The organism is Luteimonas endophytica, from assembly GCF_029887875.1.
Classification (GTDB): domain Bacteria; phylum Pseudomonadota; class Gammaproteobacteria; order Xanthomonadales; family Xanthomonadaceae; genus Luteimonas; species Luteimonas endophytica.
Genome location: NZ_JARXRM010000032.1, coordinates 36,440 through 93,721, shown reverse-complemented (window position 1 = coordinate 93,721; position 57,282 = coordinate 36,440). Strand labels below are relative to the sequence as shown.

The window sequence follows — 57,282 nt, the reverse complement described above, 5'->3', positions numbered from 1 at the left end:
TCGCGCAGGCCGCCGGGGCCGTCCTTGAGATTGGGCTCGAGGTTGTCGGCGGTGTCGCCGTAGCGCGCATGGCGCTCGCGCTGCTCCTGGCGCTTGGCGGCGAAGTAGCGGTCCGGGGGCCAGGTGCGCTCGACCGAGATCGCGTCGTTCAGGGTCCGCACCTCCGCCAGGTTGGCGAGCAGTGGCCGGGCCTCCTGCAGCGAGGTCTGCACGGTGAGGTCGGCGGCGGCGGCGCGGGTGCATTCGGCGGCGCTGCGCACCGCGTGGCCGACCGGCAACCCGGCATCCCAGAGCAGCGCGAACAGCCGCGCGAGCGCATCGGCATGGCGCTCCTGCGAGCCCTCCTCGGCCAGCGCCAGCACGTCGATGTCCGAGTGCGGGAACAGCTCGCCGCGCCCGTAGCCGCCGACCGCGAACAGCGCCAGCGGCGCATCGGAGGGAATGCAGCGCGCCCAGGTCTGCCGGACCCAGCCGTCGACGGCGTTGACGCGTTCGGCCAGCAGGCGGTCGATCTCCTCGCCGGCGTCGAAGCGGCGGGCGAGTTCGGCATCGTGCTCGGCCAGCGCGGCGCGCGCCTCGGCGGCCCACGCGGCATCGTCGGGGCCGCCGCCGTTCGCCTGCCCGCCTGGCGCGCCGTTCGCCATCAGAGGAACCGGTCGTTGTCGTCGCCGGGTACGCGGGTGAGGATGTCGAAACCGTCCGCGGTCACGGCGATGGTGTGCTCCCACTGCGCCGACAGCTTGCGGTCCTTGGTGACCACCGTCCAGCCGTCCGGCAGCACCCGGGTATGGCGCGTGCCTTCGTTGATCATCGGCTCGATGGTGAAGGTCATGCCCTCCTGAAGCACGGTGCCCTCGCCCGGCCGGCCGTAGTGCAGCACCTGGGGCTCGTCGTGATAGACCCGGCCGATGCCGTGGCCGCAGTACTCACGCACCACGGTGAAGCGCTCGCCTTCGGCGTATTTCTGGATGGCGTGGCCGATGTCGCCGAGGGTGGCGCCCGGACGCACCGCACGGATGCCCTCGAACAGCGCGTTGCGGGTGGTCTCGACCAGGCGCCGGGCCATCACCGAGGGCGTGCCGACGTAGTACATCCGGCTGGTATCGCCGTGCCAGCCGTCCTTGATCACGGTGACGTCGATATTGATGATGTCGCCGTCCTTGAGCACCTTGGCTTCGCTGGGAATGCCGTGGCAGATGACGTTGTTGGCGGAGATGCAGGTCGCCCGCGGATAGCCGCGATACCCGATGTTGGCCGGGGTCGCGCCCTGCACGTCGACGATGTGGTCGTGGCAGATGCGGTCGAGTTCCTCGGTGCTCACTCCGGGCTTCACGTGCGGGGCGACGACCTGCAGCACCTCGGCGGCCAGGCGGCCGGCCACGCGCATCTGCTCGATCTCTTCGGGGGTCTTGAGGGTGATGGCCATCGGGCCATTATCGCCGATCCGGCCGCACCGGGCCCGCAGGACCCGGTCGGCTGCGTCATCCCTGTCGAATGGCTGCGGGCTCGAGGCGCGATCAAGCCGCCGACGGCCGATTCAAACATCCCGGCGCGGCTCACGTCGCGCAGTACATCGAAGCGCTCTGGACGGCTGTCGAATAGCCGCCACCACTTCTCCAGGCGCATGGGCGGGTGGGTTCGTGGGCTTCGGAGGCAGCGTCGCCCGGGCCGGGGGACGCTCCCCGGCGAAGTCGGGCCGTCCATGGCCCGATCCGCCGCCGCAGACCATCCCTGGTCTGCTGTCCGCATCCCCCGGCCCGGACGCCGCGTCGGCGATTCACTTGCGGATGTCCGGTAGCCAATCGCTCCGAAGCCGGCCAACGCCCCGCGCAGTGCACGAAGGCGCCTTGAAGACCGTCGAACAGCGGCTATTTGCTTCCGCTCCCCGTGGCGACGGTGACAGATCACCTCAGCGGACGGGGCTGCCTGGCGCGGCCGGACGGAAGGGCGGAGCAACACCCCCGCGCGGCTCACGCCCCGCGCAGTACACCGAAGCCGCTCTGGAAAGCTGCCGGATAGCCGCATAGCCGCCACCACTTCGACAATGCACAAAGCAGGTGAGCTCGTGGGCTTCGGAGCCAGCGTCGCCCGGGCCGGGGGATGCTCCCCGGCGGAGTCGGGCCATCCATGGCCCGATCCGCCGCCGCAGGCCGTCCGTGGCCTGCTGTCCGCATCCCCCGGCCCGGACGCCGCCTCGGCGATTCACTTGCGGGTGCTCGGTAGCCCAACTCTCCGAAGCCAGGCGACACTGCAGCGGGAGACGTGTCGGGGTGTTGCTGAGAGCAGGCCATGGATGGCCTGCGGCCCTGACTCCGGCCATGGATGGCCGGACGGAAGGGCGGAGCAACACCCCCGGCGCGGCTCACGCCCCGCGCACTGCACCGAAGGCGCTCTGGAGACCTGTCACACAGCGGCCATTCGCCTGCGCCCCCCGTGACGACGGTGACGGATCACCCCAGCGGATGGGGCTGCCTGGCCCCCCCTCGCAGCTCTCTCCGACATGGGGCTGCCCAGCCGGGAGTTGCCCCTCGCCCAGTGAAACGCTAGAATTCCGCGGCTGCGTCGGCTCCGGCCGTCCGCACCGCCCACGCCGGGCGACACCGGCGAATACACACCCGCTGCCGCAGCCCGTGCCGGGGTGCCCCGCGATCCACGGATCCGGGGTTCGGTCACGGAGGCGGCGGGGAAGCCCAACCCCGGAACCTCGCGCCCGCATGCGGGCGCACCGCCCCTACCCTTTTCGGGCGGCCGGTTCCACGCCAGGAGTTACCAGCGATGCCCCAGATCACCATGCGCCAGATGCTGGAGGCCGGCGTTCATTTCGGCCACCAGACCCGCTACTGGAACCCGAAGATGGCTCCCTACATCTTCGGCGCCCGCGGCAAGATCCACATCATCAACCTGGAGAAGACCGTTCCGCTGTTCGGCGACGCGATGAACTTCATCTCGGCCATCGCCCAGAAGCGCGGCATGATCCTGTTCGTCGGCACCAAGCGCAGCGCGCGCGAAGCCGTCAAGGAAGAAGCCGAGCGCTGCGGCATGCCCTACATGACCCAGCGCTGGCTCGGCGGCACCCTCACCAACTTCGCCACGGTGAAGAAGTCGGTCGGCCGCCTCAAGGAGCTCGAAGCCGCCGAGACCGACGGCACCTTCGAGAAGCTGGTCAAGCACGAGGTGCTGGGCCTGCGCCGCGAGCGCGAGAAGCTGCTTGCCTCGCTCGGCGGCATCAAGGAGATGGCGCGCCTGCCCGACGCCCTGTTCGTGATCGACATCGGCCATGAAGGCATCGCCATCAAGGAAGCCAAGAAGCTCGGCATCCCGGTGATCGCGGTGGTCGACACCAACTACGACCCGGCGCTGGTGGACTACGCCATTCCCGGCAACGACGACGCCATCCGCGCCGTGCAGCTCTACGCTCGCGCCGCCGCCGACGCCGTGCTCGAGGGCAAGGCCGCCGCGCCTTCCGCCGCCACCGTGCGCGAGGAGGACTTCTCCGAGGGCGGCGATGGGGACAAGCGCCGCGGCCCGGCCAGGAAGGCCCCCGCCAAGAAGAACGCGGAGGCTGCCGCACCCGCGGCCGAGACCGCTCCGGCTGAACCGGAGGCGAAGGCCTCCGGCGAGGCGCCAGCCGCAGGGTAACCGCCCTGCCACGCGGCCGCGCGATGCTGCGAGGCCGCCGTTTCCCGCAGGAGCGCCCGACGGCGTGAGCCGGCCCCGGCCGGCGGTTCCCGCGCCCATGCGGCGCTCCTGCGCACCACACCCGCATTCAGAGGTATCCCGATGGAAATCACCGCAAGCCTGGTCAAGGAACTGCGCGAGCGCACCGGCGCCGGCATGATGGAGTGCAAGAAGGCGCTCACCGAGAACAACGGCGACGTCGACGCCGCGGCCGAGGCGCTGCGCAAGTCCGGCCTGGCAAAGGCCGACAAGAAGGCCAGCCGCGTCGCCGCCGAGGGCCGCATCGCCACCGCCCAGGGCGAGGGCCGGGCGGTGCTGGTCGAAGTCAACTCCGAGACCGATTTCGTCGCCAAGGACGACAACTTCATCGCCTTCACCGAGGCCGTGGCGCAAACCGCGCTCGAGACGGGCGGCACCGACGTCGAGGCGCTGAAGAGCGCCAAGCTGGCCTCCGGCGAGAGCGTCGAGGAAGCGCGCGCCGCGCTGATCGCCAAGGTCGGCGAGAACGTGCAGGTGCGCCGCATCGCCCGCATGGACAGCGACAACAACGTTGCCGCCTACGTCCACGGCGGCCGCATCGGCGTGCTGGTCGAGGTCCGGGGCGGCGACGCCGAGCTGGCGCGCGGGCTGGCCATGCACGTGGCCGCGATGAACCCGCCGTACAACAAGCCTGGCGACGTCCCGGCCGACTTCATCGCCAAGGAAAAGGAGATCGAGCTGGCCAAGATGTCCGACAAGGACCGCGCCAAGCCGGCCGAGATCCTCGAGAAGATCGTCAGCGGCAAGATCAACAAGATCGTCAACGAGGTCACCCTGTACGGGCAGCCCTACGTGCTCGACACCAACCAGAGCGTCGAGGTCGCGCTGAAGTCCGCCGGTGCCGACGTGCTCGGCTTCCAGCGCCTGGCCGTCGGCGAGGGCATCGAGAAGGTGGTCGAGGACTACGCCGCCGAGGTGATGAAGCAGGCCGGTCTGGCCTGAGCCCTTCACCACCGCGTGGAGAGAACAAGCCGCGGTGCCCGCGGCTTTTTCTTTGGTCTTCCCCCGACCGGCCCGGCGCCCCGTGGGTTCCGGGGCGGGGCTACAGTTCCCGGGCGGACGGCCGATATCCGTGGCGCCCACGGAGCGCCCAGGCGATCCGTCCAGACCGCCACGGAGCCCGCAGTCGATGCACCCGGAGCTCGAAACCCTGCTCGGACGCTGCCGCGATCTCCCGACGCCGCCCGGGGTGGCGCTGCGGGTCCTCGAACTGGCCCAGGACCCTGCGACAGACCTGGCCGCCACCGCCGAGGCGATCTGCCTGGATCCCGCCCTGAGCGCACGGATCCTGCGGATCGCCAACTCGCCGCTGTTCGCCAGCGCCACCCGCCGCCCCTCGGCGACGGTGTCGCAGGCGCTGGCCCTGCTCGGCCTGAACGCCGCGCTCAGCCTGGCGCTCGGATTCTCGCTGGCCACCACCATGCGCGGCGGCGCCCAGGCCGCAGGGGCGCGCGAGCGGTTCTGGCGCCGCAGCGTCCTGAGCGCCATGGCCAGCCGCCTGCTCGGCGAGCGCGCGGGTCTGGAGCGGCTCGAGGAACTGATGCTGGCCGGGCTGTTGCAGGACATCGGTGCGCTGGCGCTGATGCATGCCCTGCCGGCGCGCTACGCGAGTCTCGACGCCGCCCCCGGCGGGGTCCCGCCGCTGCAGCGCGAGCGCGCTCTGTTCGGCAGCGATCACGCCGAGGTCGGCGCCTGGCTCGCGGCCCGCTGGAACCTGCCCGCCTACCTTCAGCGGATCATCGGCCACCACGAGAGCGGACCCTACCGGGGCGATCCTGAGCTCGCCTGCGTCTCCGGCTCGGGTCTGCTCGCCGATCTCTGGCTGCGGGCGGGGGGCGCGGAGGAACTGCGCGCGATCGCCGCCGAACTGGAGCGGCGTACCGGGCTGTCGGGGCCCGAGACCGCGCACATGCTCGAGCGCATGTCCGCCAGCGCGCCCGAGCTGGCTTCGCTGTTCGAGGTCCGCCTTGAACCCCATGAGGCGCGCGGGCTCCAGCGCCAGGCGCTGGAGCTGATGGTGGTGCGCAACCTGGTGGAGGTGCGCGACGCCGCCGATACCCGGCGCGAGATCGAGGCGCTCAAGGCCAGGACCCGCGATCTCTCCGAACAGGTCCGCCGCGACCCGCTCACCGGGGCCTACAACCGCCTTCAGCTGGAGGAGGTGCTGCAGCGCGAGTTCGAGGAAGCGCTGCGCTGCAAACGGCCGCTCTCCATCGCCTTCATCGACCTCGACGACTTCAAGCGCATCAACGACCGGCACGGACACCTGGTCGGCGACCAGGTGCTGCAGGAGTTCAGCCGTTGCCTCAACGGGCGGTTGCGGCAGACCGACCTGCTGGCGCGCTACGGCGGCGAGGAGTTCCTCATAGTGCTCAGCAACTGCGACGCGGCCGCGGCGCGGGCCACGCTCGAGCGGATCCTCGCGGAGATCTCGCGCACGCCGATGGCGCTGGTCGACGGGGTACCGCTGTACATCACCTTCTCCGCCGGACTGGCCTGCCAGGGCGGCAGCGACCAGTTCGCCAGCGCCGAGGACCTGCTCAAGGCCGCCGACGAGGCGCTCTACGGCGCCAAGCGCGACGGCCGCAACCAGGTGGCCACGCCGGCCGGCTGAGTCGTTGCGCGGGATCCAGGGAACCGACGGCACGGCGATCGGCTAGAATCCCCGCGCTCGCCCCTGCCCCCCCCCCCGAGGTCCGGATGTCAACGCTCGCCTATCGCCGCATCCTGCTCAAGCTGTCCGGCGAGGCCCTGATGGGAGAGGAGGACTACGGGATCGATCCGAAGGTGATCGGCCGCCTGGCCCTGGAGGTGGTCGAGGCGCAGCAGGCCGGCGCCGAGATCGCGCTGGTGGTCGGCGGCGGCAACATCTTCCGCGGCGCGGGCCTCGCCGCCGGCGGGATGGACCGGGTCACCGGCGACCAGATGGGCATGCTCGCCACCGTGATCAACGCCCTGGCGATGCAGGACGCGCTCGAGAAGGTCGGCGCCAAGGCGCGGGTGATGAGCGCGATCAAGATCAACGACGTCTGCGAGGACTACATCCGCAGGCGGGCCATCCGGCATCTCGAGAAGGGCCGCATCGTGATCTTCGCCGCCGGGACCGGCAACCCGTTCTTCACCACCGATTCCGGCGCGGCCCTGCGCGCCATCGAGATCGGCGCCGACCTGCTGCTCAAGGCCACCAAGGTCGACGGCGTGTACGACGCCGACCCGAAGAAGAACCCGGCCGCCATCCGCTTCGACACCCTGACCTACGACGAGGTCATCGCCCGCGACCTGCAGGTGATGGACACCGCCGCGTTCGCGCTGTGCCGCGACAGCGAGCTGCCGCTGCGGATCTTCGACATGGGCCAGCCCGGGCAGCTGCTGCGGATCCTGAAGGGGGAGCCGATCGGCACCCTGGTTCAGGGCCGGGGCTGAGCCGCCCCCGCCCCGGCGGCGCCCGCCCCTGCGATAGTGTCCGCCGCCGCCGCATGGCAGGCTTGCGCGGTGCATTCCCATCCCCACCACCAGCATCCGCACCCCAGGCCCGGAACCGGCTCGGCGACCAGGGCGTTCGCGGCCGTCACCCTGATCAACCTGGCCTATACCGCGCTCGAGGCCGGATACGGCTTCGCGATCAACTCGCTGGCGCTGCTCTCCGACGCGCTCCACAACCTCGGCGACGTGCTCGGGCTGGCGCTCGCGTGGGGCGCGGCCGCGCTGGCCCAGCGCCCCGCCCGCGGGCGCCTGACCTATGGCTGGGGCCGCGCCACCCTGCTCTCGCCGCTGGCCAACGGCCTGCTGATCGTCGGGTTTTCCGGGGCGCTGCTGTGGGAGGCCATGCGCCGGATCGCGGAACCGCCCGAGGTGCCGGGGACCACCGTGATGCTGGTGGCGGCCCTGGGCATCGCGGTCAACCTCGGCGCCGCCTGGTTCGTGCGCGGGGATCACGGCCACGACCTGAACCGCCGCGGCGCCTACCTGCACCTGGTGGCGGACGCCGGCGTCTCGCTCGCGGCGGTGCTGGCCGGCCTGGGCATGCTCGCGTTCGGCTGGGCCTGGCTCGATCCGGCGATCGCGCTGCTGATCGGCGTGGTGATCGCCTGGAGCGCCACCGGTCTGCTGCGCGAGAGTTTCGGCGCGGTGCTGGACGCGGTCCCCCCGCAGGTGGATCCGGCCGAGGTCCACGCCCTCCTCGCCGGCCTGGACGGCGTGCGTGCGGTTCATCACCTGCACATCTGGCGGCTGGCCGCGGGCAGGATCGCGCTGACCGCGCATCTGGTCCGCACCCCGGCGGCGGACCACGACGCCTTCCTGCACGCCGCGGCGGAAGCGCTCGACCGGCGCTTCTCGATCAACCACGCCACCCTGCAGATCGAGCACGAAGGCGCCTGCGGCGACCCGCCGGCGGCGCACTGAGCCCCAGGTTCGTTCCCTGCCCGAACCGCCCCGGCGCGCTCCGCGCCCGGCAGCGCCTGCCGGCCCCGCTATAATCCCGCGGTTACCGATAACCGACCGGAGCCGGCGATGCTCAACGAAATCCACAAGGACGCACAGACCCGCATGCACAAGAGCATCGAGGCGCTGCGCCACGACCTGACCAAGGTCCGCACCGGGCGCGCCTCGACCGCGCTGGTCGATCATCTCAAGGTCAGCTACTACGGGTCCGAGATGCCGCTGTCCCAGGTCGCCAGCATCGCCGTGACCGACGCGCGCTCGCTGACCATCACCCCCTGGGAGAAGCAGATGGTGGCGCCGGTGGAGAAGGCGATCCTGGCCTCGGACCTGGGCCTGACCCCCAATACCGCGGGCACCGTGATCCGCATCAACATGCCGGCGTTGACCGAGGAGCGCCGCCGCGAGCTCTCCAAGCACGTCCACAACGAGGGCGAGAACGCCAAGATCGCGATCCGCAACATCCGCCGGGATGCCAACCAGAAGGTCAAGGAGCTGCTCAAGGAGAAGCAGATCAGCGAGGACGAGGAGCGCCGCAGCGAGGACGAGGTGCAAAAACTCACCGACCAGGCGATCCGCGACGTCGATGACGTGGTCAAGGCCAAGGAACAGGAGTTGATGGCGGTTTGAAGGCCGTGACGGGTGATTCGTGAATCGTGATTGGCCAGAAGCCACAACCTGGAGAGGCCATACCATTGCCTGAGACGCAGGATTCGCAGGACCGCGCTCCGCCGAATCACCCATCACCAATCCCGGATCGCGGCGCCCTGCCCCGCCACGTCGCGGTGATCATGGACGGGAACGGGCGCTGGGCCGCGCGCCGGCGCCGGCCGCGGATGATCGGCCACCGGGCCGGCGCGCGCGCCGTCAATCTGTGCATCGACTTCTGCCTGGATCGCGGCATCGGCGCGCTGACCCTGTTCGCGTTCTCCAGCGAGAACTGGGGCCGGCCGGAGGAGGAGGTCGGCGCGCTGATGAAGCTGTTCCTCAACGCGCTCGAGCGCGAGGTCGAGGAGCTCGACCGGCGCGGCGTGCGGATCCGTTTCATCGGCGAACGCGAGCGCTTCGCCGGACCGATCCGCGAGCGGATGGACGCCGCCGAGGCAAGTACCCGCGGCAACGGCCGCCTGCACCTGGCCATCGCGGCGAGCTACGGCGGACGCCAGGACGTCGCCGCCGCCGCCCGCGCGCTGGCCACCGAGGTCGCCGCCGGCCGGCTGCGGCCCGAGGACATCGACGAGCGCGCCGTGGGCGCGCGGATGGCGCTGTCCGACCTACCCGACCCCGACCTGTTCATCCGCACCGGCGGCGACCTGCGGATCAGCAATTTCCTGCTCTGGCAGCTCGCCTACACCGAGCTGTGGTTCACCGATATCCTGTGGCCGGAGCTCGACACCGCCACGCTGGAGCGGGCGCTGGCCGACTTTGCCGCGCGCGAGCGGCGTTTCGGGCTGACCGGCGAGCAGGCCGGTGGCTTCTCCAACCTCCCTTCGGACCGGGCCCCGGAATGACGAGAACACGTGTATTCGCGGCGCTGATCATGGCGCCGGTGGCGATCGCCGCGGTGCTGCTGCTGTCCACTCCCTGGATGGTGGCGGCCGGCGCGGTGCTGTTCCTGGCCGGGCTGTGGGAGTGGTTCCGGCTGGCGGAGGTCGACGACGCCCTGGCGCGCGGGGTCCTGCTGCTGGCCAACCTGCTGCTGATGGTGGCGCTGGTGTGGGCCTCTTCGGTCGACGGCAGCGGCTCGCTGGTGCTGTTCAAGCTGCTGGCGGTGCTCGGCCTGGTCTGGTGGATGCTGGCGATGCTGTGGCTGCGGCGCCCCGAGTTCGCCTCCGACCACGACACCCACGCCCGGGTCCTCAAGCTGGCCGCGGCCACCGCCAGCGTGATCCCCGCATGGTGCGCGCTGGCGGTCATCCACGCCGGCCAGCCGCACGGCCATCGCTGGCTGCTGATCGCGCTGGCGATCGTGTGGGCGGCGGACACCGGCGCCTACTTCACCGGGCGCCGCTTCGGCAGGCGCAAGCTGGCGCCCCGGATCAGCCCGAACAAGACCGTCGAGGGGCTGCTGGGCGGGGTCGCCGCCGGCGTCCTGCTGGCGGTGCTGGCGGCGCCGCTGGCCGGCGCCAGCCTGGCGCAGCTGCCGCTGGTGGCCCTGGTGGCGCTGCTCACCGTGGTGTTCTCGGTGATCGGCGACCTGTTCGAGAGCCTGCTCAAGCGCCACGTCGGCGCCAAGGACTCGGGCACCATGATTCCCGGCCACGGCGGCCTGCTCGACCGGATCGACAGCGTCCTGGCGGCGCTGCCCGCCTTCGCCGTCGGCCAGATCTGGCTCGGGTTCTGAGCCGGGATGCGGATGCCGGCGCCAGCGCGACCGCCGATGCCGGGCCCGGGCATCCGCGCCGGGCGGCGCGCGTGAGCGCGGTCCGCAATGTCGCGGTGCTCGGCGCCACCGGCTCGATCGGCGGCTCCGCGCTGGACGTGATCGCACGCCACCCGCAGCGGCTGCGCGCCAGTGTGCTGGCGGCCGGGGGCAACGTCGACGCGCTGCTGGCGCTGTGCCGCGCACATCGCCCCGACCACGCCGTGATCGCCGACGAATCGCGCTTCGCGGCGCTGCGCGACGGGCTGCGGGCGGCCGGCCTGCCGGTGCGCGCCTACGCCGGCGCGGCCGCACTGGAAGGGCTGGTGGCCGGCGACGCCTGCGATACGGTGGTCGCGGCGATCGTCGGCGCGGCCGGGCTGGACTCCACCCTGGCGGCGGCGCGCGCCGGCAAGCGCCTGCTGCTGGCCAACAAGGAGTCGCTGGTGCTGGCGGGAGAGCTGCTCACCGCCGCGGCACGCGGCGCCGGCGCCACCATCGTGCCGATCGACAGCGAGCACAACGCGATCTTCCAGTGCCTGCCCGGCGGACGGGTGGACGAGGGCGTCCGCCGCCTCGTGCTGACCGCATCCGGCGGGCCGTTCCGCGGGCGCAACCGCGCCGAGCTGGCGGGCGTGACCCCGGCCCAGGCGGTGGCCCACCCGAAGTGGTCGATGGGGCCGAAGATCTCGGTCGACTCCGCGACGCTGATGAACAAGGGCCTGGAGGTGATCGAGGCCCATCACCTGTTCGGCCTGCCCGACGCCCGCATCGAGGTGCTGGTGCATCCGCAGAGCCTGGTCCATTCGCTGGTGGAGTTCGTCGACGGCTCCACCCTGGCGCAGCTGGGCCTGCCGGACATGCGCACCGCTCTGGCGGTGGGGCTGGGCTGGCCGAAGCGGATCGCGTCGGGGGTGCCCGGGCTGGACCTGCTGACGCAGGGGCGCCTGGATTTCGAAGCGCCCGACCCCGACGCCTTCCCCTGCCTGGCGCTGGCCCGGCAGGCCCTGGTCAGCGGGGGCACCGCACCGGCGGTGCTCAGCGCCGCCAACGAGGTGGCGGTTTCAGCCTTCCTTCAGGGCCGGATCGGTTTCCTGAACATTCCGGGGCTGGTCGCGGACACCCTCGCCGCGCTGCCCGCGACGGCCGCGGGCGACCTCGACGAGCTGCGCGCGGCGGATGCCGCCGCGCGCCGTCATGCCCTGTCCGCAATCCCGCGCCACGCCGCATGAGCCCGCCTGCATGAGTACATTCTTCGGTTCCGTGTGGTGGCTGCTGGTCAGCCTCGGCGTGCTGGTGACCTTCCACGAGTTCGGCCACTACTGGGTGGCGCGGCGCAACGGGGTGAAGGTGCTGCGATTCTCGGTGGGTTTCGGCCGGGCGCTGTGGTCGCGCCGCGGCCGCGACGGCACCGAGTACGTCGTCGCGATGCTGCCGCTCGGCGGCTACGTGAAGATGCTCGACGAGCGCGAGGCGCCGGTGCCGCCGGAACAGCTCTCGCAGTCGTTCAACCGCAAGTCGGTGTGGCGGCGCATCGCCATCGTCGCTGCCGGCCCGGCCGCGAACCTGCTGCTGTGCGTGGCCCTGCTGTGGGCGATGTTCGTGATCGGGCGCCCCGACTACGCCCCGGTGGTGGGCCACAGCGAAGGCATCGCCGCAGAAGCGGGCCTGCGCCGCGGCGACGCCATCGAGGCCGTCGGAGCACGCGCGACCCCGACCTGGAACGAGCTGCAACTGGCGCTGCTGCCCCCCGCCCTGGATCGCGCCGACGTGCGATTGCGGGTGCGCGGGGCCGACGGCGAGGTGGGCACGCGCACCCTGCCGCTCTCGCGCCTACCGGCCGAGCTCGACGACCGCCAGCTGCTGTCCGGGATCGGGCTACTGCCGCGGCATGCGCTGCTGCCGCCGGTCGTCGGCCGGGTGCTGCCGGACTCGGCCGCCTGGGGAGTGCTCGCCGAGGGCGACCGCGTCACCGCGCTGGACGGCGCTCCGGTCGGCACTTTCGACGAAATCGGCCCCCTGGTGCAGGCGCTGGGCGGCGATAGCGGCATGATCGAGGTCGAGCGCGATGGCGAGCGCCTGGCGCTGGAGATCTCCCCGCGCCTGGAGGAGACCCCGGAGCGCGGCCGCTTCTGGGCGCTCGGCATCACCCCCCAGGAAGCCGACGCCCCCCCACGCGACGCGCTGCAGCGCTACGGCCCGCTACAGGCTGTTCCCGCCGCAGTGCGCGAGACCGCGCACCTGACCGGGCAGCTGTTCGGCATGATCGGACGCGCCTTCAGCGGCAAGGTGGCGGTGGAGAACACCGTGGCCGGCCCGATCACCATCGCCCGCGCCGCCAACGCCTACGCGCAGCAGGGGGTCGCCTGGTACCTGACGATCCTCGCGCTGCTGTCGCTCAGCCTGGCGGTGCTCAACCTGTTGCCGATCCCGCTCTTGGATGGCGGGCATCTCCTGTATTACCTTATCGAGTTGGTCAAGGGCAGTCCGTTAAGCGAACGTGCCATGGTCGCCGGGCAATATGTCGGGCTGGCGCTGCTGGCCAGCCTGATGGGGCTGGCGTTCTACAACGACATCCTGCAACTGATGCAACGATGACTGCCCGCAACCCGTCCTCGCGGCTCCGCGACGGCGAGATCTCCCCAAACGGACGCACTAGATGACGCGAATTCCAAGCCGCCGCCTGCTCGCCCTCGCCCTGACCGCGGCCATCGCCGCCCCCGCCTGGGCGCAGACGGAAACGGCACCGCCGCCATCGGCCGCGTCCCCCGCCAGCGCGCGCTTCACCGTCGCCGACATTCGCGTCGACGGCCTGCAGCGGATCGGCGCCGGAACGGTATTCACCTACCTGCCGATCGAACGCGGCGACGAGGTCGACCAGACCCGCGTCGGCGAGGCGATCCGCGCGCTCTACCGCACCGGCTTCTTCGAGGACGTCCGGATCGGCCGCCAGGGCGACATCCTGGTGGTGACGGTCACCGAGCGTCCGGCCATCAACCGCCTCACCCTGACCGGCAACAAGGACATCCAGACCGAGGACCTGATGAAGGGCCTCACCGAGATCGGGCTGGCCGAGGGCGACACCTTCGACCGCCTGGCGCTCGACCGTGTCACCCAGGAACTCACCCGCCAGTACAACAACCGCGGCAAGTACAACGTCGACATCACTCCGACCGTGTCGCGGCTGGACCGCAACCGCGTCGACGTGACCATCGCCATCGACGAGGGCAAGGCCGCCAAGATCCGCCATATCAACCTGGTCGGCAACGAGCTGTACGAGCAGGAGGACCTGCTGGAGAACTGGGAGTCGGCCGAGAGCAACTGGCTCAGCTGGTATCGGCGCGACGACCAGTATTCGCGCGAGAAGCTCGACGGCGACCGCGAGAAGCTGCAGAACTTCTACATGGACCGCGGCCACCTCGACTACAGCGAGGACGGCATCCAGGTGGCGATCAGCCCCGACAAGCGCGACATGTACATCACCGCCGGCATCACCGAGGGCGAGGTGTACCGGATCTCCGGGGTCGAGGTCACCGGCGACACCGTCCTGCCGAAGGAGCAGATCGAGCAGCGGGTGTTCCTGCGCGAGGGCCAGACCTTCTCGCGCGCCCTGCTCGAGCTCAGTTCCGACGCGATCATCGCCACCCTCAGCAACATCGGCTACGCCTTCGCCCAGGTCAACCCGATTCCCGAGGTCGACCGCGAGAACCGCACCGTGGCGATCAACATGCAGGTCGTGCCGGGACCGCGGGTCAACGTGCGCCGGATCGTGTTCAAGGGCAACACCCGCACCTCCGACGAGGTGCTGCGGCGCGAGATGCGCCAGTTCGAGGGCAGCTGGTACTCGCAGGCCGCCGTGGACCGTTCCAAGGTGCGGCTGCAGCGGCTCGGCTTCTTCGAGTCCGGCAGCGTCAACGTCGAGACCGAGCCGGTGCCGGGCAGCGCGGACGAGGTGGACGTGGTGTTCAACGTCACCGAGACCACCTCGGGCAGTTTCGTGTTCGGCCTGGGCTACTCGCAGCTGTCGGGCGTCACCACCTCGATCCAGCTGTCGCAGAACAACTTCCTCGGCAGCGGCAACCGGGTCTCGATCGAGGCCAGCCGCAGCAGCTATCTGCAGCGCTACGCGTTCTCCTACCTCAACCCCTACTTCACCGACGACGGGCTGTCGCTGGGCTACAACCTGTGGTGGCGCGAGTTCGACAACTCCGACTTCAACACCGCCCAGTACTCCTCCACCAGCGCCGCCAGCCAGGCGGTGCTGGGCATCCCGATCTCCGAGCACGACAGTTTCTCGCTGCTGTTCGGCATCGACCGCAACGAGATCTTCACCTTCCGCGGATCGACCCCGGACTCCATCGTCGACTACATCGACGCCTTCGGCGCGCGCACCTTCCACGCCTGGCGCAGCGAGGTGGGCTACGCCCGCGACACCCGCAACGACTTCCTGCAGCCGACCCGGGGCACCTACCAGCGCATCTCCGCCGAGGTCACCCTGCCCGGCTCCACCGCCGAGTACTACAAGCTCAACTACGAGTTCTCCAAGTACTGGCCGATCAGCCGCGCGCTGGTGCTCAACACCCGCGCCGAGCTGGGCTACGGCGACAGCTACGGCGACGACGTGACCCGCAACATCTGCTACAACAATCCGGTCCTCGACGATCACGACGACGATCCCGATACCCCGGACGTGTGGGTGCCCGGCGCCGATCCGTCGGACCCGTGCGAGCCGTCCTCCGACGACTTCGTCAGGACGGTCACCGCCGGCGGCCTGCCGTTCTACGAGAACTTCTACGCCGGCGGCACCCGCTCGGTGCGCGGCTTCCGCGACAACACCCTGGGCCCGCGCGAGGGCGCCGGGGACAGCACCTTCCTGCAGCCGCTCGGCGGCGCGTTCAAGACCGTCGGTTCGCTGGAAATGTACTTTCCGACCCTGCTCGACTCGCCGGCGGCGCGGATCTCGGCGTTCGTCGACTTCGGCAACGTGTACAGCGATTTCGACGCCTTCGAAGCGAAGGAGCTGCGGATCTCGGCGGGCGTCGCGCTGATGTGGCGCGCGCCGGTGGGCCCGATCTCGATCAGCTACGCGTTCCCGATCGAGAAGCAGGACACGGTGCGCGGCGGTTCCGGCGACCTGATCCGCGAGGGCGACGAAGTCGAGCGCCTGCAGTTCACGTTCGGCGGCGCGTTCTGAGGCCGCGGCGCCGCCCGGTCCTCCCATGGATGCGAAGCATGCACTGACCGCCGCCGAACTCGCGCAACGGCTCGGTCTGGAGCTGCGCGGCGATCCCGCGATTGCCCTGCACGGGGTGGGCTCGCTGGCGGCGGCCGGCCCCGGCGAGCTGGCGTTCCTCTCCAGCGCCCGATATCGCGGCGAGCTCGCCGCGACCCGCGCCGGCGCGGTGCTGCTACGCGGTGAAGACGCCGCCGGCTATCCCGGGACCGCCCTGGTCGCCGGGGATCCGTACGCGGCCTACGCGCGCGCCGCGGCGCTGTTCCACCCGCGGCGGGTGGCGGCACCGGGGATCCATCCCAGTGCGGTCGTGCACGCCGATGCCGAGGTGGATCCCGCGGCCGAGGTCGGACCCCTGACGAGCATCGGCGCCCGCAGCCGGGTGGCGGCCGGCGCGATCGTCGGGCCGGGCTGCGTGATCGGCGAGGATTGCGCGGTCGGCCGCGACTGCGAACTGGTCGCGCGCGTCACCCTGGTGGCGCGGGTGCTGCTGGGGGCGCGGGTGCGGATCCATCCCGGCGCGGTACTCGGGGCCGACGGCTTCGGCCTGGCGATGGATGCCGGCCGCTGGATCAACGTGCCGCAACTGGGCGGCGTGCGCGTCGGCGACGACTGCGAGATCGGCGCCAACACCACCATCGACCGCGGCGCCATCGAGGACACGGTGCTCGAGGAGGACGTCCGCCTGGACAACCTGATCCAGATCGCCCACAACGTGCACGTCGGCGCGCATACCGCCATGGCGGGCTGCGTCGGGATCGCCGGCAGCGCGCGGATCGGCCGCTACTGCATGCTCGCCGGAGCCGCCGGCGTCGCCGGCCACCTCGAGATCTGCGACCATGTGGTGGTCACCGCCATGAGCATGGTCTCGCAGTCCATCCGCGAGCCGGGCGAGTATTCTTCCGGCATTTCGGTGATGCGCAGCCGCGATTGGCGCCGCAGCGCGGCGCGCCTGCGCCAGCTGGACGGCCTCGCGCGACGCGTCATCGCCTTGGAACGGGAACGGGAATGAATCGAGAACTGTCACTGCCGATCGGCTTCCAGGGCATCCAAGAGCTGCTCCCGCATCGCTACCCGTTCCTGCTGGTCGACCGGGTGGTCGAGTTCGAATGCGACCGCCGGGTGCGCTGCTACAAGCACGTCTCGGCCAACGAGCACTTCTTCCAGGGGCACTTTCCGGGCAATCCGGTGATGCCCGGGGTGCTGGTGATCGAGGCGTTGGCGCAGGCCGGCGGCGTGCTCAGCCACCTGAGCAAGAAGGTGGATTGCACCGGCCGGATCTCCTACCTGGTCAAGGTGGACAAGGCCCGGTTCTCGCGCATGGTGGTGCCCGGGGACCGTCTCGACCTGGACGTGGAGATCCGCCGCGCGATCCGCAACATGACGCTGTATGCCGGCACCGCCAGCGTGAACGGCGAAGAGGTCGCCTGCGCGGAGATCCTCTGCGCCGAGGTCCAGGAGCGGGAATGACCGCCGCTCCGGCGATCCATCACTCCGCGGTGGTCGACCCGTCGGCGCGAATCGGCGAGGGCGTGTCGATCGGCGCCTTCAGCCTGATCGGTGCGGAGGTCGAGATCGGCGCCGGCACCAGGATCGGCCCCCACTGCAGCATTTCCGGGCCCGCCAGGATCGGCCGCGACAACCGCATCCACGGCCACGCCGCGATCGGCGGCGACCCGCAGGACAAGAAATACCGCGGCGAGCGCGTCGAACTCGAGATCGGCGACCGCAACACCATCCGCGAGTTCGTCACCATCAACCGCGGCACCGGCGATGGCGGCGGCTGCACCAGGATCGGCCACGACAACTGGCTGCTCGCCTATGCCCACGTGGCCCACGACTGCCGGGTCGGCGACCACTGCGTGTTCTCCAACAATGCCACCCTCGCCGGGCACGTCGAGATCGGCGACCACGTGATCCTCAGCGGCTTCGTCGGCATCCACCAGTTCTGCCGGATCGGCATGCACGCCTTCGTCGGCATGGGCGCGTTCGTCAACGGCGACGTGCCGCCCTTCGTGATGGTGGCGCAGGAGGGCTACGGACGGCCCCGCGGCATCAACAGCGAAGGGCTGAAGCGGCGCGGATTCGATCCGGCGCGCACCGCTGCGATCAAGCGCGCCTATCGCGCGCTCTACCTGTCGGGCGGCAGCCAGGAGGAGATCCGCGCCCGGCTGGAGGAGATCGCCGGCGAGAGCGACGACGTCCGCCAGATGCTCGATTTCGTCGAGGCCGGCCAGCGCCCGCTGCTAAGATGACCCGCTCCTGGCCGCGATGACCGCCGAGCCGTGAACAGCGCACCCGACCCCGCCGCCACGGTCGACACTCCAGCTCCAGCCGCCGCACCGCCCGCCCGGCCGGTACCGCGGTTCGCGCTGGTCGCCGGCGAGGCGTCCGGGGACCAGCTCGGCGCCGGCCTGATCCGCGAGCTGCGGCAGCGCCATCCGCACGCGCTGTTCGCCGGGGTCGGGGGAGATGCCATGCGGGCGGCCGGGCTGGATGCCTGGCACGACGCCTCGGAACTGGCGGTCATGGGACTGAGCGAGGTGCTCTCGCACCTGCCGCGGCTGCTGATGCTGCGGGCCGCGCTGCGGCGCCGGATCCTGGCGTGGCGGCCGGACGCCTTCATCGGCATCGACGCTCCCGACTTCAACCTGGGGCTCGAGCGGATGCTCCGGCTGCGCGGCGTGCGCACGGTGCACTACGTCAGCCCCTCGGTCTGGGCGTGGCGCCGGGGCCGCGCGCGCAGCATCGGCCGCAGCGCCGACCGGGTGCTGTGCCTGTTCCCGATGGAGCCGGAGATCTACGCCGGCTACGGCGTCGATGCGCGCTTCGTCGGCCACCCGATGGCCGACGCGATGCCGCTGGACCCGGACCGGCGTGCGGCGCGGGCGCGCCTCGACGTGGCCCGCGACGCCACCGTGCTGGCGGTGCTGCCCGGTTCGCGCCTGGGCGAGATCGGGCGGCTCGCCGAGGTCTTCCTCGAGGCGGCGGCGCTGGTGGCGGCGGAGGTCCCCGGCCTGCTGGTGCTGGTGCCGGCGGCCGACGCCCGCTGCGCCGAGGCGCTGCGGGCGCGGATCGCCGCCTCGCCGCTGCGCGGCGCCGGCGTGCGCCTGCTGGACGGGCAGGCGCGCGAGGCGATGGTGGCCGCGGACGCGGTGCTGCTCGCGTCCGGCACCGCCACCCTCGAGGGGATGCTGGCGAAGCGGCCGATGGTGGTCGGCTACCGCGTCGCTCGCGCAACGTCTATCCTGGTCAGGGCGCTGGGGCTGCTGAAGATCGAACGCTACGCCCTGCCCAACGTGCTTGCCGGAGAGGAACTGGTTCCCGAACTCATGCAGGAGCGATGCACCGCCCCCGATCTGGCCGCAGCCGTGCTCGGCTGGCTGCGCGACCCGCGCGCCGTGGCCGCGCTCGAACCGCGCTTCCGGCAGATCCACGCCACCCTGCGTCGCGACGCCTCGGCGCGCGCCGCCGACGTGGTCGAAGCGCTGGTGGCGCGCCGGTGAACGCGCTGGTCGCCGGGGTCGACGAGGCCGGTCGCGGGCCGCTGGCCGGGCCGGTGGTGGTCGCGGCCGTGGTGTTCGACCCGGCACGGCCGCGCATCAACGGCCTCGACGATTCCAAGCAGCTCTGCGCCGCCCGCCGCGAGGTCCTGTACGCCCGCATCGTCGAGCGAGCGCTGGCCTGGCGCATCGTGTTCATCGAGGCGGGCGAGATCGACCGCATCAACATCCTCCAGGCCACCCTGCTGGGAATGCGCCGCGCGCTGGAGGGCGTGGTGGACACGGTCGGCGATCGGGGCACCTGCAGCGCCCGCGTCGACGGCAACCTGCTGCCGCCGGGCCTGCCGTGCGCGGCCGAGGCGCTGGTCGGCGGGGATGCGCGCGACCGCTCGATCATGGCGGCGTCGATCCTGGCCAAGGTGGCCCGCGACCGCGCCATGCGCGAGCGCCACCTCCACCACCCCGGCTACCGGTTCGACCTGCACAAGGGCTATTCGACGCCCGCGCACCTGGACGCGCTCAACCGGCTCGGCCCCTGCCCCGAGCACCGCCGCAGCTTCGCCCCGGTTCGGCTGGCCGCGCAGGGATCGATGTTTGCGCCGGCGCCGCTGTCCGAAGCCCTGGCCTGACCGCACCCGGCCGCCCGCGGCCCCTGTCAAGCCTTGTCGGCACCGCCCCCCCGGCCTACCCTGCGTGCTGACGCGACGGCCGTCCGATGTCCACACGCTTCGCCCACCTCCACCTGCACAGCGAATACTCGCTGGTCGATTCGACGATCCGCATTCCGCAGCTGGTCGCGCGTTGCGCTGCGCTCGGCCAGCCCGCCATGGCGATCACCGACCGCAACAACCTGTTCGCGCTGGTGGAGTTCCACCGCAGGGCCGAGGCCGCCGGGCTGAAGCCGATCACCGGCGCCGACGTGATGATCGCCGAAGGCGACGAGGCGGCCTGGCCGGTCACGCTGCTGTGCCGCAACCGCGAGGGCTATCTCGGGCTCTCGCGGCTGCTCAGCCGCGCCTGGATGGAGGGCCACCGCACCGACGGCGTGGTCGCGCGCCCGCAATGGTTGCGCGCCGAGTGCGGCGACCTGTTCGCCCTGGTCGGCCGCCACAGCGAGGCCGGACGGCTGGCCGCGGCCGGCCGCCACGAGCTGGCGCTGCAGTGGCTGGCGGACCTGCACGCCGGCTTCGGCGACCGCCTGCACCTGGAACTGACCCGCTGCGGCCGCGAGGGCGAGGAGGCGTTCAACGAGTTCGCGCTGCATGCGGCATCGGTCCGCGGGATCCCGGTCGTGGCCAGCAACGACGTGCGCTTCATCGACGCGGAGGGGTTCGCCGCCCACGAGGCCCGGGTGTGCATCGCCTCCGGCCGGGTACTGGAGGATCCGCGCCGGCCGCGCGACTACAGCCCGCAGCAGTACCTCAAGTCCGCCGACGAGATGGCGGCGCTGTTCGCCGACCTGCCCGACGCGCTCGACAATACCGTGGCGCTGGCGCAGCGCTGCAACTTCGAACTGAGCCTGGGCAAGTACTACCTGCCGGCTTTCCCGGTGCCGGACGACCACACCCTGGAGTCCTGGATCCGAAAGGAAGCGCGCGACGGCCTGGCGGCGCGGCTCGCCAGGCACCCGCTGGCCGACGGCCACACCCGGGAAAGCTATGCCGAGCGCCTGGAGGCCGAACTCGCGGTGATCCTCTCGATGGGGTTCCCCGGCTACTTCCTGATCGTCGCCGACTTCATCAACTGGGCCAAGCAGCACGACATCCCGGTGGGCCCGGGGCGCGGCTCCGGCGCCGGTTCGCTGGTGGCCTGGTCGCTCGGCATCACCGACATCGACCCGCTGCCTTACGACCTGCTGTTCGAGCGCTTCCTCAACCCCGAACGCGTGTCGATGCCGGATTTCGACATCGATTTCTGCATGGACCGCCGCGACGAGGTGATCGACTACGTCTCGGCCAAGTACGGCCGCGACCGGGTCAGCCAGATCATCACCTACGGCACCATGGCGGCCAAGGCGGTGGTGCGCGACGTCGGGCGCGTGCTCGGCTATCCGTACGGCTTCGTCGACGGCATCGCCAAGCTGGTGCCGCTGGTGCTCGGGATCTCGCTGTCCGACGCGCTCGGCCGCACCGAAAAGGCGCAGAAGGACGAGAACCTGCGCTCCGCCGAGCTGATCCAGCGCTACGCCGAAGAGGACGACGTCCGCGACCTGATCGACCTCGCCCTGCAGCTCGAGGACCTCACCCGCAACGCCGGCAAGCACGCCGGCGGCGTGGTGATCGCGCCGAGCCCGCTGTCGGACTTCTGCCCGCTGTTCGCCGAGCACGACGGCGAAGGCCGCGGCAAGCAGCCGGTGACCCAGTTCGACAAGGACGACGTCGAGGCGGTCGGCCTGGTCAAGTTCGACTTCCTCGGCCTGCGCACGCTGACGATCATCGACTGGGCGGTGAAGGCGATCAACAAAGGCCGTGATTCGAATCACGGCCCTCTCGACATCACCGCCCTCCCGCTCGACGACAAGGCCACCTACGAGCTGTTCGCGCGCGGCGATACCGTGGCGGTGTTCCAGTTCGAGTCGCGCGGGATGCGCGAGCTGCTCAAGCGCGCCCGGCCCGACACCTTCGAGGACATCATCGCGCTGGCGGCGCTGTTCCGCCCCGGCCCGCTGGGCTCGGGGATGGACCGGGAATGGGTCGACCGCAAGCACGGCCACACCGAGGTCAGCTACCCGCATCCGGCGCTGGAACCGGTGCTCAAGCCGACCTACGGCGTGATCGTCTACCAGGAACAGGTGATGCAGATCGCCCAGGTCCTGGCCGGCTACTCGCTCGGCGGCGCCGACCTGCTGCGCCGCGCGATGGGCAAGAAAAAGGCCGAGGAGATGGCCAGGGAGCGCGCCAAGTTCGAGGCCGGCGCGGCCGCGAACGGCGTCGACGCGCGCACCGCCACCCAGATCTTCGACCTGATGGAGAAGTTCGCCGAGTACGGCTTCAACAAGTCGCACTCGGCCGCCTACGCCCTGGTGGCCTACCAGACCGCATGGCTCAAGGTGCACCATCCGGCGGAATTCATGGCCGCGGTGCTGTCCTCGGACATGGACAACACCGACAAGGTGGTCGGGTTCCTCGAGGAGGCGCGGGCGCGGAGCCTGACCGTGCTGCCGCCCGACGTGAACGCATCGGGCTACATGTTCGAGGCGATCGACGCGGCCACCATCCGCTACGGCCTGGGCGCGGTGAAGGGGGTCGGCCGCGGCGCCTGCGAGGCGATCGCCGCCGAGCGCGCCGCCGCCGGCCCGTTCGCCGACCTGCTGGACTTCTGCCGCCGGGTCGGTACCGCGCGCTTCAACCGCCGCACCCTCGAGGCGCTGGTCCAGTCGGGCGCGATGGACGCCCTGGGCAGCCAGCGCGCTTCGCTGATGCTGCAGCTGCCCGAGGTGATCAAGGCCTGCGACCAGCTCGCCCGCGAACGCGACGCCGGCCAGGTCTCGCTGTTCGGCGGCGGCGGCGAGGCCGGACCGGCGCTGCAGATCGAACTGCCCGAGGCCGACCCCTGGCCGCTGGCGCAGATCCTCGCCGGCGAGCGCGAGACCCTCGGCCACTACCTCAGCGGCCACCCCATCGATCCCTACCGCGAGGAGCTGCGCGAGCTGGTCGGCCACGACCTCGGCGGCCTCGACGCGGTCTGGGCCGCGCGGCCGGAGGATGCGCGCAGCTGGCGGCCCGAGGTCTCGACGATCGTCGCCGGGCTGGTCACGGCGATGCGGCGGCGCGGTGAGTCGCAGGCGTTCGTGCAGCTGGAGGACGGCCGCGGCCGGCTCGAGTGCGCGTTCTTCGCGGAAGCCTGGCAGGAATACGCCTCGCTGCTGACCCGGGACCGCATCCTGATCGTCGAGGGCGGGCTGCGCGAGGACGAGTTCAGCGGCGGTTTCGCGCTGCGGGCGCGGCGCTGCTGGGACTTCCGGCAGCTCTGTCCGCAGATCGCACGGCGCCTGTGGCTGCGCCTGGACCTGCGCGAGCGGGGCCTGCTGGCGCGCATCGAGGGCCTGCTCGCCCCGCATCGGCCGGGCCCGACCCCGCTGCGCTACGACCTGATGGTGCCGGCGGGGGCGGCCGGCTCGCTCGACCTGAACGGCGCTCAGAGCGTGCGCGTGGACGCCGAGCTGCTCGGCCAGCTGCGCGCGCAGCCGGGCGTGCGCGGGGTGAAAGTGGCGCTGCAACGGCCCTGGGGCTGAGCGGCGCGGGCCGCAACGGGCGCCTCCCTACTCCGCGGTACGGCCGGCTCCGGCCCTTCCGCTAGACTGTCCGACCTTCCGGCCCCACGGACGCCGATGAACCCGAACTACCTCGATTTCGAACAGCCCATCGCCGATCTGGAGGCCAAGATCCAGGAACTGCGCCAGGCCAGTTCCGGCCCGGCGGTCAACATCGACGCCGAGATCCACGCACTGCAGGACAAGCTGCGCAAGCGCACCGCGCAGATCTTCCGCGACCTCAGCCCCTGGCAGGTCTCGCAGCTCGCCCGCCACCCGGCCCGGCCCTACACCTACGACTACGTGCGGGTGATGTGCGACGAGTTCGAGGAACTGGCCGGCGACCGCGCCTTCTCCGACGATGCCGCGATCGTCGGCGGCCTGGGCCGGGTCGACGGGCGCAGCGTGATGATCATCGGCCACGAGAAGGGCCGCGACACCAAGGCCAAGGTGCGCCGCAACTTCGGCATGCCGCGCCCCGAAGGCTATCGCAAGGCGCTGCGGCTGATGAAGATGGCCGAGCGTTTCGGCGTGCCGCTGCTGACCTTCATCGACACCCCCGGCGCCTACCCCGGGATCGGCGCCGAGGAGCGCGGCCAGTCCGAGGCGATCGCGCGCAACCTGCTGGAGATGGCGGAACTGCGCATTCCGATCGTCTGCACCGTGATCGGCGAAGGCGGTTCCGGCGGCGCGCTGGCGATCGGCGTGGGGGACCGCACCCTGATGCTGGAATACAGCACCTACTCGGTGATCTCGCCGGAGGGCTGCGCCTCGATCCTGTGGAAGGACGCCGAGAAGAAGCGCGAGGCCGCCGAGCAGCTCGGCCTGACCGCCAGGCGCCTGCTCGAGCTCGGCCTGATCGACAAGCTGGTGCGCGAACCCACCGGTGGCGCGCACCGCAATCCGCGCCAGACCGCCACCCGCCTGAAGGCGGTGCTGCTCAACGAGCTGGATGCGCTGGAACGGGTGCCGCTGCCGGAACTGCTGGAGCGGCGCTACCGGCGGCTGCGCGGCTATGGGGCCTACGAGGCCGCATAATCCGCGCACCGCCCCGCATCCAGCCGACAAGGAGCGTCGATGAGCCCCATCCTGCTGTTCTCGATCCTGCTGCAGATCGCCTGCGCGGTGCACGCGGTCCGTACCGGGCGCCCGCTGTACTGGATCTTCATCCTGCTGATCGGCTCGTACATCGCCGTGGCGATCTACCTGGTCGCCGAGGTGCTGCCGGGAGTGAGCGACAGCCGCGGGGCACGGCGAGCGGTCAGGAGCCTGCACGGGAGGATCGACCCGGAGCGTGGCAAACGCGAGGCCGCCCGCCAGCTGGAACTGGCGGACACCAAGGACAACCGCCGCAGGCTGGCCGAGCAGAGCCTCGCCGCCGGCGACTACCAGCAGGCGGCCGAGCTGTACCGCTCGGCCCTGAGCGGCATCTATGCGACCGATCCACACCTCATGCTCGGGTTGGCGAATGCGCAGTTCGAACTCGGCCTGCCGCAGGAGGCCCGGACGACCCTCGACGAGCTGATCGCCGCCAATCCGGATTTTCGCTCCAGCGAGGGCCATCTGCTCTACGCCCGTGCCGTCGAGGCCGTCGGCGATGTCGCCGCAGCCCTGCACGAGTACGAGGCGTTGACGCCTGGATTCTCCGGCGAGGAAGCGCGGGTCCGCCACGGGCTGCTGTTGAAGCGGTGCGGCGATCCCGACGCGGCCGCGGCGCTGTTCCGGGAAACCCTCAAGCGCGCGCAGCACTCGCCGCGCTACTATCGGCGCGAGCAGCGCCAGTGGATCGCCATCGCCGAGCGAGAACTGGGATGAACGCCGCCGCGCCGGCCCTCGCGGGCGGGCCGGCGGTTGGCGCCAGGATCCGCCTGGGACTAGGATCGCCCGGTGGCCGGGCGCGCCGGCGGTTTCCGGACCCAGGCGCGTCCCGCGCAGCCGGACCGCCCGGGCGGCTCCCCCGCCAGCCGCACGATTCCAGCTGATGCCCCAAGCTCCCTCTCCCGCCCTGTTGCCCCGCGCGTCTCCCGCCGAGGCGCGTCCGCTGCTGGTCGGCTACAGCGGCGGCGTCGATTCGACGGTGCTGCTGCATCTGCTGCTCGAAGCGAAAGCGAGCGGACGATGGGATCGGCTGCGGGCGATCCATGTCCACCACGGACTGCACCCCGAGGCGGACGCCTGGGCCCGGCATTGCCGGCGCGCCTGCGATGCCCTCGGCGTGCCGCTGCGCATCGTTCGCGTCAGCGTGTCCGGCGATGCCGGAACCGGCCCGGAGGCGGCTGCCCGCGCGGCGCGCCATGCCGCGTTCGCGGCCGAGCTGCGCCCCGGCGAGGTGCTGGCCCTCGCCCATCACCGCGACGACCAGGCCGAGACCTTCCTGCTGCGGGCGCTGCGCGGGTCCGGCGCGGAGGGCCTGGGTGCGATGCGGCCGTGGCGGCGCTACGGCCGCGGCTGGCTGTGGCGGCCGCTGCTCGACGCGGCACGCGCGGACCTGCTTGACGCGGCCCGGGCCCGCGGGCTGGCGTGGATCGAAGATCCGGCCAATGCCGACCCCGGACACGACCGCAACTTTCTCCGCCACCGGGTGCTGCCGCTGCTGGAGCGGCGCTGGCCGCAGGCCCGGGCCGCGTTCGCGGCAAGCGCCGGCCTCGCGGCCGAGGCCTCTGCCCTGCTGGGCGAGGAGGACGCCCAGGCCCTGGCGAGCGTGCGCACCCCCGACCCGTGGACCCTGTCGGTCGCCGCCCTGCTGTCGCTGCCGGCGCCGCGACGGGCGCGGGTGCTGCGGCTGTGGGTGGAGGGCCTGGGACTGCCGCCGCTGCCGGCGCGCGGCCTGCGCCAGGTCGAGACGCAGATGCTGCACGCCGCGTCCGACCGCAACCCGGCCTTCGCCTGGCACGGCGTGGCGCTGCGGCGCTGGCGCGACCTGCTGCACGCGGGGCCGCAGCAACCGGTGCTGCCGGCCGAACTGGAACTCGCCTGGTCCCCGCCGTATCCGCCCCTGCTGCTGCCGGGCGGCGGCAGCCTGGCGTTCGAGAACCGGGACGACGGCAATGCCCGGCACCCCGGCCCTGCGGCGGAAACCGGCGCGGCGCCCGCACCGGAGCTGCGGGTGCGGGCCCGCCGCGGCGGCGAACGCATCCGCCTGCCGCGGCGCGACCACAGCCATTCGCTCAAGCACGTGCTGCAGGCGCTCGGGGTCCCTCCCTGGGTACGCGCCCGGATGCCGCTGCTGGTGGACGGCGACGGCGCGGTGCTCGCGGCGGGCGACATCGCGGTCTCCGCTTCGCTCGACGCCTGGTTGCGCGACCGCCGGCTACGGCTGGCGTGGTCCCCGGGTGCGGTCTTCGAGTGATTTCCGGCGGTCCCGGCCTGCGCATCCACGGCGCTTGGCTTAGACTTGCCGGATGCCGCGCAAACCAGCCCCGGAACCCGCCGAGTCCCCCGGCGTCGCCGATTTCGAAGCCTCCCTCGACCAGCTCGAACGGCTGGTGGAGAAGATGGAGAGCGGCGACATGAGCCTGGACGAATCCCTGGCCGCGTACGAGCGCGGGGTCGGCCTGTACCGCCGCTGCCAGCAGGCGCTCGAACAGGCGGAACTGCGGGTGAAGCTGCTCAGCGAACCGGAGCGGCCGGACAGCGCCGAGCCGTTCCCCGGCATTCCCGGCGATGCCTGATCCGGCCGCGCGGCCGGATCCGCAGCTGCAAGCCTGGCGCGCGCGCGCGGACGCCGCGCTGGAACGCGCGCTGGCCGCATTGGAACACGGCGAACCGCGTCTGCTCGGGGCGATGCGCCACGCCGCCCTGGCCGGCGGCAAGCGCATCCGGCCGTTGCTGGTCTATGCCTGCGGCAACGCCTTCGGTGCCGCCGACGCCGCCCTGGACGCGCCCGCGGCGGCGGTGGAGCTGGTCCACGCCTATTCGCTGGTGCACGACGACCTTCCGGCGATGGACGACGACGCGCTGCGCCGCGGCCGGCCGACCGTGCACATCGCCTTCGACGAGGCCACCGCGATCCTGGCGGGCGATGCGCTGCAGTCGCTGGCGTTCGCGGTGCTGGCGGACGCGCCGGTCGACGACGGCCGCCGCGTGGCGATGCTGCGCGAGCTCGCCGGCGCGGCCGGGGCCGACGGCATGTGCGGCGGGCAGGCGCGCGACCTGGCGGCCGCCGGCAGCAAGCAGCAGCGCGGGGCCGATCGCCTGCTTCCTGTCGTCGAGCTCGAACGGCTCCACGCCATGAAGACCGGCGCCCTGCTGCGCGCGGCGGTGCGGCTGGGCGCGATCGCCGCCGGTGCCGATGCCGCGGCGCGGGCGCAGCTGGACCGCTACGCCAGCGCGCTCGGCCTCGGCTTCCAGATCCGCGACGACCTGCTCGACGTCGAGGGCGACAGCGCCACCCTCGGCAAGACCGCCGGCAAGGACGCGGCCCAGGCCAAGGCCACGTTTCCGGGCCTGCTCGGCGTGGAGGCCTCGCGTGGCCGGCTGGCCGGGCTGGGCGAGGAGATGAACGCCGCGCTCGACGCTCTCGGGATGACCGCGGACGCGCCGCTGCGGCAGCTGGGCCGCCAGGCGATCGAACGTACCCACTAGAACCGGCCGCCTAGAACCGGCCGCCGCGCCGACCCGCCCGCCAAGTTGGCCAGATCCGCCGATCCGAATGCGGATCAAACCGCCTCGCACGCCGCGCCGGTGTCGCGATTGCCCTCGCTCCCACGGGGCGTCTTTCCAGTTCGCTGCCGCGCGGCTCGCATGCTTGGCGCGCCTGCGGAATCCGCCGTGCCGCTTGGCCTGCCGCGCGCGATCTTCGCTCAGGTCAGCACGCGGATGGTCAGCGGGTAGCGATAGCGCTCGCCGTTCCAGGCCTTGACCGCGGCGACGATGCTGCAGACCAGCCACAGCAGCGCGATCGCCGCGACCAGGAGCAGCAGCACGATCCCGGCGGGGAGGGTGAGGATCGCGCCCACGCCGAGCGTGAGCACCGTGACCCCCACCAGGCCGACCCCGGCGGCGAGCGCCGCCGCGGCGTAGATCAGTATGCTGAGGTTGAAATTGACCGCTTCGCGCGCGTGATCGGCGGCGAACGGGGAGTCGTCGCGCTTGAGCAGGTAGACGATGCCGGCCCCGACCACCCCGGCCACTCCCACCAGCCAGCTGGTCATCAATGCGAGGATCAGCGCCGCCAGGTGCGCGGCTGCCGCCCATTGCCGCTCGGTGGCGGCGGGGTTGGCGGTTCGCAGGGTGTGTTCCATCGCTCGGCTCCAGCCGGGCGGACGTTGCCCGGTCACCTTCGATGATGGGCGCAGGGAGCGCGGGCTCAAGCCAACTGATGGCCTATCCCGCGTTGCGGCTCCGGGCGCCGCCGGCGGACCGGCCGGCGAGCCGGCCCGGCCCGGCCCGGCACGGCCGGACTGGACCGGGCAGGCCGGCGGCCGCGCGCGCTACTTGATCAGCCGGATGGCGAACGGATAACGATATGCCACGCCTTCGTTGGACTTGATCGCCGCGATGATGATGAACACCAGCGCCGCGACGCCGATGATCAGCATCAGCGGGATCACGATCAGGAAGCCGATCCCCAGGGTCAGGATCCCGAGCATGAACAGCACCAGGAACAGGCCCGCCAGGGTGATGTTGAAGTTCAGCGCTTCCTTGGCCTGGTCGTCGACGAACGGCATGGTTTCCTTTTTCACCAGCCAGATGACGAGCGGGCCGATGAAACAGCCGATGCTGCCGGCCCAGCCGGCGGTGACCAGACCGCCCAGCAGCGCGGACAGATGCGCGAACATCGCCCACTGCCGCTCCTCGGCGCTGATCGCGCTCGCCTGCCCGGGCGTGGGCGCGGGTGGTGGTGCCGGTGGCGGTGGTGGTGCGGTCTCGTGTGGATCGGTCATGAAGCCCCCTCTGCGCCGACGCGTTGCACCCACCGGGGGCAGGCGCGTTCCCGGCGGCCGTTGGGACGATGTCCCATCCCCCAAGCTTAACGTCAATCGCCGCCGGCGACGGTCATCCGCCCCACCAGGATCGAACCGGTCGCGATATGCGAGCGCGGATCGACGTCGCTGCCGACCGCCTCGAACCGGTCGAACATCGCCTTCAGGTTGCCCGCCACCGTGATCCCGTCCACCGCGTGCGCGACCGCCCCGTCCTCCACCCAGAACCCGGAGGCCCCGCGCGAATAGTCGCCGGTCACCGGGTTGACCCCCTGCCCCATCAGCTCGGTCACCACCAGGCCGCGGCCCATCCCGCGCAGCAGCTCCTCGAAACCGCCGGCGCTGGCCGCCACCTCCAGGTTGTGCACGCCACCGGCGTTGGCCGTGGTCTGCAGGCCGAGCCTGCGCGCCGAATAGCTGCCCAGCACGTAGCGCTGCAGCACGCCGCCTTCCACCAGCGCGGACTCGCGGGTGGCCACGCCGTCGTCGTCGAAGCTGGCGGAGCGGAAACCGCGCGGCAGGAACGGGAGCTCGCGGATCGCGAACCAGTCCGGAAACAACCGCTGGCCGACGCTGTCGAGCAGGAAACTCGCGCGCCGGTACAGGGCACCGCCGCTGACCGCGCCGAGCAGGTGCCCGACCAGCGAGCGCGCCATCTCCGCGGCGAACAGCACGGGATAGTCGCCGGTGGGCACCGGGCGCGCGTCCAGGCGCGCCAGCGCGCGCTGCGCGGCCTTGCGCCCGATCGCGGACGGCGCCTCGAGATCCTCCTCGGCCAGGCCGACGCTGTACCAGCCGTCGCGCTGCATCGCCTCGCCGCGCCCGGCGATCAGCGCGCACCCGATGCTGTGCCGGGTGTCGCGATCGATGCCGCTGAACCCGTGGGAGTTGGCATAGACCGAGAGCGACTCGCCGCTGCCGACCGAGGCGCCGTCGGAGTTGCCGATCCTCGGATCGAAGCCGCGCCCGGCTTCCTCGCATGCCAGGGCCAGCGCCGCGGCGCGGTCGGCGTCCAGCGCCCACGGGTGCCAGGTGTCGAACTCGCGCGGTTCGGTGGCCATCAGCGCGGCGTCCGCCAGTCCGGCGGCCGGATCCTCCTCGGTGAAGCGGGCGATCGCGCAGGCCTGCTCGACGGTGGCGCGCAGGCTTTCCTCGCGCAGGTCGGCGGTGCTGGCGCTGCCCTTGCGATGGCCGAAGTACACGGTCAGGCCGATGCCGCGGTCGCGGGTGGCCTCCACCGTCTCCACCTCGCCCATCCGCACGCCCACGTTGAGGCCGCGTTCCTCGGTGCACGAGACCTCGGCCTGGGAGGCCCCGCCGGCGCGGGCCAGGGCGAGCATTCGCTGGGCGGTCTCGCGCATGCGCTCGAGGTTGATGCCCGAATCGTCGCGCGGCGCGGACGTGACGGCGATCTCTGTCATCGATGGCTTATCCTTGGCTCTGGTACGAAAGCAGGCGCCGCCACGCGGCGCGCCCGGCGGAAACACGCATGCGCGGCATCGACGAAGACAGCGGCGAATACCTCGGCCCCAGCCGCAGCCAGCAGCGGCGCGACGCGCTGGAAGTGCTGGCGCTCGGCGAGCGGCTGGCGGCGCTGTCGCCGGCGCAGCTGCAGCAGCTGCCGCTGCCGGAGGCCCTGCTGGCGCAGGTGCTCGAGGCGCGCAGGGTCACCTCGCACATCGCCCGCAAGCGCCAGCTCGCGTTCCTGGCCAAGCAGATGCGGCGCGAGGACGACGAGACCCTGCAGGCGATCCGCGACGCGCTCGAGGCGGGCGGCGAGGCGGCACGCCAGGAGACCGCGCTGCTGCACCGCGCCGAGACCTGGCGCGAGCGCCTGCTCGCCGACGGCGACGCGGCGCTCGCCGAGTTGCTGGACGCCCACCCCGGCGCCGACCGCCAGCGCCTGCGCCAGCTGGTCCGCAGCGCGATCGACGAACGCCGGCGCGACCGGCCGCCGCGGGCGTACCGCGAGCTGTTCCGGCTGCTGCGCGAGCTGCTGCTCGTGCAGCAGCCGTGATTCGTGATGGATGATTCGTGATTGGTGGCTCGAAGCGGCGAGGCGCTTCTTCGAATCACCGATTTCCAATCACCCATCACGGCTCCTGCGCCTGCGTGCCCCCAACCGTCAGCCGGTCGATCAGCAGCGACGGCTGGCCCACGCCCACCGGGACGCTCTGCCCGTCCTTGCCGCACACGCCGACGCCGTCGTCGAGGGCGAAATCGTTGCCGACCATGCTCACCCGCTGCATCGTCTCCGGGCCGTTGCCGATCAGCGTTGCGCCCTTGACCGGGGCGGTGATGCGGCCGTCCTCGATCAGGTAGGCCTCGGTGGCCGAAAACACGTACTTGCCGCTGGTGATGTCGACCTGCCCGCCGCCGAAGTTGACCGCGTACAGCCCTTTCTTCACCGAGCGGATCATCTCCTCGCGCTCGTGGGCGCCGCCGAGCATGTAGGTATTGGTCATGCGCGGCATCACCAGGTGCGCGTACGACTCGCGGCGGCCGTTGCCGGTCGGCGCGGCGCCCATCAGCCGGGCGTTGTGGGTGTCCTGCATGTAGCCGGCGAGCACGCCGTCCTCGATCAGCGTGGTGCAACGGGTCGGGGTGCCCTCGTCGTCGATGTTGAGCGAACCGCGGCGGGCCGCGAGGGTGCCGTCGTCGACGATGGTGACCCCGCGCGCCGCGACGCGCTGCCCCATGCGGCCCGCGTAGGTGCTGGTGCCCTTGCGGTTGAAGTCGCCCTCCAGGCCGTGTCCGACCGCCTCGTGGAGCAGTACGCCGGGCCAGCCGGCACCGAGCACCACAGGCATCACCCCGGCCGGCGCGTCCACCGCCTCCAGGTTCACCAGCGCCTGGCGCAGCGCCTCGCGCGCGAAGCCTTCCGGACGGCCGTCGGCCAGCAGTTCCTCGTAGGAATAGCGCCCGCCGAAGCCGGCGTAGCCCGACTCGCGGCGCCCACCCTGCTCGACGATCACGTGCACGTTCAGCCGCACCAGCGGTCGCACGTCGCCGGCCAGCACGCCATCGCTGCGCGCGACCAGGACCGTGTCGACCGCGGCGCTCAGGCTCACCACCACCTGGCTCACCCGCGGGTCGGCGGCGCGCAACATGCGGTCGACGCGACGCAGGGCCTCGACCTTGACCGCGCTGCCAAGCGCGTCGATCGGGTCCTCCGGGCGGTACAGCGCATGTCCTGCGCCCGCCACCAGGCCGCGGGAGCCGTGCTCCGCGCCGGCGCGGGCGATCGCCCGCGCCGAGCCGGCCGCCGCCAGCAGCGCACCGGAATTGATCTCGTCGGAATAGGCGAAGCCGGTCTTCTCGCCGGAGATCGCGCGCACCCCCACGCCCTGCTCGATCGAGTGGGCGCCGTCCTTGACGATGCCGTCCTCCACGGTCCAGGCCTCGCGGCGGCTGTGCTGGAAGTACAGGTCGCCGAAGTCGACCCCGGGGCCGAGCAGCGCGGAAAACGCGCGTTCCAGGCCGCGCTCGTCGAGCCCCGCGGGGCCCAGCAGCCGGTCGCGGGCGAGAGCGAGCGGGTCGTGCCCGGCTTCGATGGCGGTACTGTTGGCTTGGCTCATGGCTCTCGATGTGGGGTTGCGGGAGGGGGATGGCAAGCCGCCGGATCAGCCGTCGGACGGGGCCGCGTCCTGTCCGGCGACGCGTGCCGGCTCGCGGCGGATCACCTCGACCTTCGGCTCGCTCCACGGCCCGCTGACGCGATAGGTGGTGGCGCCGAGCTCGCCGAGCGGCTTGCGCAGCACCGCGTTGGCGACCGCGCCGACCGCTGCCCCCACCGGCCCGGCCGCGATCGCGCCGACCGCGGCCAGCAGGTTGCCCGACTTAGGCAGCACGTCGATGGTCTGATCGTAGGTCTGCGCGCGCAGGTCGGCGCTGCCGGCGATCCGGATCTGCGCCGCCGGACCGTCGATCACCAGGTCCTCGCTGCGGGCCTGGCCGCGATCGAAACGGACCTCCCCGCCGATGCGGTTGAAGGCGAAGCCCTTCTCGAAGAAATCGCTGAAGTCCAGGGTCAGACGCCGCGGCAACTCGGCGAGGCTGAGCAGGCCGAGCACGCGCCCCGCGCCGGGCTCGATCTCGACCAGCTGCCCGTCCTTCACGCGCAGCGCCAGGCTGCCGCGCAGGCGCTCGGCGCGGAACCCCGCTGGGCTCCCGGGCCAGGCGCCTTGCAGCTGCAACTCGCCCTCGCCGCCGCGGATGCGTCCGGCGAGCCCCAGCCCGCCCAGCAGCTCGCCGAAGTCCTCGCTGACCACGTCGAGCGCCAGCCCGGTGCGCGCGGATGCGCCGCGGCCGGTCCAGGCGCCGCTGGCGTCGATGCGCTGGCGCGGGGAGCGGGTGCGCAGTTGTTCGAGGCGCAGCCCGCCCGGCGCGGGGCGGGTACGCAGGCTGGCCTCGCCCAGCTCGACATCGCGCACGCGCAGGTCGGCGATGCGCAGGTCGATGGGTGGGATGCCCTGCGGATCCATGCCGTCGGCCGATTCCGCGACATCGCCGGCCGCCGTGTCCGCGCGTGCCGCAGCGGCGCCGGGCGCGACCGCCGGGCGCCAGTGAAGCCGCTGCAACCGCCCTGCCAGCGCTGCGCCGGGGCCGCCGGCGAGATCGACGGTCCCGGCCAGGGCGGGGCCCTCCAGGCGCAGGGTCGCGGCAGCGCCGGGGCCGGCGCCGGCGCCGCGAATGCGGGTCTGGGCGAACACGCCGCCGAACAGCAGCAGGCGGTCGACCCGCAGGTCGATGCGCTGCAGCACCGGCCCGTCGCCGGCGCCCGAACCCGGGCTCGAAGCATCGCTCGAGGCCACCGCCAGCGCGGTCCATTCCAGCGCGTCCAGCGCCGCGGTGCGGCCGCCGATGGCCAGCCCGGCGCCCGGTGGTGCCGGTGCCGCGGCGCCGCCGAGCATGACGCTGGTCCCGCCGCGGGAGCGCAGCGCCAGGCGCGCGCCGAGCCGCACCGAGAGTTCGCCGTCGCCGAGCGGCAGCGGCGTTTCGATGCGGGCCGGCAGCGCGGTCGCCGCCGGCTTGTCGAGCGGCGCGGGCAACTCCAGTACCGTGCCGGCGAGGTCCGACACCAGGCTCAGGCGCGTCGCGCCGACCGCACCGCGCCGCGTTCCGGCCGCGGGAACCGCGACCGCGATCGTCCAGTCCGAGACCCCGCGTACGTGCGGCCTCAACCAGGCCAGTTCCGGCGCGCGCGCCAGCAGTTCGGCGGCCTCGACCGGGGCCCGAAGTTCACCCTCGAACGCCTGCCCCGGGTCGCGGACGTGGCCCTCCCCGGCGCGCAGCGCCAGGCGTGCGGCGCGCCCGTGCTGCAGCGCCGACAGGCGCGTGGCCGCGAAACCGCGCTGGTCGTAGCGCGCCTCGCCGCGGACCTCGTCCAGGGCCAGGCCCCAGTCCGGCATCCGCGCGCGCACGCCGCGAAGCCGGACGCGGCCGTCGATCCGCGGACCGCCCCCGTTTCCGCGCAGCGGCAACGCCATCGCGAAATCCGCATCGACCGCTCCGGCCACCTGCAACTGGTCGAGCGCTGCGCCGCGCACGCCCTCGAGCGGGCTCGACCGCAGCAGCGCCAGCAGTGCCGCCGCGTCGGTGGCCGTGCCCGCCTCGACCCGCAGGGGGGCGCGGCCGAAGTGCGCGATGCCGCCCTCCAGGCCCTCGAAGACCACGTCACCGAGCGCACCGCGCCCGCGCACGTCGAAGCCGTCGGCCACGAACCTCACCGTGCCGGCCAGCCCCTCGGCGGCGGGCCAGTCCGGCTGGAACTTCAACTCCAGCCCGGCGAGCTCGCCCTCGGCATGGAAAAGCCCGGGCGCCGGGCCGCCGCCCGCGGCCCGGAAGGGCCAGTCGTCGAGGTCGCCCGACACCACCGCCCGCGCGTTGCGCACCGTGCCGTCGACGAGCGCCGCGTCGAGCCAGTCGATCGCGGCCGCCGACATCCGGTGGCGCACCCAGAACCGCTTCGCCACGGAAACGTGCGCATCGTCCAGCCGCGCCGCCAGGTCGATGCGCGGGCGGCCGCCGCCTTCGAAGCGCAGCCCGCCACGCACGTCCGCGCCGTAGCCGTCGCCGTCGATGCGCAGCGCCGGCGTCTGCACCTGCCAGCCGCCGGCCTCGCGCCACGCCACCAGATCGCCGCGCAGAGCGATCTCGTGCGCCGCGCCGAAGCCGCGCGGCCAGTCCACCCGCACCGCGGCCCGTGGATCGAACGCCAGCACCAGTCCGTGCTCGCTGCCGTGCAGGCGGCCCTTCACGCCCCCGACGCCGGGCCGGTCGCCGGCGGCGGCGAAGCCGAGGTCCTCGATGCGCGCGTGCAGCCGCAGCGCGCCACCGCGCTCGCCGGCGAGCTCGACGTCGGCCAGCACCGCGCCCGGTCGCGCCTCGCGCAGCCAGGTGCGCAGGCCTGCGGGGATCGCATCGCTGAGCGCCAGCAGCGCCAGCGCGGGCCCGGCGTCGAGGCGCTCGGCGGCGAACGCGTAGCGCTCGCCGGCGGCCAGCAGCAGCCCGTCCAGGATGCGTTCGTCGTCGCGGCTGCCGATGCGCAGCAGCGGCACGTCGATGCGCCAGCCCTCGTCGGTGTCGGTCCAGCGCAGCCGGGTGCGGATCGCCGCGAAATCGACGCGCGCCGGTGCAGCGCCCGCGGCGCGGGTCGAACGCAGGCCGATCCCCTCGAGCGTCGCGTCCAGGCCGAGCGCGGCGACGCGATTGCCCTGCAGCGTGGCCCAGGCCTCGGCGCGGCCGTGGCCGCCGTCCACGGCGACCCCGGCGAAGCGCAGCAGCGGCGCCCAGTGTTCGAAGTCCGCGTCGCGCAGCGCGGCGTAGGCGCGGCCGTCGCCACCCCCGCGATCCACGTCCAGCACCGCGTGCACCGGCTCGCGGTCGGCCGCCATCCACGCGCGCGTCGCCGCCCGCACCCGGTCGCCGTCGACGCGCAGGCGCAGGTCGATCCGCGGCACCGTGGCGTCGATGTCGAGCTCCGGCGCCAGCACGGTCAGGCTGCCGCCGATCACGTGCAGTTCCCCCAGCCGCTCCAGCGCGGCGAACGGATCGCCCCCGCCCCGGCCCTGCCCGGGCAGGCCGCGCACGCTCCAGCGCCCGTCGCCGGCGCGCTCGAGCACCAGTTCGAGGTCGCGCAGCCGCAATTCGGTCAGCGAGCGGCCCGGCAGCATCCCCGCGTACTGCGCCACCAGGATCTCGGCCGCGCCCACCTGCACCGCATCGGCGCCGGCCCCGATGCGCAGCCCGTCCAGGCGCAGCAGCGGCCCGCGCCTGGTCCACTCGGTCTCCAGCGCGTCGAACCCGACCTCGCGGCCGACCCGGTCGCCGAGCCATGCGGCGACCCGATCCGGATGCCGCTCGACCAGCGGCAGCATCTGGCTGGTGATGCCGGCGGCCAGCGCCATCAGCACCAGCACCATGGCCAGGGCCAGCCACAGCACCCGGCGCAGCACCCGCAGTCGACGGCGCAGCAGGCTCATCGCTGCGCTGCGCGCGCCGCTTCAGAGCAGCACGACATCGAACTGTTCCTGCAGGTACTGCTCGTCGGGCTGGAAGCGGATCGACTTGCCCAGGAACTCCTCCAGCTCGGCCACCGCCGCCGATTCCTCGTCGGTGATGCGCGCCACCACCTTGGGCGAGGCGATCACCAGCAGCCGCGCCGCCTCGAACTGGCGCACCGCGCGGGTGATCTCGCGGAAGATCTCGTAGGTCACCGTCTCCGAGGTCTTGAGCATGCCGCGCCCGCCGCAGGCGTGGCAGGGCTCGCTGAGCTGGCGTTGGAGGCTGTCCACGGTGCGCTTGCGGGTCATCTCCACCAGCCCCAGCGGCGAGAAGTCGTAGACCGTGGTCTTGGCGTGGTCGCGCGCCAGCGATTTCTCCAGGGTGCGCAACACCTGGCGGCGGTGTTCGGGATCCACCATGTCGATGAAGTCGATGATGATGATCCCGCCGAGGTTGCGCAGCCGCAGCTGCCGCGCCACCGCCTGCGCGGCCTCCAGGTTGGTCCGGTAGACGGTCTCCTCGAGGTTGCGCTGGCCCAGGAACGAACCGGTGTTGACGTCGACCGTGGTCATCGCCTCGGTCTGGTCGATCACCAGGTAGCCGCCGGACTTGAGCGGCACTTCCTTGTCCAGGGCGCGCTGGATCTCGTCCTCGACCCCGTACAGGTCGAACACCGGCCGCTCGCCGCCGTAGTGCTCGATCCTCTCGGCCAGGCCGGGCATGTACTGCGCGGCGAACCCGCGCAGCCGCTCCCAGGTCTCGCGCGAGTCGACCTTGACCTTCTCGACGTCGCGCCGCATCAGGTCGCGCACGGCGCGCATGGGCAGGGTCAGGTCCTCGTACACGCAGGTGCCCAGCCGGGCCTCGCGCACCTGCTGCTCGACCAGGGCCCAGACCCTTGCCAGATAGGCGATGTCCTCGGCCAGCGCCTCGGCCGGCTGACCCTCCGCGTTGGTGCGCACGATGTAGCCGTGGTTCGACCCGGCCAGCGCGAGTTCCGCCACCAGGCCCTTCAGCCGCGCACGCTCGGCCTCGTCCTCGATCCGCGCCGACACCCCGACCACGCTCGACTGCGGCAGCAGCACCAGATAGCGCGAGGGGATGCTGATCTGGGTCGTCAGCCGCGCGCCCTTGGAGCCGATCGGTTCCTTGACCACCTGCACCACCACGTCCTGGCCTTCGCGCAGCAGCTCGGCGATCGGCAGCACCGGCGGCGGTGCCTGCGGCGCCGCGGCCTCGCCGTCGATCTCGGCGGGGGGCAGCGAGCGCATCACGTCGTTCGCGTGCAGGAACGCGGCGCGCTCCAGGCCGATCTCGACGAACGCCGCCTGCATGCCCGGCATCACCCGCTGCACCCGGCCCTTGTAGATATTGCCGACCACTCCCCGGCTCCAGCCGCGCTCGATGTGCAGTTCCTGCAGCATGCCGTTCTCGACCACCGCCACGCGGGTTTCGCGCGGGGTGACGTTGACCAGGATCTCCTCGGTCATGGCGCCACCGCGGTCGCGGCCGCACCGGCGACCGCGGGCAGCAGGCCGGCCGCGCGCAACAGGCCGTCGGTTTCGTACAGCGGCAGCCCCATCACCCCCGAGTAGCTGCCTTCGAGCCGCTCGACGAACGCCTCCGCCGCGCCCTGGATCGCATAGGCCCCGGCCTTGCCCATGGCCTCGCCACCGTCGACGTAGGCGGCGATGCGCTCCTCGGACAACGGTGCGAACCGCACCCGGGTCACCGCCACCGCCTCGTGTTCGGCGTCCGGCAACGCCAGCACCACCGCGGAAATCGCCAGGTGGGTTCGGCCGGACAGGCGGCGCAGCATCGCCATCGCGTCCTCGCGGTCTGCGGGCTTGCCGAACACCAGGTCGTCCAGCACCACCTCGGTGTCGGCGCCGAGCACGGCGTCGGCGCCGCCGAGCAGCCGCGAGCCCGCCCGCGCCTTGTCGCGCGCCACCCGGCGCACGTAGGCTTCGGGCGACTCGCCGGGCGAGCGCACTTCCGGGATGTCGAGGTCGAGGGGCACGAACGGCACGCCGAGGCGCCCCAGGAGTTCGCGGCGGCGGGGGGATTTCGAGGCCAGATGCAGCATCGCCACAGGATACCCCGCCCCCCCGGCATGGCCGCGCCCGCCCGCCCCTCGACCCCGTTCCGGCTCACGACCCGTTCACCGGTCCGATTCGACCCTGTCCCCATCGATCCAGGAGATCCGCATGATCCGTCAATCCCTGCTCCCCCTGTTGCTGGCCGCCGCGCTCGCCGCCCCCACCGCCGCCGCGCAGGCGCCGGCCGTCCCGCAGGCCGCCGCCAGCGACGGCACCCTGCTCTCGATCTCGGCGCAGGCCGAGGCGAGCCGGGTGCCCGACGTGGCCACGCTTTCGGCCGGGGTGGTGACCCAGGCGCCCGACGCCAACGCCGCCCTGCGCGCCAACGCCGCGCAGATGCAGCAGCTGATGGCGGCGGTGCGCGAGGCCGGCATCGCCGACAAGGACACCCAGACCAGCGGCCTGAGCGTGCACCCCCAGTACCGCCACGACGGCGACAGCGCCCCGGTCATCACCGGCTACCAGGCCAGCAACACGGTCTCCCTGAAGGTCCGCGACATCGGCTCGCTCGGCGACGTGCTCGATGCCCTGGTCGCCAGCGGGGCTAATCAGGTGAACGGGCCGAGCTTCGAGATCGACCAGCCCGACGAGGCCTACGACGAGGCGCGCCGCGGCGCCCTGGCCAAGGCGCGGGAGCGCGCGGAGATGTACGCCGAATCGCTGGGCCTGCGGGTACGCCGCATCGTCAGCATCAGCGAGGGCGGCGGCTTCATGCCCCCGCCGATGCCGATGATGCGGATGCGGGCCGAAGCGCAGGACATGGCCGCCTCCAGCCCGGTCTCTCCCGGCGAGAGCACGCTGACCGCCAACCTCGATGTCGTCTTCGAACTGGGGCGCTGAGATGACCCCGGATAGGAACCCCGGCAAATCCACTCCCGCCGGCCGCGACGACGACAAGTCGGGCTACGCCGAGCGGCTGCCCCGCGACGGCGACGACGCACGCAACGTCGGCAAGCCGCCGAAGACCGATCCGGATGCCGGCGGCCTCCAGCGCGACCCCGAGGACGACGCCGACACCACCGACGACTGACCGCTCCGTTGGGTCACGACTGCGGCGACGGACGGCGCGGCGACGCGCCGTCCGTCGTTGCCGTCGCGCCGGTCGTCCGCCGAGGGTTGCCGCCTTCGCCGCGCCGGCGCAGCGTGGAATCGCTGTCGAGCCGGTCGCCGGATGCGGAACCCGCCTGACCCCGCACCGTCCGTCCGGCCGTTGTCCGTCACGTACGACAACCCGGAGGTGGATCATGGTCCCGCAGCACGCCCACGCGCACGTCCGTTCGCACGCTCCCGCACCGGCCCGCCCGCCCGCCGGCGATCATCACCCCCACCCCGACCCGGTCCGCATCGCGGGCATCAGCGGCGCCCTGCTGCTCAACATCGTCGCCCTGGCGCTGCTGCTGGTGCCGGTGGCCAACCCGGCGCTGATCGCGCCGCCGGAGGCCCGCGACCTCGAGATGCGCTGGATCGAACCGCGGCCGGTGCCGCCGGATCCGCCCCCGCGCGTCGAGGTCGAGCCGGAGCGGCCCGCTCCACCGGTGGCGCGCACGCAGTCGCCGCCCCGGCCCGTCGACCCGGCGCCCACGCCGGCGCCGGTGATCGTGGAGACCGGCCTGCTTCCCGCACCCCCGATGGTGGAACCGCCCGCGTCGGGACCCGCCACACCGGCGATGGAAACGCCGCCCGGGCCGGCCACGGGGATGCGTCTGGAGTACGCGAGCGCCCCGGCGCCGCGCTATCCCCGCGACGCGATCGTCGGCGGTCTGCAGGGCACGGTGCTGCTCGAGGTGCTGGTCGACGTGGACGGCTCGCCGCTGGAAGTGAGGATCCACCGGAGCAGCGGCCACCGGGTGCTCGATGCCAGCGCGCGCCGCCACGTGCTGCGCCACTGGCGCTTCCGCCCCGCCGTCCGAGACGGCCGGCCGGTGCAGGCGATCGGGCTGGTGCCGATCGACTTCGACCTCGACCGCGGGTGAACCGCGCGGCTGCCGGGACGACAGGGCGCGCAGCTCCGTCGTCCCGGCGTGCCCTAGGCCCGGTGGTAGGGGTGGTTGGCCAGCATCGCCGCGGCGCGGTAGAGCTGCTCGGCGGCGACCAGCCGCACCAGCATGTGCGGCAGGGTCAGCGGACCCAGCGACCAGCGCTCGTCGGCGCGCGCCTGGACCTCTTCGGCGTGGCCCTCGGGCCCGCCGATCAGCAGCGCGAGGTCGCGGCCGAGGCCGCGCCAGTGTTCCAGCCGCTGCGCCAGCTGTTGCGAACCGTGGGCGCGGCCGCGGCCGTCCAGCGCCACCACCTGGGCGCTCTTCGGCAACGCCGCCAGCACCCGCGCGCCCTCGTCCTGGATCGCGCGCGCCGGATCGCGGCCCTTGCCGCGCAGGCCCGGCTCGATCTCGACCAGTTCCAGCGGCAGCCAGTGCGACAGCCGCTTGCGGTATTCGGCGAAGCCTTCGGCCACCCATGCGGGCGGGCGTTCGCCGACGGCGATCAGCCGCGCCTTCAACGCGCGGCGGGGTTCCCGCCGTCGCCTTCGTCCGGCGGCTGGTCGCCGACCGTCCACAGGCGCTCCAGCGCGTAGAACTCGCGGATCCGCGGCAGCATGACGTGCACCACCACGTCGCCCAGGTCGACCAGCACCCACTCCGCCTCGCGTTCGCCCTCGACCCCCAGCGGCTGCACGTCCAGGCGCTTGGCGTACCTGACCACCTCCTCGGCGATGGACTTGACGTGGCGGCTGGAGGTGCCCGAGGCCACCACCATGTAATCGCACACGCTGGTCTTGCCGCGCACGTCGATCTCGACGACGTCCTTCGCCTTGAGTTCTTCGATGGCGTTGCGCACGTGGGCGAGCAGCACCTCGACCGGGGGCGGCGGATCCGGCAGGCGGGTCTTGATGACTTGGGCGGGGCTGGTCAAAGCACTGGACTCTGGGATGAGCGGGCGATTATAGCGGAGCGGCCCCGGCGCCACCGTCACCACCGCCGTCACGGTAGAGGCCGTGGTGGTCGATATAGCCGGCCACGGCCGCGGGCAGCAGTCTCCGCCAGTCGCCGCCGGCGGCGATCAGCGCGCGCAGCCGGGTGGCCGACTCCCCGCTCAGCGGCTGCTGCAGGCGCAGGATCCGCCCCGCCGGTACCCGGCGCAGCGCCGCGGCATCCGCCCCGCCACGCGCCTCGAGCTCGGCGGCCAGCGGTGCGGCGAGGTCGCCGAGCGGGCTGCCGGCGCGCTCGGCGATCACCAGATGGGCCAGGCTGAACAGGTCTCTCCAATCCTTCCACGACATCAGTCCGGCGAAGCTGTCGGCCCCCAGCAGCAGCGCCACCGAAGCGCACGGTCGCCCGCGACGCAGCGCGCGCAAGGTCTCCACCGTGTAGCTGCGACCGCCGCGTTCCAGCTCGCGCCGGTCCATGCACAGCTCCCGCTCCTCCGCCAGCGCCAGGCGCAGCATCGCCGCGCGGTGCTCGGCGCTCGCGCCCGGCGGCGGTCGGTGCGGCGGATCGCCCGCCGGCATCAGCCGGACCGGGCAGTGCAGGCGGTCGCGCGCCGCGCGGGCGATGGCGAGATGGCCGTTGTGCACCGGATCGAAGGTGCCGCCGTAGAACAGCAGCAGGTCCGGCGCCGGCGCGCTGCCGCCAGGATCGGTCATGGCTGCCCGAGCAGCGCCATCGCGCGCGGCTCGGCGACCGCCAGCAGCAGCCGTTCGAGCACCTGCCAGGCGTCGCCGGCCGCGCGGCCCTTGGCGATGCGGTCGATGCGGCCGGCCTCGGCCAGGAACCGCTCCCAGCGGCCGGCGCCGTGGCGCTGCAGCGCGCGCCGGTACACCGCCTGCTTCGATTCCCAGACCCGCTGCGCCCGGAATTCGCCGGCCAGGTTGCCGCCGCGCGCCTGCACCTGCGCCAGCGCCGCCGCACGCTGCAGCTCCATCACCACCATGCCCATCAGCGCCGGCACCGCCTCGCCCTCGGCGCGCAGGCCGCCAAGCATGCGCGAGACCTGCGCGGGCTGGCCGTTGAGCGCGGCGTCGACAAGGCGGAACACGTCGTAGCGCGCGGCATCGGCCACCAGCGCCTCCATGCGCGCGGCATCGAGCGGGGTGCCGTCGGCCAGCAGCGCGAGCTTGTCGACTTCCTGCGCCGCCGCCAGCAGGTTGCCTTCGACCCGCTCGGCCAGCCGCAGCACCGCGTCCCGGTCCGCGGCCACCCCCCGGCTGCGCAGCCGCCGCTCGATCCAGTCGGCCATCTCGTGCGGCTTGATCGCCCAGGCCACCACCACCCGGCCGATCCTGGCGATCGCCTCGCTCCACTTGCCGCCGTGCTGGCGGCTCCACTCCCCGCCGGTCACCAGCAACAGCACGTCGGCGGGCGGATCCTCGCAGAACGCGGCGATCGCCGCCGCCCCTTCCTTGCCGGGCTTGGTGGTGGGCAGGCGGATCTCCACCACCCGGCGGCTGGCGAACAGGCTCGGGGCGCGGAACGTCGCCTCGACCGCGCCCCAGTCGAAGCCGCGACCGTCGGCCTCGAAGACCTCGCGCTCGGCGAAGCCCTCCGCGCGCGCCCTGGCGCGCACCGCGTCGGCGGCCTCGAGCACCCGCAGCGGCTCCGGGCCGGCGATGAGATAGGCGCGGTCCAGCGGCCCGCCCTCGAGCTGCGCCGCCAGCCGTTCCGGGGTCAGTTCCACGGCGCCAGCGGCGCGCGGGCGGCAGCCGCGGTCACGGCATCGGCTGGCGCGAGGCGCCGTCGATGCGGCGGATGATCGAAGCGGTCATCTCGCGCTGGAGCTCGCGCTCGAGCAGGTCGCGCTCGCTGTCGGTGCCGATCAGGTCGTCGGGGCTGGCAACGTAGTCGCGCGAAAGCTCCACCGCCTGTTGCGGCACGAGGTCCTCGCCGGCGGCGTCCTGCAACCGGAACACCACCGCGTAGCGCAGCGCGTACTCCTGGGCCCGGCCGCGGGCGTCGATGCTGATCGGCGTGGACGCCCACCGCTCCGAGAGGATGGCGAGCGTGGCCGTGTTCTCGGCCTGACGGGTGGCTCGCCTGACCTCCGCCCCGGAGCGCCCGAGCGCCTGCGCCAGCGCCTCGGGCAGCGGGCTGTACGGATCGCGCGCCACCACCTGGACCGGGCCGAGGTCCGGAGGCAGCGACAGCGCGCTGCGCAGATGGAAGCCGCAACCGGCCAGGGCGAGGACGAGGAGCGCGATGAAGGCGGGTCTGATCATGGCCGGAGTCTGGAGGAGGCGGCGGCTGGCGGCAAGATCGTGCCGGCTCATGCGACCACCACGTTCACGATCTTGCCCGGCACCACGATCACCTTGCGGACAATGCCATCGCCGATGAAGCGCCCGACATTGGGTTCGGCCAGCGCCAGGGCTTCGATCGCCGCGCGATCGGCGTCCACCGGCACCTCGATGGTCCCGCGCAGCTTGCCGTTGACCTGGACCGCCAGGGTCACCGCGTCGCGCTGCAGCGCGGCCGGGTCCGGCTGCGGGAACGGCACGTCCTCCAGCAGCGCCTCGGGATGGCCGAGCCGCTGCCACAGCGCGTGGCTGGCGTGGGGGGTGATCGGGTTGAGCAGCAGCACGATCGCCTCGAACGCCTCCTGGCGCAGCGCGCGGCCGTTGTCGCTCCGATCCTCGAACCTGGCCAGGTGGTTGAGCAATTCCATCACCGCGGCGATGGCGGTGTTGAAGCTGTGGCGGCGGCCGTAGTCGTCGCCCACCTTCTGGATGGTCTCGTGCAGCTGCCGGCGCAGGGTCTTCTGCGCCGGGGTCAGCGCGCCGCGGTCGAGCGGCGGTGCGCCGTCGGCGGCATGCCGGGCCACCTGCGCCCAGAGCCGGCGCAGGAACCTGGACATGCCCTCGACGCCGGCCTCGTTCCACTCCAGCGACTGCTCCGGCGGCGCGGCGAACATCGAGAACAGCCGCACCGTGTCCGCCCCGTACTTGTCCACCATCGACTGCGGGTCGACGCCGTTGTTCTTCGACTTGGACATCTTCTCGACGCCGCCGACATGCACCGGCTGCCCGTCGGCCTTCGCCCGCGCGCCGGTGACGCGGCCGCGCTCGTCGCGTTCGACGTCGACGTCCGCGGGGTTGATCCACTCCTTCGCGCCGTCGGGCTGTTCGCGGTAGAAGGTCTCGGCGATCACCATGCCCTGGGTGAGCAGGTTCGCCGCCGGCTCGTCGCTGTGCACCAGCCCGGCGTCGCGCATCAGCTTGTGGTAGAAGCGGAAGTACAGCAGGTGCAGGATCGCGTGCTCGATGCCGCCGATGTACTGGTCCACCGGCGTCCAGTAGTCGGCGCGGGCATCGACCATGTCGGTCGCGCCAGGCGAGGTGTAGCGCGCGTAGTACCAGCTCGACTCCATGAAGGTGTCGAAGGTGTCGGTTTCGCGCTCGGCGCTGCCGCCGCACTGCGGGCAGCTGGTCCTGCGCCATTCCGGGTCGGCCTTGAGCGGCGACTGCACCAGGCCGCTGGCGAACGCCGCCTCGACGTCCTCCGGCAACAGCACCGGCAGTTGCTCCTCCGGCACCGGCACCGCACCGCAGGCCTGGCAGTGGATCACCGGGATCGGACAACCCCAGTAGCGCTGCCGGCTCACGCCCCAGTCGCGCAGGCGGAAGTTCACCCGCCTGCCGCCGCGGCCTTCGCCCTCCAAGCGCGCGGCCAGGGCGTCGAACGCCTGCTGGAAATCCATCCCGTCCAGCTCGCCGGAATCGACCAGCCAGCCGCGCCCGGTCCAGGCGCCCCGCTCGGCGATGCCGCGACGGAAATCCTCGACCACCTGCACCGCGGCGCCGGTGTCGTAGGCGTCGACCGCAGCGGCGGCGCCCAGCGCGCTGCGCATCGGGTCGGCATGGCTGTCGACGTCGCGGCCGATCTCGTCCAGCGCGTCGCGGACCTCGGTCGGCACCACCACCATGCGGATCGGCAGCCCGTAGGTCCTGGCGAACTCCCAGTCGCGCTGGTCGTGGCCCGGCACCGCCATCACCGCGCCGGTGCCGTAGCCCATCAGCACGAAATTGGCGACCCACACCGGGATGCGCTCGCCGGTCAGCGGATGCACCGCGCGCAGGCCGGTATCCATGCCGCGCTTGACCTGGGTCTCCAGCTCGGCCTCCGACACCCCGCCGCGGCGCAGGTCCTGGACGAACTCCGCCAGCTCCGGATTGCCGCGCACGGCATGCTGCGCCAGCGGATGCTCGGCCGCCACCGAGAGGAAGGTCACCCCCATCAGCGTGTCGGGGCGGGTGGTGTAGACCTCGACGCGCTGGTCAAGGCCGTCGATGTCGAAGGCGATCTCGAGCCCCTCGCTGCGGCCGATCCAGTTGCGCTGCATGGTGCGCACCGATTCGGGCCAGCCGTCCAGGTCGTCCAGGCCGTCGAGCAGCTCCTGGGCGTAGGCGGTGATCTTCAGGAACCACTGCGGGATCTCGCGCTTCTCGACCACCGCGCCCGAGCGCCAGCCGCGGCCGTCGACCACCTGCTCGTTGGCCAGCACCGTCTGGTCGATCGGGTCCCAGTTGACCACCGCGTTGCGGCGGTAGGCCAGGCCCTTCTTCAGCAGGCGCACGAACATGCGCTGCTCGTGGACGTAGTAGTCGGGCCGGCAGGTGGCGAACTCGCGGCTCCAGTCGATCGCGTAGCCCAGCGACTTGAGCTGCGCACGCATGTGGTCGATGTTGGCGTAGGTCCACTTCGCCGGCGCCGTGCGGTTCTTGATCGCCGCGTTCTCGGCGGGCAGGCCGAAGGCGTCCCAGCCCATCGGCTGCAGCACGTTCCTCCCGGTCATCCGCTGGTAGCGGCTGATCACGTCGCCGATGGTGTAGTTGCGCACATGCCCCATGTGCAGCGCGCCGGAGGGGTACGGCAGCATCGACAGGCAGTAGAACTTCGGCCGCGGGTCCCCCTCGCCCACCTGGTAGGCGCGGGTCGCGTCCCAGAAGCGCTGGGCGGCGGCCTCGACGGCGGCGGGCCGGTAGGCGGACGGATCGGCTGCGGAGGACGCTTCGGACACGGCAGGCATCGGGGAAAAGGGACCGGCAAGCCTACCGCAGCGCAACACGCACCGCCACGCGGATCCGGTCGCGGCGGACCGGCGTGGCCGCGGCCCGGCGACCGCCCGGGCTGTGCTTCAATTCAGGCTTCGTCAACGGGGAACCCGACCATGCCCAACCCGACCGCCCGCACCGCGCTCGCCGCCCTGTCCCTGCTTCTTCCCGTCGCCGCGGCGGCGGCCGGCCCCAGCGCCGTGCACTGCGGCAAGCTGTTCGACGCGCGCAGCGGCCGGATGCTGGGGCCGCACACCATCCTGGTACGCGACGGCCGCATCGACTCGCTGGTCTCGGGCGGCAACGCCAGCGTCGTCGGCGTCGAGGACATCGACCTGCGCGACCGGGTCTGCCTGCCCGGCTGGACCGACCTGCACGTGCACCTCGGCTCGCAGTCGAGCCCGCAGAGCTATTCCGAGGGTTTCCGGCTGGATCCGGTGGACTATGCGTTCCGCGCCGTCGGCTACGCCGAGAAGACCCTGCTGGCCGGCTTCACCACCGTCCGCGATCTCGGCGGCGAGGTCGCTCCCCACCTGCGCGACGCGATCAACCAGGGTCTGGTGCGCGGCCCGCGGATCTTCGCCGCCGGCAAGTCCATCGCCACCACCGGCGGCCACGCAGACCCCAGCAACGGCTACAACTCGATGCTCTCGCATCTGATGGGTCCACCGGGGCCCACCGAGGGGGTGATCAATTCTGTGGACGAGGCCCGCCAGGCGGTGCGCCAGCGCTACAAGGAGGGCAGCGACGTGATCAAGATCACCGCCACCGGCGGGGTGCTCTCCTACGCCCGCTCCGGCGACGCCCCGCAGTTCACCGAGGACGAGGTCCGCGCCGTGGTCGAGACCGCGCGCGACTACGGCTATCGCGTGGCCGCCCACGCCCACGGGACCGAGGGCATGAAGCGCGCGGTCGAGGCCGGGGTGACCAGCATCGAGCACGGCACCCACATGACCGACGAGGTGATGCGGCTGATGAAGCAGCACGGCACCTGGTACGTGCCGACCATCCACGCCGGCCGCTTCGTCGCCGAAAAGGCCAAGGAGGACGGCTATTTCCCCGCGATCGTGCGTCCCAAGGCCGCCGCGATCGGCGCCCAGATCCAGGAGACCTTCGCCCGCGCCTGGCGGGCGGGCGTGCCGATCGCGTTCGGCACCGACATGGGCGTCGGCCCCCACGGCGACAACGCGCGCGAGTTTCTCTACATGGTCGAGGCCGGCATGCCGGCGGCCGAGGCCCTGCGTGCGGCCACCGTGCATGCCGCCGAGGTCCTGGGGGTGGACGACCAGGGAACGCTCGAGCCGGGCCACCGCGCCGACATCATCGCCCTGGCCGCCGATCCGCTCGAGGACATCGATGCCGTGCTGGACGTGCGCTTCGTGATGAAGGACGGCGAAGTGTTCCTCGGGCCGGAGCCGCGATGAGCCCCGAATGGCTCGGCTACGCCGCGGCCGTGCTGACCACCCTCGCGTTCGTGCCCCAGGCGCTCAAGACCATCCGCAGCCGCGATACCCGCGGCCTGTCGCTGGGCATGTACGTGGTGTTCACGATCGGAATCGGCTTCTGGTTCGCCTACGGGGTGGCGCTCGGCTCGTGGCCGATGATCCTCGCCAACCTGGTGACCTTCGCGCTGGCGGCCACGATTCTCGCGCTGAAGCTGCGCTACGGCTGAGCGGCGGTGGCGTCGCGCCGGAGCCACGGCGCCACCGCCAGCCAGACGAACCAGGCCGCGAACGCCAGGCGCTGCGCCAGCGCCCGCGGCAGCGGCTCCAGCGGCAGCAGCGCCAGGGCGCCGGCGGCGATCGCGGCGAGCACCCCCGCCACGCGCAACCGGGGCACCGTCGCCAGCAGCAGGACGCCCGGCAGGAACGCCAGCAGCCACAGCAGCCAGGCGCTGCCGTGCAGGCGCCCGCTGCCACCGTCGAGTTCGCGCAGGTCCAGCGGCAGCAGCCCCTGCGCGGCGAAGGCCAGCGCCGACAGCAGCAGCATCCGCGCGCCGATGCGCGGCCCCCAGCCTGCCGCGGGCGGCAGGTCGCGATACACGGCCAGGGCCGCGGCGGCCGCCAGCAGCCCCGGCAGCACCAGCCCCAGCGCGTTGAACGCCGCCGCACCGGGCACGCCGCCGGCGCCGAGCAGCGCCACTGGGTGCTGCAGGTGCGAATAGCCCGGCGGCAGCAGCGCGAAGCCGGCCACCGCCGACGCGAACAGCGCGCCCGCAAGCCAGCCGGCGTGTCGGGCCGCCATCCATCTCCAGCCTGCCGCCATGGTCTCTCCTCGTCGTCGCAGGTGCCCGGGGAACCCGCGCAGCGTAACCCGCAGTGGTGCGTCCGCCGGCGGATGACGGTTGGATTCGGCGGCATCTGGCACCATCTGCTCCTGAACGCCGCCAGGAACCGCACCGGATGCCCCCGCAAACCCCCAGCCCGCACGTTTTCGACGCCACCGCCGCCAACTTCGAGTCCGAGGTCCTGCAGAAGTCGCTGCAGACGCCGGTCCTGATCGATTTCTGGGCCGAATGGTGCGGGCCGTGCAAGGCGCTCGGCCCGATCCTGGAGAAGCTGGCCGCCGAATACAACGGCGCCTTCCTCCTGGCCAAGGTCGACGTCGACAGCGAGCAGCAGCTCGCGGCGGCCTTCCAGGTGCGCTCGATCCCCACCGTCTTCCTGCTGGTGGGCGGGCAGCCGGTGGACGGGTTCCCCGGCGCGCTGCCGGAGGGCCAACTGCGCGAATTCCTGCAGCGCCACGGCATCGAACCCGCGCCGCCGGCGCTGGCCGGCATCGAGGGCGACGGCGCCCAGGCCGCTGCCGCGCCGCCGCCCGACCCGCACGCGGAAGTCCAGCGGCTACGCGGCGAGGTGGAAGCGGCGCCGGACCGGGACGAGCTCAAGCTCGACCTCGCCCTCGCGCTGCTGCGCACCGGCGCGGCGGCCGAGGCCGAGCGCCTGCTCGACGCGCTCCCCGCCAACCTGGCGACCGACGACCGCAGCGTGCAGGCGCGGGCGCGCCTCGGGTTCGCGGCGCTGCTGCAGGAGGCACCGCCCCCGGACGCCCTGGAAGCGGCGATCGCGGCCGATCCGGGCGACCTGCGCGCGCGCCACCTGCTCGGTGCGCACCGCATCGTCGCCGGCGATGCCGAGGCCGGCCTGGAGCAGTTCCTCGAGATGCTCAAACGCGACGCCGGCTACGGCGACGGCCTGCCCAAGCGCGCGCTGATCGACGCCTTCCGGGTGGTCGACGACGCCGCCCTGGTCGGGCGCTACCGCCGGCGGATGGCGTCGCTGCTGTTCTGAGCCGCGACCGGCGACGACGGCCGCGGCGCGGGTCGATCTTCGCCGCGCAACGGCGCGCTCGAAGTCGGCAGGCCCGGGCCGGGGAGGCGGGCGACGACCTGTCCATACCTTCGCGTATGGTACCCTCCCCTCTCCTGATCCGCCTCCCGCACCGATGCGACCCAGCACCTTGCGCCTGGTCATGAACCTGTGGCCGCCGTTCCTGTTCTCCGGAATCCACGTCGACCACATCGGCGCCGACTGGCGCAGCGCCCGGGTGGAGCTGCGGATGCGCCCGTGGAACCGCAACTACGTGGGCACCCACTTCGGCGGCAGCCTGTTCGCGATGACCGATCCGTTCTGGATGCTGCTGGTCAAGGAGTCGATCGGCCGGGACCACCTGGTGTGGGACCGCGCCGCCGAGATCGAATTCCGCAAGCCCGGCCGCGGCACGGTCCGCGCCGACTTCGTCCTCGACGAGCGCACCCTGGCCACGATGCGCGACGCCACCGCCGACGGCGACAAGTACCTGCACTGGTTCGACACCGACGTCGTCGACACCGCCGGCGAAGTGGTGGCGCGGCTGCGCAAGCAAGTCTACGTGCGGCGCAAGCCGGGCCGCTAGGGCCTGCCGGTTCGCGGCGCCGCAGCCAACGGCGGCGGCAGCTTCACCTTCCATTCGTCCTGGCCCGCCTGGAACAGCGCGATCCTCAGGCCCGCCCCGTCGGCGGTCGGGGCGAGTGCGCGGGCGCGGCTTCCAGCCAGTTCGCCGGGCATCGCCGCCAGCAGCGAGCGGGCGGACGTCGCGGGATCTTCCGCCGCCCGCTCCCGCATCCACTGCAGTGCGCGCAGCAGCCGCCACCGCGCCTCGGTGTCCAGCATCCTGTGCTGGTAGTCGAGATACGCCGGTCCGCCGATGTCGGCGAGAATGCAGCCGCTCGCGTTGGCGATGCACTCCGGCCGCCACCATCGCCCGCCGCGCTCGGGCGGGCCCTGGGGCAGATCCCGCCGCAATGCGGCGTTGGCTTCGGCCGTGCAGAACCATGCGGCGTTCTGCGCCGTCAATGCCGCGGTCGCGCCGGGATCGAAGAACGGGTCGAACTGCGGCCTGCGATCCTCCGGGGCGAACAGTTGCCGCACGTTCCGTTCCACCAGCCGCCACTCTCCGCGCATCGCCTCGCAGAGACCGGCTGGCGGCGCCTGCGCATCCGCCCGCAGGGCCGCGCAGCCGGCGGGCAAGGGATGCGACGGCGGCAGCTCCCCCAGCATGTCCGCCAGCAGCCGCGCATGGCCGTTCGCCGCCGTGCTGGCCACCATCGCCACCACCAGCGAGTCCGAACGTCCCATGAGCCGGCGCCATCCCGTGGCCGCGGCGCAGCTGCGCGCAAGCGCGCCGTCGACCTCGCCCTCGACGTAGGCCAGGGCATTGGCCGTGAGCGGCAGGTCCAGCCCGGCGAGGTCCGGGAACGGCGCATCGACGGCGGGCGGAAAGGCGTTGCGATAGTGGCCGTAGGCGGGGATCGCGACGGCGCGTTCGAGCAGCCGCGCCTGGCGTTCGACCAGGGACCGGTACACATCGGGCCTGCTGCGCACCTTGGCCAGGCAGTCGTCCCCGCGCAGCCCGCAGGCGACCCGGCCGTCGCCGCGCTCCGCCGGCAGCCGCTCGTGTCGGTCTTCGGCCAGCGAGCGGAATGCCGCCGCGGCCGCGGGCCGCTTCGGGTCCATCGGCGGCAGCGCGTCGACCTGCGCAGCGAAGCGTCGCGCATCCTCGCGCGCCAGCGCCTCCTGCGCTTCTTCCGGCACGTCCCAGCCCAGCAGCCACAGCGCCGCGAAAGCGTTGCGACCCGGCTGCGGTTCCTCTCGTTGCATCACCGCCAGGGCATCGCGCTGCGCTGGCGTTGCCCCGCGCCAGCGCGACCAGCCCCACAGCGCGACCACCGCCACGACCAGCCCGAGCAGGACGGCGAACGCCGCTCGCAAGCCCCTCACCGCAGCCCCCGTTCCAACCTTCGGTCCGGCCATCCTGCCAGATCTGGGCACCGGCTCGAAGGGGCCGGGCCGTGATCCGGGTTCACAACCTCGTGGCGCCGGATCGCTATGCTTTCCGGTGGAGCAAGGGGGCCGGATGTCGGAGAGAACGAGCCAGCGCGACGACGCGCCGCTGCCGGAGATTGCCGGTTACAGGCTGCTGCGGGTGATCGCGCACGGCGGCATGTCCACCGTGTATCTCGCCAGGCAGGAAGCGCTCGGGCGCGAAGTGGCGATCAAGGTGATGCGCCCGGAGGCGCTGTCGGACGAGGTCAGCAGGCGCCGCTTCGAGAACGAGGCGCGCACCATCGGCCGCCTGGAACATCCGCACATCGTCGGCATCTACCAGATCGGGCGCACCGCCGCGGACCTGCCCTACTACGTGATGCCGCACATGCCGCGCGGGCACCTGGGACAGCGCGATCTCGCCGGCGACGAGGAGAAGGTGCGCGAGATCCTGCGCGCGCTGCTCTCGGCGCTTTCCTACGCGCACGCGCGCGGCGTGATCCACCGCGACGTGAAGGCCGAGAACGTGCTGTTCGACGAGGCCGAGCGGCCGCTGCTGGCCGACTTCGGCATCGCCCTGCGCCGCGGCTACGGCAGTCGCGTCACCAGCGCCGGACTGGCGCTGGGCAGCACCGCCTACATGGCGCCGGAGCAAGCCCGTGGCGAGGAAGTGGACCCGCGCGCCGACCTCTACAGCGTCGGCGTGCTGGCCTGGGAGATGCTGACCGGTGAGCTGCCGTTCAAGGCCGGCGATGCGCTGTCGATGGCGGTGATGCACGCCCAGGACCCGGTGCCGCGGCTGCCGCGCCACCTGCGCCACTGGCAGCGCTTCATCGACAAGGCGATGGCAAAGGGACCGCTCAAGCGGTTTCTAGACGCCGACGACATGCTGCGTGCGCTGGGTCGGGTCTCGCGCCGCGGCCCGAGGCGCGCGGAGGCGCTGCAGGAGGCGGTGCGCGGCCTGCCGGCGCGGCTGCGCGCGCTGCCGCGCGCAGCCTGGGTGGTCGCCGGCCTGGTCGTCGCCGCCGCTGCCGGCCTGGCGCTGCGCCAAGCCGGCAGCGATGGCGGCGGCGAGTTCTTCCGCGCCGGCGACCCCGAGGCCCGGACCGCGAGCGGTCCCGGACTGCCGTCGCCCACCGCGGGCAGCGCCGGCATGCTCGCCAACCCCGACGATGCGCTGCTGCGCGCCGCTCCCGAATCGCAGGCCAGCCGGCTGATCGAGACGGCTGGGCGGCAGATCCGGGCCGGGCGCCTGTACGCGCCCGCCAGCGACAACGCCTTCGACAGCCTGACCAATGCCGCCGCCGCCGACCCGGATCACCTGCAACTGCCGCAGGCGGTCGATTCGCTGGCTTCGGCGCTGGCCGCCGAAGCGGGACGACGGATCCGCGCCGGCGACGTCGAGGCGGCGATCGAACCGCTGCAGCGGCTGGCGCAGCTGTCGGAACGGATGCCCTCCGGCGCCGTCGCCGGCCTCGCGGAGCTGCGGCGCAAGGTCGCCGCGGCGATGACCGCGCGCATCGACGCCGAGGCTGCGCACTTCGATCGCGAGGCGGCCGTCGAGGTGGCGGAACTGGCGCGCGGCGCCGCGCTGGACGCGGCCACCGTCGCCGCGCTGCGAAGGCGCGCGGCGGCGGTTCCGGCCGTCGGCGAGCAGCTCCCCGGCGAATCCTCCGGCATGACCGTGATGCGCAAGGGCGAGGGCGCCTATGCGCTGGCGCGCCGCACGGTGGGGCTGGACGACTATCGCCGCTTCGCCACGGCCACCGGGCGCGAAGCGGCGCTGTGCCGGGAGCGCGCCTCGGTCTTGCGGGTGTTCTCGCCGCGCGACTGGACCTCGCCCGGATTCGCGCAGGCCGGCGGCGATGCCGTGGTCTGCGTGTCCTGGGCCGATGCCGAGGCCTACGCGCGCTGGCTGAGCGAACGCAACGGCCACCGCTACCGGCTGCCGACCGCGAGCGAAGCCACCGGCCTGGCGTACCAATCCGGCGCGACCCCGGTCGCCGAATGGCTGCTCGACTGCGCCAGCGACTGCTCGCGGCGGCGGATCCGTGGCGCCAGCTGGCGCGACGGCGGCCAGGCCCGCGATGGCGACGCTTCGCGCGGCTACGACGACGTCGGCTTCAGGCTGGTGCGCGAACCCTGATCCGGCCCGCACGCGGGCTAAGATGCGTCCATGTCGCAGCCACCCTCGCTCGCCCGGCGCCTGCAGCGCCTGTTCCTCGCCGGTCTGCTCACCCTGCTGCCGATCTGGCTGACCTGGGTGGTGGTCAAGTTCGTGTTCGTACTGCTCGGCGATGCCAGCAAGCCGTGGGTCGGCCCGCTGTCGCGGCGGATCGCGGCCTGGTTCCCCGATTCGCTGGGCTGGTTCGATGCGCTCTGGGTGCAGAACTTCATCGCCCTGGCCGCGACGGTGGCGGTGATCCTGGCGGTCGGCTGGCTGACCCGGCGCGTGGTCGGCCAGCGCCTGCTGGGCTGGTTCGAGCGGCTGGTCGCGCGCATCCCGCTCGCCAACACCATCTACTCCAGCGCGCGCAAGCTGCTCGACATCCTGCAGACCAAGCCGGGCACCACCCAGCGCGTGGTGCTGATCGATTTTCCACATCCGGAAATGAAATCGGTGGGGCTGGTCACGCGGGTGATGCGCGAGATCGGCAGCGGCCGCGAGCTGGCCGCGGTGTACGTACCGACCACGCCGAATCCGACCTCCGGATACCTCGAGATCGTCCCGGTGGAGCGGCTCACCCCGACCGACTGGACCGTCGACCAGGCGATGGCTTTCATCATTTCCGGCGGCGCCTCCGCGCCCGACTCGATCCCGTTCGCGACTCCGGCGCAGCGCCCGCCCGCCTGAGCGCGCCGGGTGACCTTTGGCCCATGCCCGGCGCCGGGCCAGCGGCGAGGCTGGCGTCTGCCCACGCCCGGAACCGCCATGATCCCGCGCCCGCTCGCACTCGTCCTTCCGCTCGCGCTGGCCGCCGCCCTGGCGGCGTGCGGGCCCGCCCCGGACACCGGGAGCAACCCCAAACCGGAGGCCGCCGCCGGCCAGGAACGGGCCGGGGACCGCGCCGCCCGCCTGACCGGGCTCTACGAGGAGTTCTGGGAGCAGACCCTGCAGCTCAACCCGGTGCAGGCGACGTTCCAGGGCGACCACCGCTACGACGACCAGCTGCCCGACTTCGGCTCCGCGGAGTACCGCCAGCAGGTGCACGACTTCAACACCCGCTGGCTGCAGCGCGTCGAGGACATCGGCGAGGCCGGCCTGGAGGGCCAGGACCTGCTGAGCTACCGGATCTTCGTGCGCGAGCGCCGCGACGCGCTGGAGGCCGAGCGCTTCCCGTCCTGGATGCTGCCGGTCAACCAGATGGGCAGCCTGGCCAGCTACGCGGTGATGCTCGGCTCGGGCTCGGTCGCGCAGCCCTTCAAGACGGTGAAGGACTACGAGAACTGGCTCGCGCGCGCCTCGCGCATCCCGGTGCTGCTCGACACCGAGATCGCCAACATGCGCGCCGGCATCGAGGCCGGCGTGGTCCAGCCGCGGGTGGTGATGGAGAAGGTGCTGCCGCAGATGGACGCGGTGATCACCGACGATCCGCAGAAGAGCCAGTTCTGGGGCCCGATCGCGAACATGCCCGAGGACTTCTCCGCCGCGGACCGCGAACGCCTCACCGCCGCCTACCGCGAACTGATCGCCGAGCGGATCATGCCGGCGCTGCGCAAGCAGCGCGACTTCATCGCGAACGAGTACCTGCCTGCGACCCGCGACTCGGTCAGCCTCGCCGAGCTGCCCGGGGGAGCCGACTGGTACGCGTTCTCGGCCCGCCAGAGCACCACCACCGACCTGCCGCCGGAGCGGATCCACCAGATCGGCCTGGACGAGGTGGCGCGCATCCACGGCGAGATCCGCGGGGTCATGGAGGACGTCGGCTTCGAAGGCTCGCTGCAGGAGTTCTTCGCGTTCATGCAGAGCGACCCGCAGTTCCAGTTCGAGTCCGAGGACGCGCTGCTCGCCCACTACCGCGGCCTGGAGGCCAAGGTCAACGAGCGCGTCGGCGAACTGTTCTCGCTGACCCCCGAGGCGGGCTTCGAGATCCGCCCGGTCGAGGCGTTTCGCGCCGAGTCGGCGGCCGGGGGGTCGTACATGACGCCGAGCGAGGACGGCAGCCGCCCCGGCATCTTCTACGTCAACACCCACGACCTGCCGACCCGCAAGACCTGGGACGCCGAGGACCTGTTCCTGCACGAGGCGATTCCCGGCCATCACTTCCAGCTGGCCCTGCAGCAGGAGCTCGAGGGCGTGCCCGCGTTCCGGCGCTTCGGCGGCGAGACCGCCTTCATCGAGGGCTGGGGCCTGTACTCGGAAGGCCTCGGCCGCGACCTGGGCCTGTACACCGATCCCTACAGCTATTTCGGCCGCCTGCAGGGCGAACTGTGGCGCGCGGTACGGCTGGTGGTCGACACCGGGCTGCACAGCAAGGGCTGGACCCGGCAGCAGGTGCTCGACTACATGTTCGAGAACTCCTCGGTCAGCGAGCCGGACGCGATCGCCGAGGCCGAGCGCTACATCGCCTGGCCGGGCCAGGCGCTGGCCTACAAGATCGGTGAGCTCAAGATCAAGGAGCTGCGCGCCAGGGCCGAGCAGGCGCTCGGCGACCGCTTCGACGTGCGCGCCTTCCACGCCGAGGTGCTGAAGGACGGCTCGGTGCCCTTGGAGGTACTGGACGCCAAAATCGACCGCTGGATCGCCGACCAAGCCTGACCGGCCGATCCCCGTAGAGCGGAGCTCGCTCCGCTGCTCTTCCCGAAAAGAGGGGCGCGCTCCTTGCCTCGGCGCGCCCCGCGTCTGCTCGGAAGCCACCGCGGTGTCCAGGGCCGGTGCGGCGCCCCGGGGCGGGACCGTCG

Annotated in this window: 49 protein-coding genes and 1 pseudogene (1 of these 50 running past the window's edge); 33 read left to right on the top strand and 17 right to left on the bottom strand. The window is 72.4% G+C overall.

Annotation, left to right across the window (positions count from 1 at the left end; genetic code table 11):
* A protein-coding gene (glnD, locus tag QFW77_RS10495) for a [protein-PII] uridylyltransferase (protein WP_280574602.1) crosses the window boundary here: on the bottom strand, positions 1–644 show its 5' end (the start). It extends 1,978 nt beyond the left edge of the window; only the first 644 of its 2,622 coding nucleotides appear in the window; it begins with the start codon at positions 642–644; its stop codon lies beyond the left edge, outside the window.
* Complete coding sequence (gene map / locus QFW77_RS10490) at positions 644–1,426, bottom strand: type I methionyl aminopeptidase (protein ID WP_280574601.1); 783 nt, start codon at positions 1,424–1,426, stop codon at positions 644–646. The genes glnD and map overlap by 1 nt, the downstream gene beginning before the upstream one ends.
* A 1,349-nt stretch (positions 1,427–2,775) precedes the next feature.
* On the opposite strand from map, the gene rpsB reads away from it, so the two are divergent.
* From rpsB to QFW77_RS10380, 22 genes are all read left to right on the top strand, one after another.
* On the top strand, positions 2,776–3,639 hold the full coding sequence (gene rpsB, locus QFW77_RS10485) for a 30S ribosomal protein S2 (protein ID WP_280574600.1): 864 nt from the start codon (positions 2,776–2,778) through the stop codon (positions 3,637–3,639).
* A gap of 141 nt (positions 3,640–3,780) precedes the next feature.
* Positions 3,781–4,659: a translation elongation factor Ts gene (tsf, locus tag QFW77_RS10480; RefSeq protein ID WP_280574598.1), complete on the top strand. Its 879-nt coding sequence runs from the start codon at positions 3,781–3,783 to the stop codon at positions 4,657–4,659.
* Between the two features lie 187 nt (positions 4,660–4,846).
* A complete protein-coding gene (locus tag QFW77_RS10475; RefSeq protein WP_280574596.1) occupies positions 4,847–6,331 on the top strand; it encodes a GGDEF domain-containing protein in 1,485 nt (494 codons plus the stop codon).
* An 86-nt stretch (positions 6,332–6,417) separates the two neighbouring features.
* Positions 6,418–7,140, top strand: a complete 723-nt coding sequence (pyrH, locus tag QFW77_RS10470; protein WP_280574593.1) for a UMP kinase — start codon at positions 6,418–6,420, stop codon at positions 7,138–7,140.
* A 69-nt stretch (positions 7,141–7,209) separates the two neighbouring features.
* Positions 7,210–8,121, top strand: a complete 912-nt coding sequence (locus QFW77_RS10465) for a cation diffusion facilitator family transporter (RefSeq protein ID WP_280574591.1) — start codon at positions 7,210–7,212, stop codon at positions 8,119–8,121.
* Positions 8,122–8,229: 108 nt separating this feature from the next.
* The gene (gene frr / locus QFW77_RS10460; protein WP_280574589.1) at positions 8,230–8,787 is read left to right on the top strand and encodes a ribosome recycling factor; all 558 of its coding nucleotides are present in this window, start codon (positions 8,230–8,232) and stop codon (positions 8,785–8,787) included.
* Positions 8,788–8,906: 119 nt separating this feature from the next.
* Positions 8,907–9,668, top strand: a complete 762-nt coding sequence (gene uppS / locus QFW77_RS10455; protein ID WP_280574699.1) for a polyprenyl diphosphate synthase — start codon at positions 8,907–8,909, stop codon at positions 9,666–9,668.
* Positions 9,665–10,501, top strand: coding sequence for a phosphatidate cytidylyltransferase (locus QFW77_RS10450; protein WP_280574588.1), 837 nt, complete (start codon positions 9,665–9,667; stop codon positions 10,499–10,501). The genes uppS and QFW77_RS10450 overlap by 4 nt, the downstream gene beginning before the upstream one ends.
* A gap of 71 nt (positions 10,502–10,572) precedes the next feature.
* Entirely contained in the window at positions 10,573–11,751 is a 1,179-nt protein-coding gene (gene dxr, locus QFW77_RS10445) for a 1-deoxy-D-xylulose-5-phosphate reductoisomerase (RefSeq protein WP_280574587.1), read from the top strand.
* A 10-nt stretch (positions 11,752–11,761) separates the two neighbouring features.
* Positions 11,762–13,117: an RIP metalloprotease RseP gene (gene rseP, locus QFW77_RS10440; RefSeq protein WP_280574586.1), complete on the top strand. Its 1,356-nt coding sequence runs from the start codon at positions 11,762–11,764 to the stop codon at positions 13,115–13,117.
* Positions 13,118–13,178: 61 nt separating this feature from the next.
* A complete protein-coding gene (gene bamA, locus QFW77_RS10435; protein WP_280574585.1) occupies positions 13,179–15,713 on the top strand; it encodes an outer membrane protein assembly factor BamA in 2,535 nt (844 codons plus the stop codon).
* Positions 15,714–15,738: 25 nt separating this feature from the next.
* Positions 15,739–16,764, top strand: coding sequence for a UDP-3-O-(3-hydroxymyristoyl)glucosamine N-acyltransferase (gene lpxD, locus QFW77_RS10430; RefSeq protein ID WP_280574584.1), 1,026 nt, complete (start codon positions 15,739–15,741; stop codon positions 16,762–16,764).
* Positions 16,761–17,222: a 3-hydroxyacyl-ACP dehydratase FabZ gene (fabZ, locus tag QFW77_RS10425; protein WP_280574582.1), complete on the top strand. Its 462-nt coding sequence runs from the start codon at positions 16,761–16,763 to the stop codon at positions 17,220–17,222. The genes lpxD and fabZ overlap by 4 nt, the downstream gene beginning before the upstream one ends.
* Positions 17,219–18,007, top strand: coding sequence for an acyl-ACP--UDP-N-acetylglucosamine O-acyltransferase (gene lpxA / locus QFW77_RS10420; protein ID WP_280574581.1), 789 nt, complete (start codon positions 17,219–17,221; stop codon positions 18,005–18,007). The genes fabZ and lpxA overlap by 4 nt, the downstream gene beginning before the upstream one ends.
* A 30-nt stretch (positions 18,008–18,037) precedes the next feature.
* On the top strand, positions 18,038–19,258 hold the full coding sequence (gene lpxB, locus QFW77_RS10415) for a lipid-A-disaccharide synthase (RefSeq protein ID WP_425603313.1): 1,221 nt from the start codon (positions 18,038–18,040) through the stop codon (positions 19,256–19,258).
* Positions 19,255–19,884 carry a ribonuclease HII gene (rnhB, locus tag QFW77_RS10410; RefSeq protein WP_280574580.1) on the top strand — a complete coding sequence of 210 codons (630 nt, stop codon included), beginning with the start codon at positions 19,255–19,257 and terminating at the stop codon, positions 19,882–19,884. Before lpxB ends, rnhB begins: the two co-directional genes overlap by 4 nt.
* An 86-nt stretch (positions 19,885–19,970) precedes the next feature.
* Positions 19,971–23,489, top strand: a complete 3,519-nt coding sequence (gene dnaE / locus QFW77_RS10405; RefSeq protein WP_280574579.1) for a DNA polymerase III subunit alpha — start codon at positions 19,971–19,973, stop codon at positions 23,487–23,489.
* A 96-nt stretch (positions 23,490–23,585) separates the two neighbouring features.
* The gene (locus QFW77_RS10400; RefSeq protein WP_280574578.1) at positions 23,586–24,545 is read left to right on the top strand and encodes an acetyl-CoA carboxylase carboxyltransferase subunit alpha; all 960 of its coding nucleotides are present in this window, start codon (positions 23,586–23,588) and stop codon (positions 24,543–24,545) included.
* 39 nt (positions 24,546–24,584) lie between these two features.
* On the top strand, positions 24,585–25,322 hold the full coding sequence (locus QFW77_RS10395; protein ID WP_280574577.1) for a tetratricopeptide repeat protein: 738 nt from the start codon (positions 24,585–24,587) through the stop codon (positions 25,320–25,322).
* Between the two features lie 166 nt (positions 25,323–25,488).
* Positions 25,489–26,856, top strand: coding sequence for a tRNA lysidine(34) synthetase TilS (tilS, locus tag QFW77_RS10390; RefSeq protein ID WP_280574576.1), 1,368 nt, complete (start codon positions 25,489–25,491; stop codon positions 26,854–26,856).
* 52 nt (positions 26,857–26,908) lie between these two features.
* Positions 26,909–27,178, top strand: a complete 270-nt coding sequence (locus QFW77_RS10385; protein WP_280574575.1) for an exodeoxyribonuclease VII small subunit — start codon at positions 26,909–26,911, stop codon at positions 27,176–27,178.
* Positions 27,171–28,091, top strand: coding sequence for a farnesyl diphosphate synthase (locus QFW77_RS10380; protein WP_280574574.1), 921 nt, complete (start codon positions 27,171–27,173; stop codon positions 28,089–28,091). Before QFW77_RS10385 ends, QFW77_RS10380 begins: the two co-directional genes overlap by 8 nt.
* Positions 28,092–28,309: 218 nt before the next feature.
* Here QFW77_RS10380 and QFW77_RS10375 read toward each other — a convergent pair whose 3' ends face one another.
* The 3 genes from QFW77_RS10375 to pmbA all read right to left on the bottom strand — a co-directional run bounded on the left by QFW77_RS10375 (position 28,310) and on the right by pmbA (position 30,792).
* Entirely contained in the window at positions 28,310–28,750 is a 441-nt protein-coding gene (locus QFW77_RS10375) for a DUF4870 domain-containing protein (RefSeq protein ID WP_280574573.1), read from the bottom strand.
* A gap of 189 nt (positions 28,751–28,939) precedes the next feature.
* Positions 28,940–29,392: a DUF4870 domain-containing protein gene (locus tag QFW77_RS10370; RefSeq protein WP_280574572.1), complete on the bottom strand. Its 453-nt coding sequence runs from the start codon at positions 29,390–29,392 to the stop codon at positions 28,940–28,942.
* 92 nt (positions 29,393–29,484) lie between these two features.
* Entirely contained in the window at positions 29,485–30,792 is a 1,308-nt protein-coding gene (gene pmbA / locus QFW77_RS10365) for a metalloprotease PmbA (protein WP_425603316.1), read from the bottom strand.
* 128 nt (positions 30,793–30,920) lie between these two features.
* On the opposite strand from pmbA, the pseudogene yjgA reads away from it, so the two are divergent.
* Positions 30,921–31,427 (top strand): annotated as a pseudogene (gene yjgA / locus QFW77_RS10360) (ribosome biogenesis factor YjgA); the annotation flags it as partial.
* 97 nt (positions 31,428–31,524) lie between these two features.
* Here the strand turns inward: yjgA and tldD are convergent.
* The 4 genes from tldD to QFW77_RS10340 are packed head-to-tail and all read right to left on the bottom strand — an operon-like array spanning position 31,525 to position 39,023.
* A complete protein-coding gene (tldD, locus tag QFW77_RS10355; RefSeq protein ID WP_280574567.1) occupies positions 31,525–33,009 on the bottom strand; it encodes a metalloprotease TldD in 1,485 nt (494 codons plus the stop codon).
* Positions 33,010–33,054: 45 nt separating this feature from the next.
* Positions 33,055–36,915: a YhdP family protein gene (locus QFW77_RS10350; RefSeq protein ID WP_280574566.1), complete on the bottom strand. Its 3,861-nt coding sequence runs from the start codon at positions 36,913–36,915 to the stop codon at positions 33,055–33,057.
* A gap of 21 nt (positions 36,916–36,936) precedes the next feature.
* Positions 36,937–38,427, bottom strand: coding sequence for a ribonuclease G (gene rng / locus QFW77_RS10345; RefSeq protein ID WP_280574565.1), 1,491 nt, complete (start codon positions 38,425–38,427; stop codon positions 36,937–36,939).
* Entirely contained in the window at positions 38,424–39,023 is a 600-nt protein-coding gene (locus QFW77_RS10340; protein WP_280574697.1) for a Maf family protein, read from the bottom strand. Before QFW77_RS10340 ends, rng begins: the two co-directional genes overlap by 4 nt.
* A gap of 124 nt (positions 39,024–39,147) precedes the next feature.
* On the opposite strand from QFW77_RS10340, the gene QFW77_RS10335 reads away from it, so the two are divergent.
* The 3 genes from QFW77_RS10335 (at position 39,148) to QFW77_RS10325 (ending at position 41,009) form a co-directional block, all read left to right on the top strand.
* The gene (locus tag QFW77_RS10335) at positions 39,148–39,876 is read left to right on the top strand and encodes an SIMPL domain-containing protein (protein ID WP_280574696.1); all 729 of its coding nucleotides are present in this window, start codon (positions 39,148–39,150) and stop codon (positions 39,874–39,876) included.
* 1 nt (position 39,877) lies between these two features.
* Positions 39,878–40,066: a hypothetical protein gene (locus QFW77_RS10330; protein WP_280574564.1), complete on the top strand. Its 189-nt coding sequence runs from the start codon at positions 39,878–39,880 to the stop codon at positions 40,064–40,066.
* A 214-nt stretch (positions 40,067–40,280) separates the two neighbouring features.
* The gene (locus QFW77_RS10325; RefSeq protein WP_280574562.1) at positions 40,281–41,009 is read left to right on the top strand and encodes an energy transducer TonB; all 729 of its coding nucleotides are present in this window, start codon (positions 40,281–40,283) and stop codon (positions 41,007–41,009) included.
* Between the two features lie 53 nt (positions 41,010–41,062).
* Here the strand turns inward: QFW77_RS10325 and rlmH are convergent, their stop codons facing one another.
* From rlmH to leuS, 6 genes are read right to left on the bottom strand one after another with little or no spacing between them, the layout of a single operon-like run.
* Complete coding sequence (gene rlmH, locus QFW77_RS10320) at positions 41,063–41,533, bottom strand: 23S rRNA (pseudouridine(1915)-N(3))-methyltransferase RlmH (RefSeq protein ID WP_280574561.1); 471 nt, start codon at positions 41,531–41,533, stop codon at positions 41,063–41,065.
* Entirely contained in the window at positions 41,530–41,946 is a 417-nt protein-coding gene (gene rsfS / locus QFW77_RS10315) for a ribosome silencing factor (RefSeq protein WP_280574560.1), read from the bottom strand. The genes rlmH and rsfS overlap by 4 nt, the downstream gene beginning before the upstream one ends.
* 28 nt (positions 41,947–41,974) lie before the next feature.
* Positions 41,975–42,676: a nicotinate-nucleotide adenylyltransferase gene (gene nadD / locus QFW77_RS10310; protein WP_280574559.1), complete on the bottom strand. Its 702-nt coding sequence runs from the start codon at positions 42,674–42,676 to the stop codon at positions 41,975–41,977.
* On the bottom strand, positions 42,673–43,707 hold the full coding sequence (holA, locus tag QFW77_RS10305) for a DNA polymerase III subunit delta (protein WP_280574558.1): 1,035 nt from the start codon (positions 43,705–43,707) through the stop codon (positions 42,673–42,675). The genes nadD and holA overlap by 4 nt, the downstream gene beginning before the upstream one ends.
* 31 nt (positions 43,708–43,738) lie before the next feature.
* Positions 43,739–44,245 (bottom strand): LPS-assembly lipoprotein LptE, encoded by a 507-nt coding sequence (locus tag QFW77_RS10300; RefSeq protein WP_280574557.1) that lies wholly within the window; start codon positions 44,243–44,245, stop codon positions 43,739–43,741.
* A 47-nt stretch (positions 44,246–44,292) separates the two neighbouring features.
* Entirely contained in the window at positions 44,293–47,043 is a 2,751-nt protein-coding gene (gene leuS / locus QFW77_RS10295) for a leucine--tRNA ligase (RefSeq protein WP_280574556.1), read from the bottom strand.
* 150 nt (positions 47,044–47,193) lie between these two features.
* Between leuS and QFW77_RS10290 the strand changes: the two genes are divergently transcribed.
* The gene (locus QFW77_RS10290; RefSeq protein ID WP_280574555.1) at positions 47,194–48,501 is read left to right on the top strand and encodes a metal-dependent hydrolase family protein; all 1,308 of its coding nucleotides are present in this window, start codon (positions 47,194–47,196) and stop codon (positions 48,499–48,501) included.
* Entirely contained in the window at positions 48,498–48,749 is a 252-nt protein-coding gene (locus QFW77_RS10285) for a SemiSWEET transporter (RefSeq protein WP_280574554.1), read from the top strand. Before QFW77_RS10290 ends, QFW77_RS10285 begins: the two co-directional genes overlap by 4 nt.
* On the opposite strand, the gene QFW77_RS10280 is transcribed toward QFW77_RS10285, so the two are convergent.
* Complete coding sequence (locus QFW77_RS10280; RefSeq protein ID WP_280574553.1) at positions 48,740–49,321, bottom strand: DUF998 domain-containing protein; 582 nt, start codon at positions 49,319–49,321, stop codon at positions 48,740–48,742. The two genes, QFW77_RS10285 and QFW77_RS10280, sit on opposite strands and share 10 nt — an antisense overlap.
* Positions 49,322–49,479: 158 nt before the next feature.
* Here QFW77_RS10280 and trxA point away from each other — a divergent pair, with 158 nt between their 5' ends.
* Positions 49,480–50,367: a thioredoxin gene (gene trxA / locus QFW77_RS10275; RefSeq protein WP_280574552.1), complete on the top strand. Its 888-nt coding sequence runs from the start codon at positions 49,480–49,482 to the stop codon at positions 50,365–50,367.
* Between the two features lie 154 nt (positions 50,368–50,521).
* Positions 50,522–50,971, top strand: coding sequence for a DUF4442 domain-containing protein (locus QFW77_RS10270; RefSeq protein ID WP_280574551.1), 450 nt, complete (start codon positions 50,522–50,524; stop codon positions 50,969–50,971).
* On the opposite strand, the gene QFW77_RS10265 is transcribed toward QFW77_RS10270, so the two are convergent.
* On the bottom strand, positions 50,968–52,335 hold the full coding sequence (locus QFW77_RS10265) for a hypothetical protein (protein ID WP_280574550.1): 1,368 nt from the start codon (positions 52,333–52,335) through the stop codon (positions 50,968–50,970). The genes QFW77_RS10270 and QFW77_RS10265 overlap by 4 nt on opposite strands.
* Before the next feature lie 136 nt (positions 52,336–52,471).
* Here QFW77_RS10265 and QFW77_RS10260 point away from each other — a divergent pair, with 136 nt between their 5' ends.
* From QFW77_RS10260 to QFW77_RS10250, 3 genes are read left to right on the top strand one after another with little or no spacing between them, the layout of a single operon-like run.
* Positions 52,472–54,526 carry a protein kinase domain-containing protein gene (locus tag QFW77_RS10260; protein ID WP_280574549.1) on the top strand — a complete coding sequence of 685 codons (2,055 nt, stop codon included), beginning with the start codon at positions 52,472–52,474 and terminating at the stop codon, positions 54,524–54,526.
* 30 nt (positions 54,527–54,556) lie between these two features.
* Positions 54,557–55,234, top strand: coding sequence for a DUF502 domain-containing protein (locus tag QFW77_RS10255; RefSeq protein ID WP_280574547.1), 678 nt, complete (start codon positions 54,557–54,559; stop codon positions 55,232–55,234).
* A 57-nt stretch (positions 55,235–55,291) separates the two neighbouring features.
* Positions 55,292–57,139 (top strand): DUF885 domain-containing protein, encoded by a 1,848-nt coding sequence (locus QFW77_RS10250; protein ID WP_425603315.1) that lies wholly within the window; start codon positions 55,292–55,294, stop codon positions 57,137–57,139.
* Positions 57,140–57,282: the final 143 nt, after the last annotated feature.

Bases quoted from the DNA above. Each gene is read 5' to 3' on its own strand.
- QFW77_RS10285 (WP_280574554.1), top strand. From the start codon at position 48,498: ATGAGCCCCGAATGGCTCGGCTACGCCGCGGCCGTGCTGACCACCCTC.
- QFW77_RS10280 (WP_280574553.1), bottom strand. From the start codon at position 49,321: ATGGCGGCCCGACACGCCGGCTGGCTTGCGGGCGCGCTGTTCGCGTCG.
- QFW77_RS10400 (WP_280574578.1), top strand. From the start codon at position 23,586: ATGAACCCGAACTACCTCGATTTCGAACAGCCCATCGCCGATCTGGAG.
- QFW77_RS10350 (WP_280574566.1), bottom strand. From the start codon at position 36,915: ATGAGCCTGCTGCGCCGTCGACTGCGGGTGCTGCGCCGGGTGCTGTGG.
- map (WP_280574601.1), bottom strand. From the start codon at position 1,426: ATGGCCATCACCCTCAAGACCCCCGAAGAGATCGAGCAGATGCGCGTG.
- QFW77_RS10450 (WP_280574588.1), top strand. From the start codon at position 9,665: ATGACGAGAACACGTGTATTCGCGGCGCTGATCATGGCGCCGGTGGCG.
- lpxD (WP_280574584.1), top strand. From the start codon at position 15,739: ATGGATGCGAAGCATGCACTGACCGCCGCCGAACTCGCGCAACGGCTC.
- pmbA (WP_425603316.1), bottom strand. From the start codon at position 30,792: ATGCGCGAGACCGCCCAGCGAATGCTCGCCCTGGCCCGCGCCGGCGGG.
- rpsB (WP_280574600.1), top strand. From the start codon at position 2,776: ATGCCCCAGATCACCATGCGCCAGATGCTGGAGGCCGGCGTTCATTTC.
- tsf (WP_280574598.1), top strand. From the start codon at position 3,781: ATGGAAATCACCGCAAGCCTGGTCAAGGAACTGCGCGAGCGCACCGGC.
- tldD (WP_280574567.1), bottom strand. From the start codon at position 33,009: ATGAGCCAAGCCAACAGTACCGCCATCGAAGCCGGGCACGACCCGCTC.
- QFW77_RS10370 (WP_280574572.1), bottom strand. From the start codon at position 29,392: ATGACCGATCCACACGAGACCGCACCACCACCGCCACCGGCACCACCA.
- QFW77_RS10395 (WP_280574577.1), top strand. From the start codon at position 24,585: ATGAGCCCCATCCTGCTGTTCTCGATCCTGCTGCAGATCGCCTGCGCG.
- frr (WP_280574589.1), top strand. From the start codon at position 8,230: ATGCTCAACGAAATCCACAAGGACGCACAGACCCGCATGCACAAGAGC.
- fabZ (WP_280574582.1), top strand. From the start codon at position 16,761: ATGAATCGAGAACTGTCACTGCCGATCGGCTTCCAGGGCATCCAAGAG.
- pyrH (WP_280574593.1), top strand. From the start codon at position 6,418: ATGTCAACGCTCGCCTATCGCCGCATCCTGCTCAAGCTGTCCGGCGAG.
- QFW77_RS10380 (WP_280574574.1), top strand. From the start codon at position 27,171: ATGCCTGATCCGGCCGCGCGGCCGGATCCGCAGCTGCAAGCCTGGCGC.
- rng (WP_280574565.1), bottom strand. From the start codon at position 38,427: ATGACCGAGGAGATCCTGGTCAACGTCACCCCGCGCGAAACCCGCGTG.
- QFW77_RS10475 (WP_280574596.1), top strand. From the start codon at position 4,847: ATGCACCCGGAGCTCGAAACCCTGCTCGGACGCTGCCGCGATCTCCCG.
- QFW77_RS10385 (WP_280574575.1), top strand. From the start codon at position 26,909: ATGCCGCGCAAACCAGCCCCGGAACCCGCCGAGTCCCCCGGCGTCGCC.
- lpxA (WP_280574581.1), top strand. From the start codon at position 17,219: ATGACCGCCGCTCCGGCGATCCATCACTCCGCGGTGGTCGACCCGTCG.
- dnaE (WP_280574579.1), top strand. From the start codon at position 19,971: ATGTCCACACGCTTCGCCCACCTCCACCTGCACAGCGAATACTCGCTG.
- QFW77_RS10330 (WP_280574564.1), top strand. From the start codon at position 39,878: ATGACCCCGGATAGGAACCCCGGCAAATCCACTCCCGCCGGCCGCGAC.
- bamA (WP_280574585.1), top strand. From the start codon at position 13,179: ATGACGCGAATTCCAAGCCGCCGCCTGCTCGCCCTCGCCCTGACCGCG.
- QFW77_RS10255 (WP_280574547.1), top strand. From the start codon at position 54,557: ATGTCGCAGCCACCCTCGCTCGCCCGGCGCCTGCAGCGCCTGTTCCTC.
- QFW77_RS10270 (WP_280574551.1), top strand. From the start codon at position 50,522: ATGCGACCCAGCACCTTGCGCCTGGTCATGAACCTGTGGCCGCCGTTC.
- QFW77_RS10375 (WP_280574573.1), bottom strand. From the start codon at position 28,750: ATGGAACACACCCTGCGAACCGCCAACCCCGCCGCCACCGAGCGGCAA.
- QFW77_RS10260 (WP_280574549.1), top strand. From the start codon at position 52,472: ATGTCGGAGAGAACGAGCCAGCGCGACGACGCGCCGCTGCCGGAGATT.
- rseP (WP_280574586.1), top strand. From the start codon at position 11,762: ATGAGTACATTCTTCGGTTCCGTGTGGTGGCTGCTGGTCAGCCTCGGC.
- tilS (WP_280574576.1), top strand. From the start codon at position 25,489: ATGCCCCAAGCTCCCTCTCCCGCCCTGTTGCCCCGCGCGTCTCCCGCC.
- QFW77_RS10340 (WP_280574697.1), bottom strand. From the start codon at position 39,023: ATGCTGCATCTGGCCTCGAAATCCCCCCGCCGCCGCGAACTCCTGGGG.
- QFW77_RS10300 (WP_280574557.1), bottom strand. From the start codon at position 44,245: ATGATCAGACCCGCCTTCATCGCGCTCCTCGTCCTCGCCCTGGCCGGT.
- QFW77_RS10290 (WP_280574555.1), top strand. From the start codon at position 47,194: ATGCCCAACCCGACCGCCCGCACCGCGCTCGCCGCCCTGTCCCTGCTT.
- QFW77_RS10325 (WP_280574562.1), top strand. From the start codon at position 40,281: ATGGTCCCGCAGCACGCCCACGCGCACGTCCGTTCGCACGCTCCCGCA.
- nadD (WP_280574559.1), bottom strand. From the start codon at position 42,676: ATGACCGATCCTGGCGGCAGCGCGCCGGCGCCGGACCTGCTGCTGTTC.
- trxA (WP_280574552.1), top strand. From the start codon at position 49,480: ATGCCCCCGCAAACCCCCAGCCCGCACGTTTTCGACGCCACCGCCGCC.